The sequence below is a fragment of the Pseudomonas sp. B21-028 genome (assembly GCF_024749045.1).
In the GTDB taxonomy this organism is placed as follows: domain Bacteria; phylum Pseudomonadota; class Gammaproteobacteria; order Pseudomonadales; family Pseudomonadaceae; genus Aquipseudomonas.
Genome location: NZ_CP087184.1, coordinates 976,884 through 1,033,307, shown reverse-complemented (window position 1 = coordinate 1,033,307; position 56,424 = coordinate 976,884). Strand labels below are relative to the sequence as shown.

Annotated in this window: 56 protein-coding genes (2 of these 56 running past the window's edge); 26 read left to right on the top strand and 30 right to left on the bottom strand. The window is 61.6% G+C overall.

The window, feature by feature from the left end; translation table 11 throughout:
* Positions 1-352 carry the final stretch of an aspartate aminotransferase family protein gene (locus tag LOY35_RS04460; RefSeq protein WP_258630955.1) on the top strand. Its footprint begins 899 nt before the window's first position, so 352 of the gene's 1,251 nt are visible here — the last part of the coding sequence; its start codon lies off the left edge, out of view; the stop codon is at positions 350-352.
* A 134-nt stretch (positions 353-486) separates the two neighbouring features.
* Here the strand turns inward: LOY35_RS04460 and trxB are convergent, their stop codons facing one another.
* Positions 487-1,449 carry a thioredoxin-disulfide reductase gene (gene trxB, locus LOY35_RS04455; protein WP_003205459.1) on the bottom strand — a complete coding sequence of 321 codons (963 nt, stop codon included), beginning with the start codon at positions 1,447-1,449 and terminating at the stop codon, positions 487-489.
* 309 nt (positions 1,450-1,758) lie between these two features.
* On the opposite strand from trxB, the gene cysZ reads away from it, so the two are divergent.
* A complete protein-coding gene (cysZ, locus tag LOY35_RS04450; RefSeq protein WP_258630953.1) occupies positions 1,759-2,514 on the top strand; it encodes a sulfate transporter CysZ in 756 nt (251 codons plus the stop codon).
* A gap of 39 nt (positions 2,515-2,553) precedes the next feature.
* On the top strand, positions 2,554-3,750 hold the full coding sequence (locus LOY35_RS04445) for a glycosyltransferase family 1 protein (RefSeq protein WP_258630952.1): 1,197 nt from the start codon (positions 2,554-2,556) through the stop codon (positions 3,748-3,750).
* Positions 3,751-3,866: 116 nt separating this feature from the next.
* Here the strand turns inward: LOY35_RS04445 and LOY35_RS04440 are convergent, their stop codons facing one another.
* From LOY35_RS04440 to LOY35_RS04430, 3 genes are all read right to left on the bottom strand, one after another.
* The gene (locus LOY35_RS04440; RefSeq protein WP_258630950.1) at positions 3,867-4,970 is read right to left on the bottom strand and encodes an NADH:flavin oxidoreductase; all 1,104 of its coding nucleotides are present in this window, start codon (positions 4,968-4,970) and stop codon (positions 3,867-3,869) included.
* A 246-nt stretch (positions 4,971-5,216) separates the two neighbouring features.
* Positions 5,217-5,699, bottom strand: a complete 483-nt coding sequence (locus LOY35_RS04435) for a glutathione peroxidase (protein WP_258630947.1) — start codon at positions 5,697-5,699, stop codon at positions 5,217-5,219.
* 104 nt (positions 5,700-5,803) lie between these two features.
* A complete protein-coding gene (locus LOY35_RS04430; protein ID WP_024777507.1) occupies positions 5,804-6,289 on the bottom strand; it encodes a peptidylprolyl isomerase in 486 nt (161 codons plus the stop codon).
* Between LOY35_RS04430 and LOY35_RS04425 the strand changes: the two genes are divergently transcribed.
* Genes LOY35_RS04425 through LOY35_RS04415 form a run of 3 tightly spaced genes read left to right on the top strand, consistent with a single transcriptional unit; the run spans position 6,258 to position 9,665 of the window.
* Positions 6,258-6,596, top strand: a complete 339-nt coding sequence (locus tag LOY35_RS04425; RefSeq protein ID WP_258630945.1) for a DUF3565 domain-containing protein — start codon at positions 6,258-6,260, stop codon at positions 6,594-6,596. The genes LOY35_RS04430 and LOY35_RS04425 overlap by 32 nt on opposite strands.
* 60 nt (positions 6,597-6,656) lie before the next feature.
* A complete protein-coding gene (pta, locus tag LOY35_RS04420) occupies positions 6,657-8,756 on the top strand; it encodes a phosphate acetyltransferase (RefSeq protein WP_258630943.1) in 2,100 nt (699 codons plus the stop codon).
* Positions 8,757-9,665 (top strand): acyltransferase, encoded by a 909-nt coding sequence (locus LOY35_RS04415; protein ID WP_258630941.1) that lies wholly within the window; start codon positions 8,757-8,759, stop codon positions 9,663-9,665.
* 176 nt (positions 9,666-9,841) lie between these two features.
* Here LOY35_RS04415 and cysN read toward each other — a convergent pair whose 3' ends face one another.
* The 4 genes from cysN to LOY35_RS04395 all read right to left on the bottom strand — a co-directional run bounded on the left by cysN (position 9,842) and on the right by LOY35_RS04395 (position 14,168).
* A complete protein-coding gene (cysN, locus tag LOY35_RS04410; RefSeq protein ID WP_258630940.1) occupies positions 9,842-11,740 on the bottom strand; it encodes a sulfate adenylyltransferase subunit CysN in 1,899 nt (632 codons plus the stop codon).
* A 53-nt stretch (positions 11,741-11,793) separates the two neighbouring features.
* Positions 11,794-12,135: a four helix bundle protein gene (locus LOY35_RS04405; protein WP_041020851.1), complete on the bottom strand. Its 342-nt coding sequence runs from the start codon at positions 12,133-12,135 to the stop codon at positions 11,794-11,796.
* Between the two features lie 102 nt (positions 12,136-12,237).
* Positions 12,238-13,155, bottom strand: coding sequence for a sulfate adenylyltransferase subunit CysD (gene cysD / locus LOY35_RS04400; RefSeq protein WP_024777503.1), 918 nt, complete (start codon positions 13,153-13,155; stop codon positions 12,238-12,240).
* A 254-nt stretch (positions 13,156-13,409) separates the two neighbouring features.
* Positions 13,410-14,168, bottom strand: a complete 759-nt coding sequence (locus LOY35_RS04395; RefSeq protein WP_258630938.1) for a Nif3-like dinuclear metal center hexameric protein — start codon at positions 14,166-14,168, stop codon at positions 13,410-13,412.
* Positions 14,169-14,272: 104 nt separating this feature from the next.
* On the opposite strand from LOY35_RS04395, the gene algW reads away from it, so the two are divergent.
* From algW to LOY35_RS04380, 3 genes are all read left to right on the top strand, one after another.
* Positions 14,273-15,433, top strand: coding sequence for a Do family serine endopeptidase AlgW (gene algW / locus LOY35_RS04390; RefSeq protein WP_258630937.1), 1,161 nt, complete (start codon positions 14,273-14,275; stop codon positions 15,431-15,433).
* Positions 15,434-15,680: 247 nt separating this feature from the next.
* Positions 15,681-17,786, top strand: a complete 2,106-nt coding sequence (locus LOY35_RS04385) for a TonB-dependent siderophore receptor (protein ID WP_258630936.1) — start codon at positions 15,681-15,683, stop codon at positions 17,784-17,786.
* Between the two features lie 14 nt (positions 17,787-17,800).
* Entirely contained in the window at positions 17,801-18,520 is a 720-nt protein-coding gene (locus LOY35_RS04380) for a DUF4198 domain-containing protein (protein WP_258630935.1), read from the top strand.
* A 270-nt stretch (positions 18,521-18,790) separates the two neighbouring features.
* On the opposite strand, the gene hisC is transcribed toward LOY35_RS04380, so the two are convergent.
* The 10 genes from hisC to LOY35_RS04330 all read right to left on the bottom strand — a co-directional run bounded on the left by hisC (position 18,791) and on the right by LOY35_RS04330 (position 26,763).
* On the bottom strand, positions 18,791-19,843 hold the full coding sequence (gene hisC / locus LOY35_RS04375) for a histidinol-phosphate transaminase (protein WP_258630934.1): 1,053 nt from the start codon (positions 19,841-19,843) through the stop codon (positions 18,791-18,793).
* Between the two features lies 1 nt (position 19,844).
* A complete protein-coding gene (gene hisD, locus LOY35_RS04370; RefSeq protein ID WP_258630933.1) occupies positions 19,845-21,182 on the bottom strand; it encodes a histidinol dehydrogenase in 1,338 nt (445 codons plus the stop codon).
* A 123-nt stretch (positions 21,183-21,305) separates the two neighbouring features.
* A complete protein-coding gene (hisG, locus tag LOY35_RS04365; protein ID WP_047699553.1) occupies positions 21,306-21,941 on the bottom strand; it encodes an ATP phosphoribosyltransferase in 636 nt (211 codons plus the stop codon).
* A 126-nt stretch (positions 21,942-22,067) separates the two neighbouring features.
* Complete coding sequence (gene murA, locus LOY35_RS04360) at positions 22,068-23,333, bottom strand: UDP-N-acetylglucosamine 1-carboxyvinyltransferase (protein WP_207963225.1); 1,266 nt, start codon at positions 23,331-23,333, stop codon at positions 22,068-22,070.
* 22 nt (positions 23,334-23,355) lie between these two features.
* Entirely contained in the window at positions 23,356-23,595 is a 240-nt protein-coding gene (locus LOY35_RS04355) for a BolA family protein (RefSeq protein ID WP_258630931.1), read from the bottom strand.
* 115 nt (positions 23,596-23,710) lie between these two features.
* Positions 23,711-24,016, bottom strand: a complete 306-nt coding sequence (locus tag LOY35_RS04350; RefSeq protein ID WP_258633476.1) for a lipid asymmetry maintenance protein MlaB — start codon at positions 24,014-24,016, stop codon at positions 23,711-23,713.
* A gap of 8 nt (positions 24,017-24,024) precedes the next feature.
* Positions 24,025-24,678: a phospholipid-binding protein MlaC gene (locus tag LOY35_RS04345; RefSeq protein ID WP_258630930.1), complete on the bottom strand. Its 654-nt coding sequence runs from the start codon at positions 24,676-24,678 to the stop codon at positions 24,025-24,027.
* A gap of 11 nt (positions 24,679-24,689) precedes the next feature.
* Complete coding sequence (mlaD, locus tag LOY35_RS04340; protein WP_041020863.1) at positions 24,690-25,157, bottom strand: outer membrane lipid asymmetry maintenance protein MlaD; 468 nt, start codon at positions 25,155-25,157, stop codon at positions 24,690-24,692.
* Positions 25,157-25,954 (bottom strand): lipid asymmetry maintenance ABC transporter permease subunit MlaE, encoded by a 798-nt coding sequence (mlaE, locus tag LOY35_RS04335; protein ID WP_144922824.1) that lies wholly within the window; start codon positions 25,952-25,954, stop codon positions 25,157-25,159. The genes mlaD and mlaE overlap by 1 nt, the downstream gene beginning before the upstream one ends.
* A complete protein-coding gene (locus LOY35_RS04330; protein WP_041020865.1) occupies positions 25,954-26,763 on the bottom strand; it encodes an ATP-binding cassette domain-containing protein in 810 nt (269 codons plus the stop codon). Before LOY35_RS04330 ends, mlaE begins: the two co-directional genes overlap by 1 nt.
* 273 nt (positions 26,764-27,036) lie before the next feature.
* Between LOY35_RS04330 and LOY35_RS04325 the strand changes: the two genes are divergently transcribed.
* The 10 genes from LOY35_RS04325 (at position 27,037) to LOY35_RS04280 (ending at position 34,103) form a co-directional block, all read left to right on the top strand.
* Positions 27,037-28,011, top strand: coding sequence for a KpsF/GutQ family sugar-phosphate isomerase (locus LOY35_RS04325; protein WP_258630927.1), 975 nt, complete (start codon positions 27,037-27,039; stop codon positions 28,009-28,011).
* Positions 28,012-28,536 (top strand): HAD family hydrolase, encoded by a 525-nt coding sequence (locus LOY35_RS04320; protein WP_258630925.1) that lies wholly within the window; start codon positions 28,012-28,014, stop codon positions 28,534-28,536. It begins immediately after the preceding gene.
* Positions 28,537-28,543: 7 nt separating this feature from the next.
* Complete coding sequence (gene lptC, locus LOY35_RS04315; protein ID WP_258630923.1) at positions 28,544-29,116, top strand: LPS export ABC transporter periplasmic protein LptC; 573 nt, start codon at positions 28,544-28,546, stop codon at positions 29,114-29,116.
* Positions 29,103-29,648 (top strand): lipopolysaccharide transport periplasmic protein LptA, encoded by a 546-nt coding sequence (gene lptA / locus LOY35_RS04310; protein WP_258630921.1) that lies wholly within the window; start codon positions 29,103-29,105, stop codon positions 29,646-29,648. Before lptC ends, lptA begins: the two co-directional genes overlap by 14 nt.
* On the top strand, positions 29,648-30,373 hold the full coding sequence (lptB, locus tag LOY35_RS04305; RefSeq protein ID WP_258630920.1) for an LPS export ABC transporter ATP-binding protein: 726 nt from the start codon (positions 29,648-29,650) through the stop codon (positions 30,371-30,373). The genes lptA and lptB overlap by 1 nt, the downstream gene beginning before the upstream one ends.
* A 219-nt stretch (positions 30,374-30,592) precedes the next feature.
* Positions 30,593-32,089 (top strand): RNA polymerase factor sigma-54, encoded by a 1,497-nt coding sequence (locus LOY35_RS04300; RefSeq protein ID WP_258630919.1) that lies wholly within the window; start codon positions 30,593-30,595, stop codon positions 32,087-32,089.
* A gap of 77 nt (positions 32,090-32,166) precedes the next feature.
* A complete protein-coding gene (gene hpf / locus LOY35_RS04295) occupies positions 32,167-32,475 on the top strand; it encodes a ribosome hibernation-promoting factor, HPF/YfiA family (protein WP_003178005.1) in 309 nt (102 codons plus the stop codon).
* Between the two features lie 12 nt (positions 32,476-32,487).
* Positions 32,488-32,952: a PTS IIA-like nitrogen regulatory protein PtsN gene (gene ptsN, locus LOY35_RS04290; protein ID WP_047699533.1), complete on the top strand. Its 465-nt coding sequence runs from the start codon at positions 32,488-32,490 to the stop codon at positions 32,950-32,952.
* 2 nt (positions 32,953-32,954) lie between these two features.
* Positions 32,955-33,812: an RNase adapter RapZ gene (rapZ, locus tag LOY35_RS04285; RefSeq protein ID WP_144922800.1), complete on the top strand. Its 858-nt coding sequence runs from the start codon at positions 32,955-32,957 to the stop codon at positions 33,810-33,812.
* A 15-nt stretch (positions 33,813-33,827) separates the two neighbouring features.
* A complete protein-coding gene (locus LOY35_RS04280; protein ID WP_258630917.1) occupies positions 33,828-34,103 on the top strand; it encodes an HPr family phosphocarrier protein in 276 nt (91 codons plus the stop codon).
* 174 nt (positions 34,104-34,277) lie between these two features.
* Here LOY35_RS04280 and pmbA read toward each other — a convergent pair whose 3' ends face one another.
* Complete coding sequence (gene pmbA, locus LOY35_RS04275) at positions 34,278-35,624, bottom strand: metalloprotease PmbA (RefSeq protein ID WP_258630916.1); 1,347 nt, start codon at positions 35,622-35,624, stop codon at positions 34,278-34,280.
* Between the two features lie 107 nt (positions 35,625-35,731).
* Between pmbA and yjgA the strand changes: the two genes are divergently transcribed.
* Complete coding sequence (gene yjgA / locus LOY35_RS04270) at positions 35,732-36,256, top strand: ribosome biogenesis factor YjgA (RefSeq protein ID WP_041020876.1); 525 nt, start codon at positions 35,732-35,734, stop codon at positions 36,254-36,256.
* Positions 36,257-36,356: 100 nt separating this feature from the next.
* On the opposite strand, the gene tldD is transcribed toward yjgA, so the two are convergent.
* The 8 genes from tldD to mreB form a co-directional block, all read right to left on the bottom strand.
* Entirely contained in the window at positions 36,357-37,799 is a 1,443-nt protein-coding gene (gene tldD, locus LOY35_RS04265) for a metalloprotease TldD (RefSeq protein WP_258630914.1), read from the bottom strand.
* A gap of 5 nt (positions 37,800-37,804) precedes the next feature.
* Positions 37,805-38,668 (bottom strand): carbon-nitrogen hydrolase family protein, encoded by an 864-nt coding sequence (locus tag LOY35_RS04260; protein WP_258630912.1) that lies wholly within the window; start codon positions 38,666-38,668, stop codon positions 37,805-37,807.
* 159 nt (positions 38,669-38,827) lie between these two features.
* Entirely contained in the window at positions 38,828-42,631 is a 3,804-nt protein-coding gene (locus LOY35_RS04255) for a YhdP family protein (protein ID WP_258630911.1), read from the bottom strand.
* Between the two features lie 61 nt (positions 42,632-42,692).
* The gene (rng, locus tag LOY35_RS04250; protein ID WP_258630910.1) at positions 42,693-44,150 is read right to left on the bottom strand and encodes a ribonuclease G; all 1,458 of its coding nucleotides are present in this window, start codon (positions 44,148-44,150) and stop codon (positions 42,693-42,695) included.
* A 56-nt stretch (positions 44,151-44,206) separates the two neighbouring features.
* Positions 44,207-44,803, bottom strand: coding sequence for a nucleoside triphosphate pyrophosphatase (locus LOY35_RS04245; protein ID WP_258630909.1), 597 nt, complete (start codon positions 44,801-44,803; stop codon positions 44,207-44,209).
* Positions 44,804-44,989: 186 nt separating this feature from the next.
* Positions 44,990-45,478, bottom strand: a complete 489-nt coding sequence (gene mreD, locus LOY35_RS04240) for a rod shape-determining protein MreD (protein ID WP_258630907.1) — start codon at positions 45,476-45,478, stop codon at positions 44,990-44,992.
* Complete coding sequence (mreC, locus tag LOY35_RS04235) at positions 45,475-46,614, bottom strand: rod shape-determining protein MreC (protein WP_258633474.1); 1,140 nt, start codon at positions 46,612-46,614, stop codon at positions 45,475-45,477. Before mreC ends, mreD begins: the two co-directional genes overlap by 4 nt.
* 140 nt (positions 46,615-46,754) lie before the next feature.
* Positions 46,755-47,792, bottom strand: coding sequence for a rod shape-determining protein MreB (mreB, locus tag LOY35_RS04230; RefSeq protein ID WP_015093487.1), 1,038 nt, complete (start codon positions 47,790-47,792; stop codon positions 46,755-46,757).
* Between the two features lie 372 nt (positions 47,793-48,164).
* Between mreB and gatC the strand changes: the two genes are divergently transcribed.
* The 6 genes from gatC (at position 48,165) to LOY35_RS04200 (ending at position 53,421) form a co-directional block, all read left to right on the top strand.
* The gene (gene gatC / locus LOY35_RS04225) at positions 48,165-48,452 is read left to right on the top strand and encodes an Asp-tRNA(Asn)/Glu-tRNA(Gln) amidotransferase subunit GatC (RefSeq protein WP_258630905.1); all 288 of its coding nucleotides are present in this window, start codon (positions 48,165-48,167) and stop codon (positions 48,450-48,452) included.
* A gap of 16 nt (positions 48,453-48,468) precedes the next feature.
* Entirely contained in the window at positions 48,469-49,920 is a 1,452-nt protein-coding gene (gatA, locus tag LOY35_RS04220; protein WP_258630904.1) for an Asp-tRNA(Asn)/Glu-tRNA(Gln) amidotransferase subunit GatA, read from the top strand.
* A 10-nt stretch (positions 49,921-49,930) separates the two neighbouring features.
* Positions 49,931-51,376 (top strand): Asp-tRNA(Asn)/Glu-tRNA(Gln) amidotransferase subunit GatB, encoded by a 1,446-nt coding sequence (gatB, locus tag LOY35_RS04215; protein WP_041024438.1) that lies wholly within the window; start codon positions 49,931-49,933, stop codon positions 51,374-51,376.
* 179 nt (positions 51,377-51,555) lie between these two features.
* Complete coding sequence (locus tag LOY35_RS04210) at positions 51,556-51,933, top strand: septal ring lytic transglycosylase RlpA family protein (protein WP_024777470.1); 378 nt, start codon at positions 51,556-51,558, stop codon at positions 51,931-51,933.
* Positions 51,934-51,982: 49 nt separating this feature from the next.
* Positions 51,983-53,044, top strand: a complete 1,062-nt coding sequence (locus LOY35_RS04205; RefSeq protein WP_258633473.1) for a calcium/sodium antiporter — start codon at positions 51,983-51,985, stop codon at positions 53,042-53,044.
* Complete coding sequence (locus LOY35_RS04200; RefSeq protein ID WP_258630902.1) at positions 53,041-53,421, top strand: carboxymuconolactone decarboxylase family protein; 381 nt, start codon at positions 53,041-53,043, stop codon at positions 53,419-53,421. Before LOY35_RS04205 ends, LOY35_RS04200 begins: the two co-directional genes overlap by 4 nt.
* 138 nt (positions 53,422-53,559) lie before the next feature.
* On the opposite strand, the gene LOY35_RS04195 is transcribed toward LOY35_RS04200, so the two are convergent.
* From LOY35_RS04195 to garD, 3 genes are all read right to left on the bottom strand, one after another.
* The gene (locus tag LOY35_RS04195) at positions 53,560-54,525 is read right to left on the bottom strand and encodes a DUF4917 family protein (RefSeq protein WP_258630900.1); all 966 of its coding nucleotides are present in this window, start codon (positions 54,523-54,525) and stop codon (positions 53,560-53,562) included.
* 96 nt (positions 54,526-54,621) lie between these two features.
* Positions 54,622-55,563 (bottom strand): AEC family transporter, encoded by a 942-nt coding sequence (locus tag LOY35_RS04190; RefSeq protein ID WP_258630899.1) that lies wholly within the window; start codon positions 55,561-55,563, stop codon positions 54,622-54,624.
* 275 nt (positions 55,564-55,838) lie between these two features.
* A protein-coding gene (gene garD / locus LOY35_RS04185; RefSeq protein WP_258630898.1) for a galactarate dehydratase crosses the window boundary here: on the bottom strand, positions 55,839-56,424 show its 3' end. 968 nt of this gene lie beyond the right edge of the window; only the last 586 of its 1,554 coding nucleotides appear in the window; its start codon lies off the right edge, out of view; it ends in the stop codon at positions 55,839-55,841.

The window sequence follows — 56,424 nt, the reverse complement described above, 5'->3', positions numbered from 1 at the left end:
GGCGACCCTGGAGGAAATGACCGACGCGCACCTGCACGCCTGGGGTACGCAACAGGAAGAGGCCATTGTCAGCCGCTACGAATCATGGCGCCGCCGGGGGCTGACGCCATTCCTGGGCCGTCTGACGGGCGTTGGCGCCATGCGCGGCATCGAACTGGCCCATGCCGACGGTACCCCGGCAGCGGCGCAGTTGACCCAGTTGCTGGCCCTCGCACGGGACGCGGGCCTGCTGTTGATGCCCAGCGGCAAGTCACGCCACATCATCCGCTTGCTGGCTCCGTTGACGACCGAACCGGCGGTGCTGGAAGAAGGCCTGGATATTCTCGAGGCGTGCCTGGCGAAGCTGGGTTGAACAGACCACACAAAACACTGTGGGAGCGAGCCTGCTCGCGATAGCGGTGGGTCAGTCAGTATAATCTTGACTGATCCACCGCCTTCGCGAGCAGGCTCGCTCCCACAGGAGTTTCGCTTGCCCTCAGGCTGAAATCAGAACGAAGCGTTCTGCAAGCCGTCCAGGTAGCGCTCGGTGTCCAGGGCCGCCATGCAGCCGGCACCGGCCGAGGTGATGGCCTGGCGGTAGACGTGGTCGGCCACGTCACCGGCAGCGAAGATACCTTCGACGCTGGTGGCGGTGGCATTGCCGTCGCGGCCGCCCTTGACCACCAGGTAACCGTCCTTGAGTTCCAGCTGGCCTTCGAACAACGAGGTGTTCGGTGTATGGCCGATGGCGATGAAGACACCGTCGACCTTGATCTCGTCAAAGCTGCCGTCGTTGTTCTTCAGGCGAGCACCGGTCACGCCCATGTTGTCACCCAGCACTTCGTCCAGGGTGGCATTGAGCTTGAGGATGATCTTGCCTTCGGCCACGCGGGCATTGAGCTTGTCGATCAGGATCTTCTCGGCGCGGAAGGTTTCGCGGCGGTGGATCAGGGTGACCGTACTGGCGATGTTGGCCAGGTACAAGGCTTCCTCGACAGCGGTATTGCCGCCACCGACTACAGCCACCGGCTTGTTGCGGTAGAAGAACCCGTCGCAGGTGGCGCAAGCGGAAACGCCCTTGCCCATGAAGGCCTCTTCCGAGGGCAGGCCCAGGTAACGGGCGCTGGCGCCGGTGGCGATGATCAGGGCATCGCAGGTGTAGGTCGCACTGTCGCCGGTCAGGGTGTACGGCTTGGCGGCGAAATCCACGGCATTGATGTGGTCGAAGACGATCTCGGTCTCGAAACGCTCGGCGTGTTCTTTCATGCGCTCCATCAACGCCGGGCCGGTCAGGCCATGGACATCGCCCGGCCAGTTATCGACTTCGGTGGTGGTGGTCAGTTGACCGCCGGCCTGCATGCCGGTGATCAGCAATGGCTTGAGGTTGGCACGGGCCGCATAAACAGCAGCGCTGTAACCGGCAGGGCCGGAACCGAGAATAATGACTCGCGAATGACGAACTTCAGACATGACCTGCTCCAATTGACCAGCCCTTGCAGGCCGGAGCGCCGGGTGAGCGGCGGGAATAAAAAAGGACCGTTGACGCACTTGGGGAAGGCTTTGGTTCGACGGCCCTGAAAAAGAATGGGTGCAGCGTATCGAGGGAGCGAAGATTAAGGAAATACGGTTTAACAATCCAGCTCATAGGCGAGTTCTATATCGGATGGAGCTTTCAATAGAGCCGCCGGTTCAATAAACCTGTTACATGCCATGTAGACGCTTTCCCGCGCCGGGCAAAGCCGGTAAGGTCGGCGCGTTTACCTTCTCTCGGAGCTTCCCATGCCCGCCCCCGTCCTGTCCGGCCCACAATATCTGCAAGAAGGCCTCAAGCTGGTCTTGAGTCCGGGCCTGCGCTTGTTCGTGCTGTTGCCGCTGGTCATCAACCTCGTATTGTTCATCGGCCTGATCTACCTGGCCGGCCATCAATTCAGCCTGTGGGTCGACACGTTGATGCCGTCGCTGCCGGACTGGCTGAGTTTCCTCAGCTACATCCTCTGGCCGCTGTTCGTGGTACTGGTGGTGCTGATGGTGTTCTTTACCTTCACGATGCTCGCCAACATCATCGCCGCGCCATTCAACGGTTTCCTGGCGGAGAAAGTCGAGGTGGTGGTCCGTGGCACCGATGACTTCCCGGCCTTCAGCTGGGGTGAATTGGTTGCCATGATCCCGCGCACCCTGGCCCGGGAGGCGCGCAAGCTCGGCTACTTCCTTCCCCGCGCCCTGGGGCTGTTCATATTGTCGTTCATTCCCGTGCTCAACCTGGTGGCCGCGCCACTGTGGCTGCTGTTCGGCGTGTGGATGATGGCGATCCAATACATCGACTACCCGGCGGACAACCACAAGCTGGGCTGGAACGAGATGCTCGCCTGGTTGCGGCAGAAGCGCTGGCAGAGCCTCGGCTTTGGCGGCAGCGTGTACCTGGTGCTGCTGATCCCCGTGGTCAACATCCTGATGATGCCGGCGGCCGTGGCCGGGGCGACCCTGTTCTGGGTGCGCGAGCAAGGTGCCGAGACGGCGTTGGCCCGCCAAGGCTGACCGGTCACAAATCCATCATTCAGGCGTCACACTGGCGAAATGGCCCCGGTCGACACTGGGGTCATGAGCACATACCTGCATATCACCCTCATCACCGAAACCTTCCCGCCGGAAATCAATGGCGTGGCCAATACCCTGGGCCGCTTGCACGAGGGCCTGCGTGCCCGGGGGCATAGGGTCGAGCTGGTGCGTCCGCGACAGGCCACCGATCAACGCCAGGCCAGCGACGAGTTGCTGTTGTGCCGGGGCTGGCCGCTGCCGGGGTATCCGGGGTTGCAGTGGGGACAGGTCTCAATGCACAAGCTGCTGCGACGCTGGAAGCGCCAGCGGCCCGATGTGTTGTACATCGCCACCGAAGGGCCGCTGGGGTTATCAGCGTTGAGGGCGGCGCGGCGCCTGGGTATTTCGGTGGTCAGTGGCTTCCACACCAATTTCCAGCAATACACCCGACAGTACGGACTCGGGTTGCTCAGTCGCGCGCTCACCCATTACCTGCGCTGGTTCCACAACCGCTCCAACCTGACGCTGGTGCCCAGTCTCAGCCAGCAATTGGAATTGGAACGACGGCATTTCGAGCGCGTCATGCTGTTGTCCCGCGGCGTCGACAGCCAGTTGTTCCATCCGGTCAAGCGCTCGGTCACCTTGCGACAAAGTTGGGGGCTGAGCGATGACGATATTGCCGTGATCCACGTTGGGCGCCTGGCGCCAGAGAAAAACCTCGGTCTGCTCAAGCGTTGTTTCGACAGGTTGTGCAGGGCGTTCCCGCAGCGGCGGATGAAGCTGGTGGTGATCGGCGACGGCCCGCAACGGTCCGCTCTGGAGCAGGAATTGCCCGATGCGATCTTCTGCGGTACCCAGCGTGGCGAGACGCTGGCCAGTCACTATGCCTGCGGGGATGTGTTCGTTTTTCCGAGCCTGACCGAAACTTTCGGCAACGTCGTGCTGGAGGCCCTGGCGTCCGGGCTGGGCGTGGTGGCCTACGACCAGGCCGCCGCGGCACAGCATATCCGCCATGGCTACAACGGCGTGTTGGCGATGCCCGGGGATGAAGACGCGTTCTGCGATGCGGCCCGCTGGCTGCTGGAAGATCCCGAAGCGTTACGTTGCGTGAGGCTCAATGCTCGCCAGCACGCCAGCCGCCAGGGTTGGGCGTCGGTGATCGAGCAGTTCGAGGCGCAGTTGCGAGGGGCTTGCCAGGCCATATCGGCACTGCCGCAGGCAGTGCCGCATCGCTAAAAGCATCGCGGGCAAGCCTTGCTCCCACAGGGTGATCAGCAATTCACAAATGACCTGTCTGCTGAAAATCCAACGTGGGAGCAAGGCTTGCCCGCGATAGCGTCGGTGCAGACGACTCAAACCAGCGTCATCAACGCCTCACGGCTGAACGGCAGGATCTCCTGCTCCCGACCTTCACGCACTTTCTGCGCCCAGTCCGGATCCACCAGCAGCGCACGCCCTACCGCCACCAGATCGAATTCATCATTGTTCAGGCGCTCCAGGAGCTTCTCCAGGCTGGCCGGCTGCGCGACCTTGTCGGTATTGACCATGAATTGCAGGAACTCGCCATCCAGGCCGACGCTGCCGACGGTGATGGTCGGCTTGCCGGTGAGCTTGCGGGTCCAGCCGGCCAGGTTCAGCTCGGAGCCGTCGAACTCCGGCTCCCAGAAGCGACGTGTCGAGCAGTGGAAGATATCCACGCCAGCGTCGGACAGCGGCTTGAGGAATTCACCCAGGGCTTCGGGGGTCTGCACCAGGCGCGCGGCGTAATCCTGTTGCTTCCACTGGGAGAACCGGAAAATGATCGGGAATCCCTCGCCTACGGCTGCACGCACGGCGCGAATCAACTCAATGGCGAAACGCGAACGGTTGGCCAGGCTGCCGCCGTAGCCATCGGTGCGCTGGTTGCTGCCTTCCCAGAAAAACTGGTCCACCAGATAACCATGGGCGCCATGGATCTCCACGCCATCCATACCGATGCTCTGGGCGTCTTTCGCGGCTTGGGCGAAAGCGGCAATGACTTCGTCGATGTCTGCCTGGGTCATACCGTGGACCACTACGTGGCCGTCCTTGAGCTTTTCGGTCGGGCCATAACCCGGCACGCTGGCATCCGGCTCGGTCCCGGTGCGACGCACACTGCCCACATGCCACAACTGTGGAACGATCTTGCCGCCTTCGGCATGCACCGCATCGACCACTTGCTTCCAGCCGGCGAGCGCAGCATCGCCATAGAAGTGCGGCACGTTCGGATACCCGTTGGACGCCTTGTGCCCGACTGTCGTGCCTTCGGTGATGATCAGGCCAACCCCGGCCGCTGCGCGGCGACGGTAATATTCGATGACCTTGGCGTTGGGCACGCCGCCCGGTGAAAAGGAACGGGTCATCGGTGCCATCACTACCCGGGTCGGCAGCTCGAACGTGCCGAGCTGGAAGGGTTTGAACAGGGCTTTTACAGGCATGGGGCACTCCACGGATAAGGTCGCAGGTCAATATGACGAGGATAATATGCAGCGCGGGGGGTGCTGGGTAGCACTATTGATTGGAGTGATAAAGGCTTAAAAGGACGCGCAAAGGCGCCTGAATGTGGGAGCAAAGCTTGCTCGCGAAGCAGGCACCCGTTTTCTGAAAGGCCCCATCATCTTCATCGCGGCCAAGCCTTGCTCCCACAGCACGGGAGCAAGCGCCCTCGCCACAACGGCGAAGATTCAGCCCAGCGCTTTCTCGATCGCCTGGATCACCGCCGGGTCATCCGGCGTCGTGCGTGGCGAGAAGCGGGCCAGCACCCGGCCGTCCTTGCCGAGCAGGAATTTCTCGAAGTTCCAGGTAATGTCCCCGGGGAACTCGGCGCCCTCGCCCGCCAGCAGGCGGTAGAGCTGATGCCGGTCATGGCCGTTCACTTCCAGCTTGCCGGACAGTGGAAACGTCACGCCATAGCTATTGCTGCAGAATGCCTGGATTTCCTGGTCGGTACCCGGCTCTTGCCCGGCGAACTGATTGCAAGGCAGGCCCAGGATGCTGAAGCCCCTGGACTTGTATTGCTGATAGAGATTTTCCAGCGCAGCGTACTGAGGCGTCAGGCCACATTTGGAGGCGACGTTGACCACCAGCACGACTTGCCCCTTGAAAGGCGCCAGAGGAAGCTCCTGACCATCCAGGGCTTTCAGTTTAAGGTCGTGAAAAGCACTCATGACGAACTCCAGGTTTGCGGATCTTCGAAACAGCCGTGGCAGGTAACCGACTAAAAAAGGCGCCCATGGCGCCTTTCCTTTTCACTTCAGCGTAGCGCAGAAAATCAGTGGTGATGACCACCTTCGCCATGGACGTGACCATGGGCAACTTCTTCCTGGCTGGCATCGCGGATGTCGACCACCTTGACCTTGAAGTTCAGGCGTTGGCCGGCCAGCGGGTGGTTGCCGTCAACAGTGACGTCGTCGCCGTCCAGGTCGCGGATGGTGACGATCTGCATCTGGCCATCCGGCGCCGACGCGTGGAACTGCATGCCCACTTCCAGCTCGTCCACGCCTTCGAACATGCTGCGGCTCAGGGTGCTGACCAGTTCGGCGGAGTACTCGCCGTAAGCGTCTTCCGGTTCAACGGTCACGTTCAATTCGTCACCGGTGGTTTTACCTTCCAGGGCTTTTTCCAGGCCCTGGATGATGTTGCCTGCGCCATGCAGGTAGACCAGCGGAGCGCCGCCGGCAGAGCTGTCGATGACCTCACCAGCGTCGTTGGTCAGGGTATAGTCGATGGAGACAGCCTTATTGGCGGCGATCAGCATGGGGCGAGACCTTTTGCATAAGAATGAAGAACGGACAAGTCTAAACAAGGATTTGCCCGAAAGCGAACGGAACCCTGACAAACGGGCTTATGCGTCCAGACCGACGGTCATCGGTTTTCATCAGGACGAGGAGGGCCACTGGGTGGCCGAGTTGTCCTGCGGGCATACCCAGCACCTGCGCCACCAGCCCCCCTGGCAATCCCGGGCGTGGGTGCTGGATCCGACGCAACGTATTGAAAAAATAGGCCAGCCCTTTGATTGCGGCTGGTGTGCTCAGGCGCCGGTTAGCGGTAATCTTGATGACTGAATGAATGGTAGACGGCTATACATAGGCCTCGCCTTTGCCATGCTCCCTTAGAGAATCCGCATGCAAACTTTTTTTATCGCGCCCACCGATTTTGGTGTGGGCCTGACTTCCATCAGCCTCGGGCTGGTGCGCACCCTTGAACGGGCCGGGTTGAAGGTCGGTTTCTTCAAGCCCATCGCCCAGCCTCATCCTGGCGACACTGGCCCGGAACGCTCGACCGAACTGGTGGCCCGCACCCACGGCCTCAAGCCGCCACAGCCGCTGGGCCTGGCTCATGTCGAGCGCATGCTCGGCGACGGCCAGCTCGATGAGCTGCTGGAAGAAATCATTACGCTTTACCAGCAAGCGGCCATCGGCAAGGACGTACTGGTGGTCGAAGGCATGGTCCCGACCCGCAACGCCAGTTACGCCGCCCGGGTCAACCTGCACCTGGCCAAGAGCCTGGATGCCGAGGTGATCCTGGTGTCGGCGCCGGAGAACGAAGTGCTGACCGAGCTTTCCGGGCGGGTGGAGTTGCAGGCCCAACTGTTCGGCGGGCCGAAAGACCCGAAAGTCCTTGGCGTGATCCTCAACAAGGTCCGCACCGACGAAAGCATGGAAGCGTTTTCCACCCGGCTCAAGGAACACTCACCCTTGCTGCGCAGCGGCGATTTCCGCCTGCTGGGCTGCATTCCCTTCCGCCCCGAACTCAACGCCCCGCGCACCCGCGACGTGGCCGACCTGATGGGGGCCCAGGTACTCAATGCCGGCGATTACGAAAGCCGGCGCATGAGCAACATCATCATTTGCGCCCGCACCATGCGCAACACCGTGGAACTGCTCAAGCCCGGCGTGCTGGTGGTGACACCCGGCGATCGCGACGACATCATCCTGGCCGTGAGCCTGGCCGCCATCAACGGCGTGCCGCTGGCCGGCCTGTTGTTGACCAGCGACACCCTGCCCGACCCACGCATCATGGAGCTGTGCCGCGGCGCCCTGCAGGCGGGCCTGCCGGTGCTGTCGGTGAGCACGGGCTCCTATGACACCGCCAACCTGCTCAACGGCTTGAACAAGGAAATCCCGATCGACGACCGCGAACGTGCGGAGATCATCACCGATTTCGTCGCCAGTCACCTGGACGCTCAGTGGTTGCACCAGCGCTGCGGCACCCCGCGGGAAATGCGCCTGTCGCCGGCGGTGTTCCGCTACCAATTGATCCAGCGCGCCCAGGCCGCCAATAAACGCATCGTCCTGCCGGAAGGCAGCGAACCGCTGACGGTCCAGGCCGCCGCCATTTGCCAGGCACGTGGCATCGCCCGCTGCGTGTTGCTGGCCAAACCGGCCGACGTCGAAGCGGTGGCCCGGGCCCAGGGGATCGAACTGCCGCCGGGACTGGAGATTCTCGACCCGGACTCGATCCGCGAGCGTTACGTCGAGCCGATGGTGCGGCTGCGCAAGAGTAAAAGCCTGAATGCGCCGATGGCCGAGCAGCAATTGGAAGACACCGTGGTGATCGGCACGATGATGCTGGCGCTGGACGAAGTCGACGGGCTGGTGTCCGGCGTTGTCCACTCCACCGCCAACACCATCCGTCCGGCCCTGCAGTTGATCAAGACGGCGCCGGGCTGCTCTCTGGTGTCGTCGGTGTTCTTCATGCTGTTTCCCGAGGAAGTGCTGGTCTATGGCGACTGCGTGATGAATCCGCATCCCAGCGCAGCGGAGTTGGCGGAGATCGCCCTGCAAAGCGCCGACTCGGCCGCCGCGTTCGGCATCACGCCACGGGTGGCGATGCTCAGCTATTCCAGCGACGAATCAGCCAGCGGCGAAGAGGTGGAGAAAGTCCGCGAAGCCACCTTGCTGGCCCACGAGGCGCAACATGGCCTGTTGATCGACGGCCCGCTGCAATACGACGCCGCCGCCAACGAAACCGTGGCGCGGCAACTGGCGCCCAACAGCCAGGTGGCCGGGCGAGCGACGGTGTTCATCTTCCCGGACCTGAACACCGGCAACACCACCCACAAGGCCGTCCAGCGCAGTGCCGATTGCGTCAGCCTCGGACCGATGCTCCAGGGCCTGCGCAAACCGGTGAACGACTTGCCCCGTGGCGCCCAGGTCGATGACATCGTGTACACCATCGCCCTCACCGCGATCCAAGCCGCCAACCGACCCATGGACATTTAAATGCTGGATTTCCTGCCTGCCCCGGTGCGAGGCGTCATCGCCTCGCTGCTGTTGGCGCTCAATACCATTGCCTGCTGCACGCCGCTGTTCATCGTGGCGATCTTCAAGCTCCTGCTGCCCTTCCCGGCCGCCCAACGCTTCACCGACTGGCTGATGAGCCACATCCATGAAGCCTGGATCAGCAACAACAAGGCCTGGATGAACCTGCTGCGCCGCACCCGCTGGCACCTCAGCGGCCTGGAGGGCCTGGACTATCAGCACTCGTACCTGATCACCAGTAACCATCAGAGCTGGGTCGACATCATGGTGCTGCAGTACGTGCTCAATCGCCGCGTGCGGCCGCTGAAGTTCTTTCTCAAGCAGGAGCTGATCTGGGTGCCGGTGATCGGCCTGGCCTGGTGGGCGCTGGGGTTCCCGTTCATGAAGCGTTATTCCAAGGCCTATCTGGAAAAGTATCCGGAAAAGAGAGGCAAGGACCTGGAAACCACCCGCAAGACCTGCGCGAAGTTTCGCAACAACCCGGTGGGCATTTTCAACTTTGCCGAAGGCACGCGCTTCACCGAGAGCAAACATGCCCAACAGCAATCACCGTTTCGCTACCTGCTCAAGCCCAAGGCCGGCGGTATCGCGTTTGTACTGGATGCCATGGGTGAACAGCTGGCATCGATTATCAACGTCACCATCCACTATCCCGGCGGTCGTCCGGGGTATTGGGATTTGCTCTGCGGCAACGTTGGAGAAGTGGTGGCGCATTTCCAGGAACTGCCGATTCCACCGCAGTTCATCGGCAGGAACTATGACCAGGACGGCGCCTATCGCCTGGAATTCCAGGGCTGGATCAATCAGTTGTGGCAGGACAAGGATGCGCTGCTGGAGCAGATGCACCGCGAGTATCCAACCCACCACTGATCCCCTTGTGGGAGCGAGCCTGCTCGCGATGGCGGTGCATCAGCTTGCAAAGATGGAGACTGAACCACCGCCATCGCGAGCAGGCTCGCTCCCACAGCTAGACCTTGTTGGATTCAGCACATGAAAAAGCCCGCCGATGATCGCTCATCGGCGGGCTTTTCGTTTGCCGCTTGCGCTTAGATCGCGCCGCGGTTGCGCAACAGATCCAGCACTTGCTTGACGCTTTCTTCCAGTGTCAGCGACTGGGTGTCGATCACCAGATCGGCATCCAGCGGCACGTCATACGGGAAGGATTCGCCCGGGATGTTGTCGCCGGCAGCGGCGTACAGCCCTTGCGGATCACGCTGGGCACACACCGCAGGCGAGGCCTGGACGTAGACCGTCAGCAGACGCTCCCTGCCGATCAGGTCCTTGGCCTGCTCACGCCCTTCGGCGCTCGGTGCCACGAATGCCGCCAGGGTCAGCAGGCCGGCTTCGTTGAATTGACGGGCGACGTGAGCCGCACGGCGCCAATTCTCGGTGCGCCCGGTACGGTCTTGCGGCAGGCCTTTGTTCAAGTCATGGCGCAGGTTCTGGCCGTCGAGAACGAAGACCGCACGGCCCATGTCGAACAGCTTGCGCTCCACGGCATAAGCCAACGTGCTCTTGCCGGCGCCCGAGAGACCGCTGAACAGCACCGTCGCCGGCTGCTGGCCGAAGCGCTGGGTGCGTTCTTCCACCGACACATGGGCAAGCTTGCCGTGGTGCGTGCTGCTGCCGTGGGCCAGCGGCTGGGCGACGATCATGCCGGCGCCGACGGTGCCGTTGGTCAGGCGATCGATGACGATGAATGCGCCGGTGGTGCGGTTGCTCTCGTAACCGTCCAGGGCGATCGGCGCGTCCAGGGCAATCTTCACCTTGCCGATTTCGTTGAGTTGCAACGCATTGGCCGGGCCCTCTTCGAGGGTGTTCACGTCGACCCGGTTGACGATGCTGGCAATCGAGCCCGGCACGTAGCTGGTCGCACGCTTGATGTCGTATTTCTTGCCCGGCAGCATCGGCTCCTCGGCCATCCACACCAGCATCGCTTCGAAGCTGTCGGTGACCGGCGGGACGTTGTCGGCATGCACCAGCAGGTCGCCCCGGGAGATGTCGATCTCGTCTTCCATGGTCAGCGTCACGGCCTGGCCCGGGCCGGCCTGCTCCAGCTCACCTTCGAAGGTGACGATGGATTTGACGCGGCTGCTCTTGCCCGACGGCAACACCACCACTTCGTCGCCCTTGTGCACGATGCCGCTGGCCAGGGTGCCGGCGAAACCGCGGAAGTTCAGGTTCGGACGGTTGACGTACTGCACCGGGAAGCGCAGGTCGGTGAAGTTGCGATCGCCCGCCACTTCCACGGTCTCGAGGATTTCCATCAGCGACTGGCCGGTGTACCACGGCGAGCGCTCGGACTTGTTCACCACGTTGTCACCCTTGAGGGCGGACATCGGCACGAAGTGCATGCTGGTGGGCTTCATCTTCAAGCCTTCGGCGAACTTCAGGTAGTCGGCCTTGATCGACTCGAACACGCCCTGGTCGAAGTCCTTGAGGTCCATCTTGTTGATGGCCACGACGATGTGCTTGATGCCCAGCAACGAGGCAATGAAGCTGTGGCGACGGGTCTGGGTCTGCACGCCGTAGCGTGCGTCCACCAGGATGATCGCCAGATCACAGGTGGAGGCACCGGTGGCCATGTTGCGGGTGTACTGCTCATGGCCGGGAGTATCGGCGATGATGAACTTGCGCTTGGCGGTGGAGAAATAGCGGTACGCGACATCGATGGTGATGCCCTGCTCGCGCTCGGCCTGGAGGCCGTCGACCAGCAACGCCAGGTCGATGTCGTCACCGGTGGTGCCGACCTTCTTCGAATCGCGGGTGATGGCTTCCAGATGATCTTCGTAGATCATCTTGGAGTCGTGCAGCAGGCGCCCGATCAGGGTGCTCTTGCCGTCGTCGACGTTACCGCAGGTCAAAAAGCGCAACAGCTCCTTGCGCTCGTGCTGGCCCAGGTAGGCGAGGATGTCCTCGCTGATCAAATCAGATTGGTGGCTCATTGCATTCAAGCTCCGAGCTGTAAGCTTCAAGCGGCAAGCTTGTCGGCGTACAGCTAGTCAGAAATTTTGTTGATCAACCCGCCCAGCATTCGAGAAAGCTCGCGGGTTTCCATAACCCAGTTTTCAGCCAGCGAATCTGCGACGTAAGCAATATCCCGAGCAATAAGAATTTGGGTACGCAGCTCCCCGCAGGAACCTTTCGCAACCCAAAGGAAATAAATTTTCTCTTTGGCATTACGGCGCTCCATACCTTCAGCAATATTGGAAGGCACCGAAAGTGCCGAGCGGGTGATTTGATCCTTGAATCCAAAATCCCCACATCGCGCAAACTCTCTATAGATCCCTACCGCCAAATCCTTACTTCGCTGCCAAACAATCAGTTTCTCGAAATCCATTGCGAGCCATCCAATCCGGCTCGCAGCACCGTCTGCAAGCACCAAGCTGGGAAGTTACGCATTCCGCCCTTAACTTGCAGCTTGCCGCTTGTAACTCGAAGCTTAAAAGTAACCTTGACGTTTTTTATCTTCCATCGAGCCTGCGCCATCGTGGTCGATGACCCGGCCCTGGCGCTCGGAAGTTCGCGTCAGGAGCATTTCCTGAATGATGTCCGTCAGGCTCTCGGCCTCGGACTCCACCGCGCCCGTCAACGGGTAGCAGCCAAGGGTACGGAAACGCACTTTCTTCTTGACGATGCGGGCCTTCTCTTCCTCGGACAGGTGCTCGAGGATGCGCTCGTCGTCGATCATGATCAGCGTGCCGTTCTTCTCGATCACTTCGCGCTCGGCGGCGAAGTACAGCGGCACGATTGGGATGCCTTCGAGGTAGATGTACTGCCAGATGTCCAGCTCGGTCCAGTTCGACAATGGGAAGACCCGGATCGACTCGCCCTTGTTGACCTTGCCGTTATAGACGTTCCACAGTTCAGGACGCTGATTCTTCGGGTCCCAGCGGTGCTTGCTGTCGCGGAACGAGTAGACGCGCTCCTTGGCCCGGGACTTCTCCTCATCGCGGCGGGCACCGCCGAACGCCGCGTCGAAACCATGCTTGTCCAGGGCCTGCTTCAGGCCTTCGGTCTTCATGATATCGGTGTGCTTGGCGCTGCCGTGGGTGAAGGGGTTGATGCCCTGCGCCACGCCGTCCGGGTTCACGTGAGTGATCAGGTCCAGGCCCATTTCCTCGACCATGCGATCGCGGAACTTGTACATTTCCTGGAATTTCCACCGGGTGTCGACGTGCATCACCGGAAACGGCAGCTTGCCGGGGAAGAACGCCTTGCGTGCCAGGTGCAGCATCACGGCGGAGTCTTTACCGATGGAGTACAGCATCACCGGGTTATCGAACTCGGCGGCCACCTCGCGGATGATGTGGATGCTTTCCGCCTCCAGCTGTTTCAGATGCGTCAGTTTGTCGACCATGGCTACTCACGAAAACTTTCTTATGAACGGCCAGCGGGCCGTGTTCGAGCGAAGAATCCTAGCACAGCGACCTCTTCTAATCAGGGCGCCAACTAGATCGAAACAGCATATGGATATGCCTGGTGGTTCGGCCATCGCAATACCCCTTTGTGGGAGCGAGCCTGCTCGCGATGGCGGTGTATCAGCTAGCAGAGATGAAGACTGGCCCACCGCTATCGCGAGCAGGCTCGCTCCCACAGGAATTCCAGAACACTTCAAATCGGATTCGGGCAATCGATGAAGATGTGCTCCAGAGCAAAGCGTCGCGCCAGGTAATCGCCCAGCGCCTGCACGCCATAGCGTTCGGTCGCATGATGGCCGGCGGCGATGAAGCTGATGCCGTTTTCACGGGCGCTGTGGAAGGTCTGCTCCGATGCTTCGCCACTGAGGTACAGGTCGACCCCGGCCGCCACCGCCTGGTCGATGTAGCCCTGGCCGCCGCCGGTGCACCAGCCGACCCGGCGGATCATCTGCTCGCCTTCGATCAGCAACGGCTCGCGGCCCATGACTTCCTGGACCCTGCGGGCGAAATCCCGAGGCGTCATCGGTTCGGACAAGGAACCGACCAGGCCGACGACCTTGGGGTTGTCCGGGTCCAGCGGCCCTTCGACGGTGATATCCAGTTGACGAGCCAACTGCACGTTGTTGCCGACCTCGGGGTGCAGGTCCAGCGGCAGATGGTAGGCCAGCAGGCTGATGTCGTGCTTGAGCAAGGTTTTCAGGCGACGCTGCTTCATCCCGATGATGCAAGGGTTTTCGCCCTTCCAGAAGTAACCGTGATGCACCAGCACCAGGTCGGCACCGGCCTCCACCGCGGCGTCAAGCAGCGCCTGGCTGGCAGTCACGCCGCTGACGATGCGCATCACCTGGGGCACGCCTTCGACCTGCAGGCCGTTTGGGCAATAATCGGCAATCCGGCTGCTTGCCAGGTAACGGTCCGCTTCTTCAACCAGGGTGCTCAGGGCTACGGCCATGAAAAGACTCCTAAATATCCCGTTCCGAGGCGCGCGCGGCCTCGTATAATGCGCGTCATTATGGGCGGTCTCATTCCGCCTGCAACTTTTGTAGGACGTGATAGATGCTCAAGGCGCTGCGTTTTTCCGGCTGGCCGCTGTTGGCCGGCGTGCTTGTCGCACTACTGATTATCCAGCGTTACCCGGAATGGGTCGGCCTGCCGAGCCTCGATGTCAATCTGCAGCAGGCGCCGCAGAGCAAGGCGCTGTTGCAGGGGCCGGTGTCCTATGCCGACGCCGTAACCATCGCCGCGCCGGCCGTGGTCAACCTGTACACCACCAAAGTCATCAACAAGCCCAGTCATCCGCTGTTCGAGGATCCGCAATTCCGACGCTTCTTCGGTGACAACTCGCCCAAGCAGAAACGTATGGAATCGAGCCTGGGTTCGGGCGTGATCATGAGCCCGGAAGGCTACCTGCTGACCAACAACCACGTCACCAGCGGTGCCGACCAGATCGTGGTAGCCCTCAAGGATGGCCGCGAAACCTTGGCTCGGGTAATCGGCAGCGACCCGGAAACCGATCTCGCGGTACTGAAGATCGACCTCAAGAATCTGCCGGCCATCACCATCGGCCGCTCCGACAGCATCCGCATCGGTGACGTCGCCCTCGCCATCGGCAACCCCTTCGGCGTCGGCCAGACCGTGACCATGGGTATCATCAGTGCCACCGGACGCAACCAGTTGGGTTTGAACAACTACGAAGACTTCATCCAGACCGATGCTGCGATCAACCCCGGCAACTCCGGTGGCGCGCTGGTGGATGCCAACGGCAACCTCACCGGGATCAACACGGCGATCTTCTCCAAGTCCGGCGGCAGCCAGGGCATTGGCTTCGCCATTCCGGTGAAGCTGGCGATGGAAGTAATGAAGTCCATCATCGAGCACGGCCAGGTGATTCGTGGCTGGCTGGGCATTGAAGTGCAGCCGCTGACCCAGGAGCTGGCAGAGTCCTTCGGTTTGTCCGGCCGGCCCGGCATCGTGGTGGCGGGGATTTTCCGCGATGGCCCGGCCCAGAAGGCCGGCCTGCAACTGGGTGATGTAATCCTGAGCATCGACGGCGAACCGGCCGGCGATGGCCGTCGCTCGATGAACCAGGTGGCGCGGATCAAGCCCACCGACAAAGTCACCATCCAGGTGATGCGCAACGGCAAGGAGCTCAAGCTCACCGCCGAGATCGGCCTGCGCCCACCGCCCGCGCCAGTGGCGACTAAGGAAGAGCAGTAACCAGCTCAATTCCCTTTGTGGCGAGGGGATTTATCCCCGCTGGGCTGCGGAGCAGCCCTAAAAAGCTGCCACCCTGTACATCGGACCGAACGCATTCAAGCTCTGGGGCTGCTTCGCAGCCCAACGGGGATAAATCCCCTCGCCACAGAAATTATGTTGTCTGCACCTTTAACGAACACTACAGATAGCATAAATTCTCATTAGTAGTGTTATATTGTTTCAATCAAGACAATTGGAACAACATAACATGTCATCCCTAAAACGGATTTCCCTCGCCAGCCTGGCCTTGAGCCTGCTGGGCGACCCGGCCTTTGCCGAGGAAACCCAGGCCCTGGAACTGGACGCCATCAGCGTCACGACCGATTACGAATCCCCCACCGGACCAGTGAAAGGTTATCGCGCCACCCGCTCCGCCAGCGCCACCAAAACCGACACGGCCCTGCGGGACATCCCCCAATCGATCAGCGTAATCCCGGCTGACGTCCTCACGGACCTGGGCAGCACCAGCGTCGAACGAGCACTGGAGTTTGCCGGCGGCGTATCGAAACAGAACAACTTCGGCGGCCTGACGCTCTACGAATACAGCGTGCGCGGCTTCACGACATCGGAGTTCTACAAGGACGGTTTCAGCGCCAACCGTGGTTACCCGAGCACGCCGGACGCCGCCAACATCGAACGTATCGAGGTGTTGAAGGGGCCGGCGGCCAGCCTCTATGGGCGAGGCGATCCAGGGGGCACGGTCAATATCGTCACCAAGAAACCCCAGCCAGAAGCTTTCACCACCCTGCAAACCAGCGCCGGCAGTTGGGACCGCTACCGCACCGCGCTGGACGTCAATACGCCACTGGATGCCGAAGGTACGGTGTTGTCGAGGGTGAACCTGGCGGTGGAGGACAATCACAGCTTTCGCGATCACGTCGACAGCCAGCGGGTATTCGTGGCGCCCTCCATCAGTTGGCAACTGAATCCCGACACACGCTTGCTGGTGGAGAGTGAAATCGTACGCCACAGCTCGACGTTCGACCGTGGCATCGTCGCGCCGGACAATCGCTGGAGCGGCGTATCCCGCTCGACCTTCCTGGGCGAACCCAACGACGGTGACATCGACAACCACAACAACATGCTCCAGGCCGCCCTCGAGCATCAGCTCAACGACACCTGGCAACTGCGCCTGGCCAGTCATTACAAACAAGGCGAACTCTGGGGCTTCGCTTCCGAAGCACGTCCGCTGAATACCGATGGCCACACCGTCAACCGCCGTTACCGCGAACGCGACAACGATTGGCACGACAGCATCACCCAGTTTGAGCTGCGTGGCCTGTTCGATTTGGGACCGTGGCAGCACGAATTGCTGATCGGCAGCGAATACGAGGATTACCGCAAGAACGAGCGCGTCACCACCATCAACGGCGGCACCTACCCCATCGACATCTATCAGCCCATTTATGGCCAGCCCAAACCCAACGGGCTGCGCACCGGCACGGATTTCTTCGAGCATGTCCAAAGCCGTGCGTTGAATCTTCAGGACCAGATCATCTTCACCGAAAAGCTGCGGGGCATGCTTGGCGTGCGCTACGAACATTTCGACCAACATATCGATGATCACACCACCCAGCTCACCAGCCACCAACGCCACGATGCCCTGACGCAACGGGCCGGCTTGCTGTACCAACTGACGCCTGAAGTCGGACTGTTCGCCAACGCCTCCACCTCGTTCAAACCCAACAACGGCCTGGACGCCGGCGGCAAGACCTTCGACCCGGAGGAAGGTGTCGGCTATGAAGCCGGGATCAAGAGCGAGCTGTTCGACCATCGCCTGAGCGCCACCCTGGCGGCATTTCATATAGAGAAGGAAAACGTCCTGGCGCTGGATCCCGGCACCAATACCAGTCGCGCCATGGGCAAGGCACGGAGCCAGGGAATAGATCTGCAAATCAGCGGGCAGTTGAGCGACGCCATCCGCGTGATCGGGGCCTTCGCCTACATCGATGCCGAAGTGACCGAAGGTGACAAAGAGATCCCCACCGGCAGCCGGATCCTCGGCGTGGCCAAGCGCAGCGGCAGCCTGCTGGGCGTCTATGAATTCCAGGACGGACGCCTGCGCGGCTCGGATGTCGGCGCGGCGTTCACTTACGTGGGGGATCGTTCGGGCGAAGCCGGCAAAGATTTCGAGCTGCCGGCTTATCACACCGTGGATCTGCTGGCTCATTACAAGGCCAGCGACAACGTCACCGTGGGCCTGAACCTGAACAACGTCTTCGACGAAAAATACTACGAGCGCTCCTACAGCAACTACTGGGTCAACCCCGGCGAGCCGCGCAACTTCACCGTCAGTCTCACCCTCGATCTATAAAAAGGAAAATCGGCATGAAACACCCCAAGACACTTGCCCTGCTCGGCCTGTTCCTGGCGACACAAGCCTCGGCCCATGGTTTGTGGACCGAACAACGACGCGGCAACATTGAAGTGATCTACGGCCACGGCGCCGAGGACAACGCGTTCAAGGCGCAGAAAATCAGCGGGGCCTGGGCCTATGATATGGGCGGCAAGATGATCCCGGTCACGGTGCAACGCCTGCCCGACCACGCGCGCCTGCAACCGCTCAAGCCACCGGCGGTGCTCGCGGTGGCGCTGGACAATGGCATGTGGTCCCAGACCGCCGACAAGAAGTGGATCAACGAAGGTCGCAGCAAAGTGCCCGGCGCGATCGAATCGACCCACACCTTCAAGTACAGCCTGGCGATCTATGAGCCCGGAGCGGAGCTGCCGAAGCTGGACCCGATCAAGTTCGTGATCCTGCCAGACGTCGACCCGCTGACCGTAGGTCCCGGCCAGTCATTGCCGGTACGCGTCCTGCTGGATGGCAAGCCCGCGGCCGGTGTAAAGCTGGTGGGCGATTACCGCAGCGCGCCGGACACCGTATCCACTGAAACCGACGCGGACGGCCGGGCCCGGGTGCTGGTGCGCAATGAAGGCTTGAACGTCATCGCCGCGCAGATGGAAATCCCGCTCAAGGATGACAAGGACGTGGCGACCCGTGGCGTGTTCACCTCACTGACGTTCCTGGGCGAGCCGCATCACGAATGAGGCCTTGATACACAACCTGTGGGAGCGAGCCTGCTCGCGATAGCGGTGGGTCAGCAACATAGACGTGAGCTGAAAGTACGCCATCGCGAGCAGGCTCGCTCCCACAGGGATTCAGCGATGAGACGGCAATCCAGGAACGCCGAAAACCACCGTGGGAGCAAGGCTTGCCCGCGATAGCGCCGGATCAGTCGACATTTGAGTCACTGACCTACCGCCATCGCGGGCAAGCCTTGCTCCCACAGAGGATTTCCTACAGTTCAGCGCAGAGCTTTAGAGCTCGCCCAGGGCGTCGATCAGCGCCTTATTCTGCTCCGGCGTGCCAATGCTGATCCGCAGGAACTGGGCAATCCGCTCCTGTTTGAAGTGCCGCACGATCACCCCCTGCTCTCGCAGCTTCGCCGCCAACCCCGCCGCATCATGCCGGGGGTGACGGGCGAAGATGAAGTTGGCCGCCGAAGGCAGCACTTCAAAACCCTTGGCCTCCAGTTGCGCCACCACCCACTCGCGGTGCTCGATGACCAACCGGCAGGTCTGCTGGAAATACTCGCGGTCGTCGAACGCCGCTGCGCCGCCCACGTTTGCCAAGCGATCCAGCGGGTAGGAGTTGAAGCTGTTCTTGATCCGCTCCAGTGCTTCGATCAGGTCCGGATGGCCCACCGCCAAGCCCACTCGCAACCCCGCCAGCGAACGGGACTTGGACAAGGTCTGGGTGACCAGCAGGTTCGGATAGCGGTCCACCAGGCTGATGGCCGTCTCGCCACCGAAGTCGATATAGGCCTCATCGACCACCACCACCGAATCCGGGCTGGCCTTGAGCATCTGTTCCACCGCATCCAGCGCCAGCAGGCAGCCGGTCGGGGCGTTCGGGTTGGGGAAAATGATCCCGCCGTTCGGCTTGGCATAGTCCGCCGGATCGATCCGGAACTGCTCGTCCAGGGGCACCGCATCGAACTGGATGCCATACAACCCGCAATACACTGGATAAAAGCTGTAGCTGATGTCCGGGAACAGGATCGGCTGGTCGTGTTGCAGCAGGCCGTGAAAAATGTGCGCTAGCACTTCATCCGAACCGTTACCGAGAAACACCTGGTTGGCCTGCACGCCGTAGTAGCGGGCCACGGCACCCTTCAGCAGATCGCTGTTGGGGTCCGGGTACAGACGCAGGTTGTCATTGAGCTCGGTCTGCATCGCCGCAAGTGCCTTGGGCGATGGGCCGTAGGGATTCTCGTTGGTGTTGAGCTTGACCAGGCGGGTCAGCTTCGGTTGTTCGCCCGGCACATAGGGCACCAGGTTCTTGACGAACGGGCTCCAGAATTTACTCATTTCAATTTCCCTGCCCGTCAATGGAGGATTCATCAAGAATTCGATACTCGGCGCTGCGGGCGTGGGCGCTCAGCGATTCGCCACGGGCCAGTACCGAAGCCGTCTTGCCCAGTTCGGATGCGCCCTGCTCGGAGCAGAAGATGATCGACGAACGTTTCTGGAAGTCATACACCCCCAGCGGCGACGAGAAACGCGCGGTGCCGGAAGTCGGCAGCACGTGATTGGGCCCGGCGCAGTAGTCGCCCAGGGCCTCGCTGGTGTGGCGGCCCATGAAGATCGCACCGGCATGACGGATCTGCGGCAACCAGGCCTGCGGATCGGCGACCGACAACTCCAGGTGCTCCGGCGCAATGCGGTTGGCGACCTCGATCGCCTGCTCCATGTCATCGACCTTGATCAGCGCCCCACGACCATTGATCGAGGTGTTGATGATTTCGGCGCGCTCCATGGTCGGCAGCATCTTGTCGATGCTGGCCGCGACCTTGTCGAGGAAGTCGGCATCCGGGCTGACCAGGATCGCCTGGGCGTCTTCGTCGTGCTCGGCCTGGGAAAACAGGTCCATGGCGATCCAGTCCGGGTCGGTCTGGCCGTCGCACACCACGAGGATTTCCGAAGGGCCGGCGATCATGTCGATACCGACCTGGCCGAACACATGGCGCTTGGCGGTGGCGACATAGATGTTGCCCGGCCCGACCACCTTGTCGACCCTCGGCACGCTTTCGGTGCCGTAGGCCAATGCCGCCACGGCCTGGGCGCCACCGATGGTGAACACCCGGTCCACGCCGGCGATGCAGGCAGCGGCCAGCACCAGTTCGTTGATTTCACCCCGTGGGGTTGGCACGACCATGACCACTTCGGTCACGCCGGCGACCTTGGCTGGAATCGCATTCATCAGCACCGAAGAGGGATAGGACGCCTTGCCGCCCGGCACGTACAAGCCGGCGCGGTCCAGTGGCGTCACCTTCTGGCCCAGCACCGTGCCGTCCGCTTCGGTGTAGCTCCAGGAGTCCTGTTTCTGTCTTTCGTGATAGCTGCGCACCCGGGATGCGGCTTTTTCCAGGGCTTCGCGCTGGGGCACGGTGATCCGGGTCAGGGCCAGCTCCAGACGCTCGCGCGGCAGGATCAGGTCGGCCATGGACGCCGCTTGCAGGCCGTCGAATTTCTGGGTGAATTCCACCAAGGCGGCATCGCCGCGCTCGCGCACGGCCTTGATGATGTCCAGCACCCGCTGATTGACCGAGTCGTCAGACACGCTTTCCCAGCTCAGCAGATGATCCAGATGATGCGCGAAATCCGGATCGGCAGCGTTGAGTCGGCGAATCGAAGTGGGAGCGGTCATAGCGAGGGCCTCATTAATGGCAAATGCTCAGGCGCCCTAAGCTACCAGTCCATTCGCGTGGGCACCTGAGAAAATTGGCTATGACACGGATAGACGGGCGCGACTCAAGGTCGCGCAGGTAAATCAGCCGCGGTGTCGCGATTCCACTGCCTTGCGCAGGGTATCGATCAGAGCCTGGATGCGAGCATGCTGCATTTTCATCGATGCCTTGTTGACGATCAGCCGGGAGGTGATGTCAGCGATGAAATCCTGGGGTTCCAGGCCATTGGCACGCAGGGTATTGCCGGTGTCGACGACGTCGATGATCTTGTCCGCCAGGCCGATCAGCGGCGCCAGCTCCATCGAACCGTACAACTTGATGATATCGACCTGGCGACCCTGCTCGGCATAGTAACGCTTGGCAACGTTGACGAACTTGGTCGCCACCCGCAGGCGCCCCTTGGGCTCCGGCGCGCCGACCTTGCCGGCGGTCATCAGCTTGCACCGGGCGATCCGCAGGTCCAGGGGCTCGTACAAGCCCTGGCCGCCGTATTCCATCAGCACGTCCTTACCGGCAACGCCGAGGTCGGCGGCACCATGTTCAACGTAAGTCGGCACATCGGTGGCACGCACGATCAGCAGGCGAACATCGGCCTGGGTCGTGGGAATGATCAGCTTGCGACTCTTGTCCGGATTCTCGGTCGGCACGATGCCCGCTTCAGCCAGAAGCGGCAGGGTGTCGTCAAGGATGCGGCCCTTGGACAGTGCGATGGTCAACATGGGAAACGTCAGTCCTTATCAAGGTACTCATGCCCGGACGCAAGCGGCGCCGGACACACATCGAGGGTGCACCACCCTCGATTTGAAACGAAATCCAGGCACATCCTTGTGCCTATGCAGCCGGAACTAGCCCGGTACGCGGCGGATCTTGGCACCGAGCATCTGCAATTTCTCTTCGATACATTCGTAGCCACGGTCAATGTGGTAGATGCGGTCGATCAGGGTATCGCCTTCGGCAACCAGGGCCGAAATCACCAGGCTGGCCGAGGCTCGCAGGTCGGTGGCCATCACTGGCGCGCCCTTGAGTTTCTCGGTGCCGGTGACGATGGCGGTGTTGCCCTCGACTTGGATCTTGGCGCCCATGCGGTGCAGTTCGTAGACGTGCATGAAACGGTTTTCGAAGATCGTCTCGATCACCGCGCCGGTGCCTTCGGCAATGGCGTTGAGGGAGATGAACTGCGCCTGCATGTCCGTCGGGAACGCTGGGTATGGAGCTGTCCGCACGTTCACGGCCTTGGGCCGCTTGCCGTGCATGTTCACTTCGATCCAGTCTTCACCGCAGGTGACTTCGGCGCCCGCTTCCTTGAGTTTCTCCAGGACAGCCTCAAGGATGGTCGGATCGGTATCCTTGACCTTGACGCGACCACCGGTGACGGCGGCGGCGACCAGGTAGGTACCGGTTTCGATCCGGTCCGGCATCACTTTGTAAGTGGCCGAGTGCAGACGCTCGACGCCATCGATGGTGATGGTGTCGGTACCGGCACCACTGATCTTGGCGCCCATGGCGATCAGGAAGTTCGCCAGGTCCACCACTTCAGGTTCGCGAGCAGCGTTTTGCAGCACGCTGCGGCCCTTGGCCAGTGCAGCGGCCATCATGATGTTCTCGGTACCGGTCACGCTGACGGTGTCGAAGAAGAAATGCGCGCCGCGCAAGCCGCCTTCAGGCGCCTTGGCCTTGATGTAGCCGCCTTCGACGTCGATGACCGCGCCCATGGCTTCCAGGCCACGGATGTGCAGGTCCACCGGACGCGAGCCAATGGCGCAACCGCCAGGCAACGCGACTTCGGCTTCACCGAAACGGGCAACCATCGGACCCAGCACCAGGATCGATGCCCGCATGGTTTTCACCAGCTCATACGGAGCGACCAGGGTCTTGATGGTGCGCGGATCGATTTCGACGCTGAGTTTCTCATCGATGACAGGCTCGATGCCCATGCGACCGAACAGCTCGATCATCGTGGTGATGTCATGCAGGTGCGGCAGGTTGGCAACGGTCACAGGACCATCGCACAGCAGGGTCGCGGCCAGGATTGGCAGGGCGGAGTTCTTTGCCCCGGAAATACGGATTTCGCCATCAAGACGAGCGCCGCCGGTAATAATCAGTTTATCCATAAGAATCTCGAGGCCCTTGGGCTCAGGTGCGCTCGGCCCAAGCCGCGCGGCTGAAAAATTTCATCGTGACCGCGTGGATGCTGCCATCGGCAATCCATGGGTTCAAATGGGCATAGATGCTCTGCTGACGCTTCACTGGGCTCAACGCCGCCAGTTCATCGCTGATCACGTTCAACTGGAAGTTGCAGCCTTCGCCTTCAACTTCCACCTTCGTACCAGGCAGCTTTCCTTCAAGGAAGCTCTTCACTTCTACAGCCTGCATGCTCAACCTCAATCGGCGCCCTGTGCGCGCGGGTCGCACATCATACAAAAAAGCCCCGCGCCTGCGAACCCCGCGAAGCAGGACTCTGACGGGGGGACTTTTCCAGCGATGTGGATCAGGAGTGCGCCAACAGCTCGGTCAGTTCGCTGACCTGGGCTATTTCACGCATGTCTTCGGGCATCCCACGGATGCTCCATGTTTTGCCGGCCGCCTTGGCGTCCCGCATGAAGCACAGCAGCAGCGACAAGCCGACACTGCTGGATTTCTGCACCGCCGAGCAGTCAATGACCACCTCGGCGGCACCGACGGACTTGATCAGTGCCTGACCCTGCTTGCGCAAGGCCGGACCGGTGCGGTAGTCCAGCACGCCACTGAGCAACAATTCACCGGCTTCGCCCAGACGAACGGCCGACTCACTCACCGACTCGATCATTGCTCCTGCTTCTCCTTGGCTTCCTCGGTCACTTCCTTGGCCTTGGCAACTTCGCCGGCCCAACCATCGATGGTCTTGTCCAGGTCATTGCCATTGCGCTGCATCGCATCGGCGAACTGGTCGCGGAACAGCTTGCCGATGTTGATGCCGTTGATGATCACGTTGCGCACCTTCCACTCGCCATTGATCTTCTCGAGTGTGTAGGACACAGGATAGACCGCACCGTTGTTACCCTTGACCTGCATGTCGACGCTGGTACGAGTACCACTTTCGTCCTTCGCCGGCCCAACGGTGATGCCCTGGTTGTTGTATTCGAGCAAGGCGTTGCCATAGAACTGCATCAGGCTGCGCTTGAAGTTTTCCTGGAAGCGGGTCATCTGCGCAGGCGTTGCCTTGCGCGAGTACTTGACCGTCATGATGCTGCGGGAGATGCCATCGGCGTCCACCACCGGACCGACAATGCCATTCAGTGCGTCATAGAACGCACCCGGATCCTGCTTGTATTTCTCCTTGTTGGCGGCAAGGTCCGCCAGCAACCGGGTCGTGGTGTCCTGGATGATGTCGTGGGCGGAAGGCGCCGCCAGGGCATTGGTCATCAGCGGCAGGGTTGCCAGCAGGACCAACAGGCTGCGTCGCAGGATAGAGATCATCGAAAGGCTCCTCATTTGGCGTCTTTGCTAACGGTATTGAGCAGGAATTTCCCGATCAGGTCCTCAAGCACCAGCGACGACTGCGTGTCATGGATGGTCCCGCCGTCCTTGAGCAGGGTCTCTTCCCCGCCCACGCTGATACCGATGTATTTCTCGCCCAGCAGGCCCGCCGTAAGGATAGATGCAGTGGAATCAGTCGGCAGGTTATCCACGCGCTTTTCCAGCTGCAGCGTCACCCGTCCGGTGAAACTGTCGCGATCCAGATCGATTGCCGTGACCTTGCCGATGGTGACACCGGCCATGGTCACCTTGGCTCTGACCGTCAAACCGGCGATATTGTCAAAATAAGCATAAAGTTTATAAGTATCGGTATTCGCGGTCGGCGCCAGGCCGCTGACGCGCAGAGCCAGCAGCAGCAAGGCCAGGATGCCGGCCAGCAGGAAAAGGCCGACACCGATTTCCAGGGTGCGGTTTTGCATCAGAAATCTCCAAACATCAAGGCGGTCAGAATAAAGTCAAGGCCCAGCACCGCCAGCGAGGCGTACACCACGGTCTTGGTTGTGGCACGGCTGATCCCCTCAGACGTGGGCTCGCAGTCATAGCCTTGAAACACGGCGATCCAGGTCACCACGAACGCGAATACGGCGCTCTTGATGACGCCGTTGAGCACATCATCGAGGAAGTCGACGCTGTTCTGCATGTTGGACCAGTAGGAACCTTCATAGACGCCCAGCCAGTCGACGGCCACCCATGAACCACCCCAGATCCCGACGACGCTGAAGATGATCGCCAGCACCGGCAAGGAAATGAAGCCGGCCCACAGGCGCGGGGCAATGATGTACTTGAGCGGATCGACGCCGATCATTTCCAGGCTGGACAGCTGCTCGGTGGACTTCATGTTACCGATTTCGGCCGTCAGCGCCGAACCGGCACGCCCGGCGAACAGCAATGCGGTCACCACCGGCCCGAGTTCACGCAACAGCGTCAGCGAGACCATCTGCCCGACCGCCTGCTCCGAACCGTAGCTGGACAGGATATTGAACCCCTGCAACGCCAGCACCATGCCGATGAAGATCCCGGACACCACGATGATCACCAGGGACATCACCCCCACCGAATGCAGTTGTTTGACCAGCAGGCCAAAACCGCCGCCTGTCGAGTTGCGACCAAGCAGCGCATGGGCCAGGAACAGCGTGGAACGGCCCAGCACCGCCAGCACGTCGATGCCGGAACGGCCAAACAGGCGAATTCTTTCTATCAATGATTTCTTGCGCATCAGCGCTTCCCCAGCAGATCGGTACGGTAATCCGTGGCCGGAAAATGGAACGCCACCGGACCGTCCGGATCCCCCTTCATGAATTGGCGAATGCGCGGGTTGTCCGAAGCCTTCAACTCCTGGGGCGTGCCCTGCCCCAATACCTGGCCATCGCCGACCACGTAGATGTAGTCCGCGATGCTGGCGGTTTCGGCCAGGTCGTGGGACACCACGATGCTGGTGATGCCCAGCGCATCGTTGAGCAGGCGGATCAGGCGCACCAGCACACCCATGGCGATCGGGTCCTGCCCGACGAAGGGCTCGTCGTACATGAGGATTTTCGGATCGAGGGCAATCGCCCGCGCCAGTGCGACCCGGCGCTTCATGCCGCCGGACAGCTCGTCCGGCATCAGATCGAGGGCGCCACGCAGCCCGACCGCCTGCAACTTGAGCAGGACGATGTCGCGGATCATCTCCTCCGGCAGGTCGGTATGGACCCGCAACGGGAACGCCACGTTCTCGAACACGTCGAGATCGGTGAACAGCGCGCCGCTCTGGAACAGCACGCCCATGTGCTTGCGCGCATCGAACAGGTCGCTGCGCGACAATTTGGGAAGATTCTGACCATTGACCCAGACCTCACCGGCACTGGGACGCAACTGTGCGCCCATCAGGCGTAGCAGCGTGGTCTTGCCGCACCCGGAAGGCCCCATGATGCCGGTCACCTTGCCGCGCGGGATGCGAATATCGATGTCATTGAAAATGCTGCGCGTCCCTCGCTTGAAGGACAGCCCCTTCAGCTCGACCGCGTAGGCGTTGTCGGCACTCATCTAAACTCCTTGCGATGCAGCCTCACATCCGAATGCCCTGGCCAGCCGATAAAGGTCGGACCGCCAGGCATCCGGACCGGCGGCGAACTATATCACTGCAACGGCCACGCGCCCAAGGGCCACCCCTGGCCGGTTAAGCCTGACTTAAGGTAAATGAGTACATTTTATTCAAACCCGGCGGGGTGTTTGCACGAAGCATGACGAACTAGCGTGAGGGAATTGTTCATTGCCGCTATAATCGCCGCCTTTTCATCGGGCTATACGATTTCTGACATGAGCCAAACCAGCGACCTGATTCAATCGGCACAACGTACCATCCGCCTCGAACTCGAAGCCGTGCAAGGCTTGCTGCCCCGTATCGACGCTGATTTCATACGCGCCTGCGAGATGATCCTGGCCAGCACAGGCCGCGTCGTCGTGGTCGGCATGGGCAAGTCCGGGCACGTCGGCAACAAGATCGCCGCGACCCTGGCCAGCACGGGCACCACGGCATTCTTCGTCCACCCGGCCGAAGCCAGCCACGGTGACATGGGCATGATCACCCGGGACGACATCATCCTGGCGCTGTCCAACTCCGGCTCCACCAATGAAATCATTACGCTGCTGCCACTGATCAAGCGCCTGGGCATCCGGCTGATCAGCCTCACCGGCAACCCGGACTCGCCGCTAGCCAAGGCCGCCGAGGTGAACCTCAACGTTCACGTCGAGCACGAAGCCTGCCCGCTGAACCTGGCACCGACCTCGTCCACCACTGCGGCCCTGGTCATGGGCGATGCCCTGGCCGTGGCCCTGCTGGAGGCCAGGGGGTTCACCGCGGAAGACTTCGCCTTCTCCCACCCCGGTGGTGCGCTGGGTCGCCGCCTGCTGCTGAAGGTGGAAAACGTGATGCACGCCGGCGCAGAGTTGCCACAGGTGCAACGCGGCACGCTGCTCAAGGACGCACTCATGGAGATGACCCGCAAGGGCCTGGGCATGACGGTGATTATCGAGGCCGACGGCAAGCTCGCCGGGATCTTCACCGACGGCGACTTGCGTCGCACCCTGGACCGCACCATCGATGTGCACAGCACCACCATCGAGCAGGTCATGACGCCCCACGGCAAGACGGCCCGTGCAGAAATGCTCGCCGCCGAAGCCCTGAAAATCATGGAAGACCACAAGATCAGCGCCCTGGTGGTGGTCGATGCCGAAGACCGCCCGGTGGGCGCCCTGAACATGCACGACTTGCTGCGTGCCGGAGTCATGTAAATGAACGCAGACCTGCTGCAACGCGGTAAAGACATCAAGCTGGCCGTGTTCGACGTGGACGGCGTGCTGACCGACGGACGCCTGTATTTTCTCGAGGACGGCAGCGAATTCAAGACGTTCAATACCCTCGACGGCCAAGGCATCAAGATGCTGATGGCCGCCGGCGTGCAGACGGCCATCATCAGCGGCCGCAAGACCCCGGTGGTCGAACGGCGCGCGAAGAACCTTGGCATCCCCCACCTTTATCAGGGTCGCGAGGATAAACTGGTGGTCCTGGACGAACTGCTGGGGCAACTCAATCTAAGCTATGCACAGGTCGCCTACCTGGGTGACGACCTGCCGGACCTGCCGGTGATCCGTCGGGTCGGCCTGGGCATGGCAGTGGCCAATGCGGCAGGTTTCGTCCGCGAGCACGCCCATGGCGTCACCACCGCGCGAGGCGGCGAAGGCGCGGCCCGTGAGTTCTGCGAACTGATCCTGCGCGCCCAGGGCCGCCTCGAAGCGGCCAACGCCGCGTACCTGTGAGCCATTTATGCTGAGCAAGAAGATTCGCACCATCCTGCTGTTCGCGTGCATCGCGGCGATTTTCGCGGCGGTGGGCTACTGGAACATCAGCCCCGAACGCTTCCTCGATCGCCCTGCCGTCCAGGTCGCGGAAAACGATATCGACTGGTATGCGACCAACACGCATACACTGCAATACCTGCCCGACGGCAAGGTGCAGTACGAAATGACGTCCGACAAGGTCGATCACGTCAAGGCCACCGACATTTCACTGGTCGCCAATCCGGACCTGAACATGTTCCGTGGCACGGAATTCCCGTGGCACGTGCAGAGCAAGCGCGCCGAAGTCAATTCCGGCGGCACCGAAGTGGAACTGATCGACTCGGTACGCGTCGCACGAACCGATGAGAAGAACCGCACGACGATCATCACCAGCACTCGCATGACCGTGTTCCCGCAGCGACAATATGCGCAGACCGAGCAACCCGTTAGAATCGACGGCGCCGGTGGTGTATCGACCGGCACGGGAATGAAAGCGTATCTGAAGGAAAGCAGGATACACCTGCTATCGAACGTAAGAGGACAGTATGAAGCTCGCTAAAACCCTCCCTATTTTGCTCAGTCTGGGCGCAGCACTGGGAAGCGCGAGCGCCTGGTCTCTTCCCAACGACCGCGACCAGCCTATCCGCATCCAGGCCGACGACGCCCAACTGGACGACAAGAACGGTATCGCCACCTATAGGGGCGACGTGATCATCACCCAGGGCTCGATGAAGGTCACCGGCAATACCGTGACCATCACCCGCACCCAGTCCGGCGATATCGACGTGGTGACCTCGGTGGGCAACCTGGCCTATTTCGAGCAGTTGCAAACGGCCGGCGACACCAAGCCCGTGCAGGGCTACGGCGTGACCATCCAGTATCACGCGTCCCAGGACCGCGTCGTGCTGATCGATCGCGCCAAGGTCATCGACAAGGACAACAACGTCACCCAGGGCGAGAAAATCGTCTACGACACGAACAAGAAACTCGCCAGCGCCGGCCGCGCCACCGGCAACAAGGTGACCGAGCAGCGTCCACGGATCGACATGGTCATCCAGCCGAAAAAGAAAACCGAGCAAAGGCCCCAGTAATGGCAACTCTGAAAGCTCAGCACCTGGCCAAGAGCTACAAAAGCCGTCAGGTCGTGCGCGATGTCAGCCTGTCCATCGACAGCGGGCAGATCGTTGGCCTGCTCGGCCCCAACGGCGCGGGCAAGACCACCTGTTTCTACATGATCGTCGGCCTGGTCCAGGCCGATCAGGGCCGCATCCTGATCGACGACCTGGACGTCAGCCACCAGCCGATGCACGGTCGGGCAAAGGCCGGCATCGGCTATTTGCCACAAGAAGCGTCGATCTTCCGCAAACTGTCGGTCGCCGACAACATCATGGCGATTCTCGAAACCCGCAAGGAACTCGACAAGGCCGGTCGTCGCCAGGAGCTGGAAAGCCTGTTGCAGGAGTTCCACATCAGCCACATCCGCGACAACCTGGGTATGAGCCTGTCCGGTGGCGAACGGCGCCGGGTGGAAATTGCCCGCGCCCTGGCTACCGCACCGAAATTCATCCTGCTCGACGAACCGTTCGCCGGCGTGGACCCGATTTCGGTGGGCGACATCAAGCAGATCATCCACCATCTCAAGGCCAAGGGGATCGGCGTGCTGATCACCGACCACAACGTGCGCGAGACGCTGGACATCTGCGAAACCGCCTACATCGTCAATGACGGCCAATTGATCGCCGAAGGTGACTCCGCCACCATCCTGGCCAACGAACTGGTCAAGGAAGTGTATCTGGGCCATGAGTTCCGCCTGTAAGCGCGAAGTGTCTGGCAAATTGTCCCGGCGCCGCTGGTTTAACCGCGCAGCGCCTCGGGATGTTCTCAGTGAATCCCCTATCATGGGGAAACTAATTGAGAACTTCCCCTAGGCAAACACTTCAGTTTCAGGCATATAATTTGCTTAAGGTTTGGCGCTCCGGCGCCCTTGTAGTGGATGGCGCATGTGCGCCGGCGAATAAGGTGTTAAGCCCCTGCCATGAAACCATCGCTAGTCTTGAGAATGGGCCAGCAGCTGACGATGACACCGCAGCTGCAACAGGCCATCCGCCTGCTCCAATTGTCGACCCTGGACCTGCAACAGGAAATCCAGGAGGCCCTGGAATCCAATCCGATGCTCGAACGCCAGGAAGAAGGCGACGACTTCGACAACACCGATCCGCTGGCCGACAACGTCGAGCAGAAACCCAATACCGAGATCCAGGAACCGTCCTACCAGGAGGAAGCCGCCCCGACGGTGGATAACCTCGAGGATGGCGAGTGGGCCGAACGCATCCCCAATGACCTGCCCGTGGACACGGCCTGGGAAGACGTCTACCAGACCAGCGCCAGCAGCCTGCCGAGCAGCGACGATGACGAGTGGGACTTCACCACCCGCACCTCCGCCGGTGAAAGCCTGCAAAGCCACCTGCTGTGGCAGTTGAACCTGGCACCGATGTCCGACACCGATCGCCTGATCGCCGTGACCCTGATCGACTGCATCAACAACCAGGGCTACCTGGACGAAACCCTCGAGGAAATCCTCGAAGCCTTCGATCCGGAGCTGGACATCGAGCTGGACGAGATCGAAGCCGTCCTGCACCGTATCCAGCAGTTCGAACCGGCCGGCATCGGCGCCCGCAACCTGGGTGAGTGCCTGCTGCTGCAGCTACGCCAACTGCCCGCCAAGACGCCGTGGCTGGCCGAAGCCAAGCGACTGGTCACCGACTATATCGATCTGCTGGGCGGCCGCGACTACAGCCAGCTGATGCGCCGCATGAAGCTCAAGGAAGATGAGCTGCGCCAGGTGATCGAACTGGTCCAGAGCCTCAACCCACGCCCAGGCTCACAGATCGAGGCCACCGAGCCCGAGTACGTGGTTCCCGACGTGATCGTGCGCAAGCACAACGATCGCTGGCTGGTGGAGTTGAACCAGGAATCGGTACCCAAGCTACGGGTCAACGCCCAATACGCGGGCTTTGTAAGACGCGCCGACACCAGCGCCGACAACACTTTCATGCGCAACCAGTTGCAGGAAGCGCGCTGGTTCATCAAGAGCCTGCAGAGTCGCAACGAAACCCTGATGAAAGTTGCCACCCAGATCGTCGAACATCAACGCGGTTTCCTGGACTACGGCGACGAAGCGATGAAACCGTTGGTCCTGCATGACATTGCCGAGGCAGTGGGCATGCACGAATCGACAATCTCCCGGGTGACCACACAGAAATTCATGCATACCCCACGGGGTATCTACGAATTGAAATATTTTTTCTCCAGCCACGTCAGCACCTCCGAAGGCGGCGAATGCTCTTCCACGGCCATCCGCGCGATCATCAAGAAACTGGTGGCCGCGGAAAATCAGAAAAAGCCGTTGAGTGACAGCAAGATCGCTGGTTTACTGGAGGCACAAGGCATTCAGGTGGCCCGCCGTACCGTCGCCAAGTATCGTGAATCCCTCGGGATCGCGCCTTCGAGCGAACGCAAGCGGTTGATGTAACAAGGCCACGCCACAGCGTTCCAGTGGCAGGCATTTCTGCCTGCCGCTTTATGCACTGGCAACGAAGGAGAAGCTGTATGCAAGTCAACATCAGTGGACACCAACTGGAAGTGACCGAACCCCTGCGTACCTACATCGGCGAAAAACTCGACCGATTGGAAAGGCATTTCGACAAGATCACCAACGTGCAGGTCACGATGAACGTCGAGAAGCTGCTGCAGAAAATCGAAGCCACGCTGCATATTCCCGGCGGAGAGGTGGTTGCCAACGCGGAGCACACAGACATGTATGCCGCGATTGACCTGCTGACCGACAAGCTGGATCGCCAACTCAAAAAGCATAAGGAAAAGACCCAGAGCCTCCTCCAGGGCGCTACCGGTCGTTAACCCCCCCAATCCATGATCCGACTAGAAACCATCCTGACCCCCGGCCGTTCCATGGTGAACGCGCCGGGCGGCAGTAAAAAGAAAGCCCTCGAACAAATCGCCAACCTGATCCACCGCGAAGTGCCGGATCTGGAAATGCAGGACGTCTTCGAGGCCCTGGTTGCCCGTGAAAAACTCGGTTCCACCGGTTTTGGCAACGGCATCGCCATTCCCCACTGTCGCCTCAAGGGATGCACCACGCCCATCAGCGCGCTGTTGCACCTTGAAGCCGCCATAGATTTCGACGCCATCGACGGCGCACCGGTCGACCTGCTGTTCGTACTGCTGGTTCCGGAAGCGGCGACCGATGCGCATCTTGAGCTGCTGCGCCAGATCGCCAGCATGCTGGACCGCAAGGAAGTGCGCGAAAAACTGCGCAGCGCACCGAGTAACCAAGCCTTGTATCAGGTCGTCCTGGACGAGCAGAACGGTCATTAATCATGCGCCTGATCATCGTCAGCGGTCGCTCCGGCTCCGGTAAAAGCACGGCGCTCAATGTGCTTGAGGACAGCGGCTATTATTGCATCGACAACCTGCCGGCCGGCCTGCTGCCGGAGTTGGCCGAACGGGCGTTGATCCACACCGAGCTGGCGCAACCGCTGGTAGCGGTCTCCATCGACGCACGCAACCTGCCGAGCCACCTGTCGCGTTTCCCCGAACTGCTCGAGGAAGTACGCAACCGGCATATCCAGTGCGATGTGCTGTACCTGGATGCCGATGACGAAACGCTGCTCAAGCGCTTCTCCGAAACCCGGCGGCGCCACCCGCTGAGCAATGCCAACCGCTCGCTGGCCGAAGCCATCGAAGACGAAAGCCAGTTGCTCGGGCCGATCGCCGACCTGGCGGACCTTAAGGTCAACACCACGAACCTGAACCTGTATCAGTTGCGCGACACCATCAAGTTGCGCCTGCTGAACCAGCCGGAGCCAGGCACGGCGTTCCTGGTGGAGTCGTTCGGCTTCAAGCGTGGCATGCCGGTAGATGCCGACCTGGTGTTCGATGTCCGTTGCCTGCCCAACCCTTATTGGAAACCGGAGCTGCGCGAGCAATCCGGGCTCGACCAGCCGGTGATCGACTACCTGGCTGCCCAACCGGATGTCGAGGAGATGTTCCAGGACATCTCCGGCTACTTGCTTAAATGGCTGCCCCGGTTTGCCGCCAGCAACCGCGCCTATGTCACGATTGCCATCGGCTGTACCGGTGGTCATCACCGCTCCGTCTACCTGACCGAGCGCCTGGGCCAACTCCTGCAACAATCCCTGAAGAACGTCCAGGTTCGCCACCGCGACCTCAGCTAAAGGATCCACATCGCGATGCCTGCTCGGGAAATTGAAATCATCAACAAGCTGGGCTTGCACGCCCGGGCTTCAGCCAAGTTTGTCGGCGTGGCCGGTCAGTTCAAGGAGACGACCATCCGCGTTGGCCGTACGAAGGACGCCACGGTCGACGGCAAGAGCATCATGGCAATGATGATGCTCGCTGCGGGTAAGGGCACCAAGATCTACCTGGAAACCCAAGGCGAGCAGGAGCAGGAGGCGATGGATGCGCTGGTGGTCCTGATCAACAACTACTTCGATGAAGGTGGCTGACACCGCAGGGCTGTCGTGGCGAGGGGATTTATCCCCGCTGGGCTGCGAAGCAGCCCTATTTAGGGGGCGCTACGCACCCCAACGGGGATAAATCCCCTCGCCACAGGTTTTCTGCGGGTACAAAAAAGGCGCGTCACCCATTAGGGATGCCGCGCCTTTTTTATTGCGACGAGGTCAGCTACCCGCCACCGTCATCCGCTCGATCAGCACCGAACCGGTGCGGATGTTGCTGCGCAGCTCCAGGTCATTGCCCACCGCCACGATCTGCTTGAACATGTCGCGCATGTTGCCGGCAATGGTCACTTCCTGGACCGGGAATTGAATCTCGCCATTTTCGACCCAGAACCCGGCCGCACCCCGGGAGTAATCGCCGGTCACCATGTTCAGGCCATGACCCATCAGCTCGGTCACCAGCAATCCTCTTCCCATCCGCCGCAGCAAGGCCGCCTGGTCCTCTTCGCCATGGGTCACGAACAGGTTGTGCACGCCACCGGCATTGGCGGTGCTCGGCATGCCGAGTTTGCGGCCCGAATAGGTGCCGAGGATATAGGACACCAGCTCCCCCCTCTCCACGAACGGCTTGGCATACGTGGCCAGGCCATCGCCGTCGAATGCCGAACTGCCCATGGCCTGCATCAGGTGCGGGCGCTCATCGATGGTCATCCATTCCGGGAACAGTTTCTGGCCCAGGGCACCTTCGAGAAACGAAGACTTGCGATACAGGTTGCCGCCGGACACCGCCGACAGGAAGCTGCCGAACAACCCACCCGCCAGCTCGGCCGCAAACAGCACCGGCACTTCACAGGTCGGCACCGGTCGCGCGCCCAGGCGACTGGCCGCCCGTTGCGCGGCTTTCTGGCCGATCACCAGCGGATCCATCAGCAGATTGCCCTGGCGGTTCACGTCGTACCAGTAATCGCGCTGCATCTGGCCATTGGCCTCGGCAATCATCACGCAACTGAGGCTATGACGGGTCGACGCATAACCGCCGATGAAACCGTGGCTGTTACCGTACACCCGGCACCCCTGATGGGTATTGAGCGTCGTGCCGTCGGCGTTTTTGATTCGCGGATCGGTATCGAATGCTGCCGCTTCACAACGCAACGCCTGCTCAATGGCCTGTTCGGGAGTGATGTCCCAGGCGTGGAACAGATCGAAGTCCCGCGACTCCTTGCACATCAGGGCGGCATCGGCCAGGCCCGAAGCTTCGTCTTCGGAGGTGTGCTGGGCAATCGCCAGGGCCGCGGCAACGGTTTCGCGAATGGCGTCCGGGCCGCTGGCTGAAGTACTGGCCGAGCCCTTGCGCTGGCCGACGTACAAGGTGATGCCGAAACCCTGGTCGCGATTGAACTCGACGGTTTCCACCTCACGCTGGCGTACCGACGTCGACAGGCCCTGCTCCAGGGACACCGCCACCTCACAGGCGCTGGCGCCCTGTCGCTTGGCTTCGGCAAGGATCTGCTCGACCTGCTCCTGCAGTGCCGGCAATGCTTGCGGGCCGACGCTCTGAACTGCACTCATGGCTTTCTCCACTCAAATTCTGCTTTCGGTAAGGCCTTCGAGCGACCGGGCCGGACAAGCGGCCCCCGACTGGTTATCATGGCGGCGTTTCTTTGCGGACTGCCCCCATGGTTGATTCTTACGACGACTCCCTCTACGAGGGTGAAAAAAGCAAATCCCAGGTCAAACGCGAGCTGCATGCTCTGGTTGACCTCGGCGAGCGCCTGACAACACTCAAGCCTGACTTGCTGGCCAAATTGCCCTTGACCGACGCCTTGCGCCGGGCCCTGGCCGATGCGCCCAAGCACACCGCGAATATTGCGCGTAAACGGCACCTGCAGTTCATCGGCAAACTGATGCGCGATCAGGACACTGACGCCATCCTGGTTCTGCTCGATCAACTCGACGCCTCCACCCGGCAGTACAACGAACGCTTCCATAACCTGGAACGCTGGCGCGATCGCTTGATCGCAGGCGACGACGGCACCCTGGAAAAATTCGTCGTCGACTACCCCGAGGCCGATCGCCAGCAGCTGCGCTCCCTGATCCGTCAGGCCCAGCACGAAGTGGCACAGAACAAGCCACCGGCTTCGAGCCGTAAAATCTTCAAGTACATCCGTGAGCTGGACGAGACTCAACGCGGTCTGCGTTGAGTAGCGTCCTGTAGGAGCTGCCGAGTGCAGCGAGGCTGCGATCTTTCCCCGTGCCATTGAATCCACGGCGAAAGATCAAGATCGCAGCCTTCGGCAGCGCCTACGCGCCCGTGCCACCCACGGTAATCGCATCGATCTTCAGGGTCGGCTGACCGACACCCACGGGCACCGACTGCCCGTCCTTGCCGCATGTTCCTACACCGCTGTCCAGGGCCAGGTCGTTACCGACCATCGACACCTTGCTCATGGCCTCCGGTCCGTTACCGATCAGCGTCGCGCCCTTGACCGGAGCGGTGATCTTGCCATCCTCGATCAGGTAGGCCTCGCTGGTGGAGAACACGAACTTGCCGCTGGTGATGTCCACCTGGCCGCCACCGAGGTTGGCGCAATAGATGCCTTTTTTCACCGAAGCGATGATTTCCGCCGGATCAGTTTGCCCACCCAGCATGTAGGTGTTGGTCATCCGGGGCATCGGCAGGTGCGCATAAGACTCGCGACGACCGTTGCCGGTGCGGGCCACGCCCATCAAGCGGGCGTTGAGTTTGTCCTGCATGTAGCCCTTGAGTACGCCGTTCTCGATCAGCGTGGTGCACTCCGTCGGAGTGCCCTCGTCGTCGACGCTCAGCGAGCCGCGCCGTCCGGCCAGGGTGCCATCGTCGACAATGGTGCAGAGCTTCGAAGCGACCATCTCGCCCATACGCCCGCTGTAGGCCGAACTGCCCTTGCGGTTGAAATCGCCCTCCAGACCATGCCCCACTGCTTCGTGCAGCAGTACGCCGGACCAGCCGGAGCCCAACACCACCGGCAACGTGCCAGCCGGTGCGGGAATGGCTTCCAGGTTGACCAGCGCCTGGCGCAGGGCCTCCCGGGCGTAGCCCATGGCGCGGTCTTCGCTGAGGAAATAGCGATAGTCGGTGCGCCCGCCGCCACCATGCCCACCGCGCTCGCGGCGACCGTTCTGCTCGACGATCACACTCACATTGAAACGCACCAGCGGCCGTACATCCGCCGCCAGGCCGCCGTCGGTGGAGGCCACCAGGATCCGTTCCCAGACGCCGGCCATGCTCACGGATACCTGCTGGATGCGAGGGTCGAGGGCACGGGTCGCGACGTCGATGCGCTTGAGCAATTCGACCTTCTCGGCTCGGCTCATGACTTCCAGCGGATTGTCCGGCGCATACAACTGCGCGACATCCTGGCTGCTGAAGGCCTGGACCGTGCCGTTCTGCCCGGCCCGGGAAATCGAACGCGCCGCACGGGCCGCAGCCCCCAGGGCTTCCAGGGTAATGGCATTGCTGTAGGCAAAGCCGGTTTTCTCGCCGGACTGGGCACGCACGCCCACGCCCTGGTCAAGGTTGAAACTGCCTTCCTTGACGATGCCGTCTTCCAGGGACCAGGACTCGGAAATCTGGCCCTGGAAATACAGGTCGGCCGCGTCGATACCCGGACCGGCCAGGTCGCCCAGCACGCCTTGCAGGCTTTCGAGGGTCACGCCGCCGGGGGCTAGAAGGTGTTCACTGACTGAGGACAACAACCCGCTCATATGTTTTACGCCTTGAATTCGTCGTCTTGGACAGGTCGCTGTCGAGCGCCCTGCGAGAAAAAGCGCCGATGGCTGGCCACCGACATGCGCGCCCGGATGGACGCCTGTTCGTTGCTGTCACGCTCGGCCAGCAGCACGGCTTCGCCTTGATCCTGTTGCGCCAGCACCCGTCCCCAGGGGTCGACAATGGCAGCATGGCCAAAGGTCTCCCGAGGCCCCGGATGCACGCCTCCTTGGGCGGCCGCCAGCACATAGCACTGGGTTTCGATGGCCCGGGCGCGAATCAGCACCTCCCAATGAGCCGCCCCGGTGACAGCGGTGAACGCCGAGGGCGCGGTGATCAGTTCGGCGCCGGCAGCCCGCAGCTCGCTGTACAGCTCGGGAAAACGCAAGTCGTAGCAGACCGTCAGGCCGACCCTGCCCACCGGCGTATCGGCAACTATCACGTTACCGCCATAAGCATAGTCATCAGACTCGCGGTAGCGCCCACGATTGTCGGCCACATCCACGTCGAACAGGTGCAACTTGTCGTACCGCGCCACGATCTGGCCCTGATCGTCCACCAGCAGCGAGCAGGCATGGGCCTTGGCCTCGGGCCGGTCCACCGGCGGCAAGGGCAACGTGCCGGCCACAATCCATAACCTGAGGTCACGGGCGACCTGTTTCAACCAGGGCAGGATCGGTCCCTGACCGATGGCTTCGGCACGACCGATGTCGGCCACGTCCCGCCGCCCCATCGCCGCGAAGTTTTCCGGCAACACCGCCAGCCGCGCACCGCCAGCCGCGGCCTGTTCCAGCAAAGCACGGGCCCGCGCCAGGTTGGCGAGCACATCGCTCTGGCTGACCATTTGAATCACTGCGACTGGCATGGTGCTTTCCTCCTGTCCTTATCCTTGCCGTGAGGGCTGTGGGAGCAAAGCTCGCTCGCGATACGGACGACTCGGTGCAACTGTAAACCCGCGTCATCGTTCATCGCGAGCAAGCTTTGCTCCCACAGGCTCGCTCCCACAGGGGGTTGATGGCGACTGTCAGAACGGCTTGTCAAAGGTGATCTTCGGCTCTTTCCACGGTCCCTTGACGTCGTATCTTACGCTGGCAAAACGCGCCACGCGGTCGCCGATCAGCTTATCGATCAAAAACAGCGCGCCGCCCACCGCCGGTGCGCCGACAATCAGCGCGGCAATCGGCAGGTTGTTGGTCACCGGCAACGTCACCTGCAACTTGGCGTCGACCCGGTCGGCCACCATGTCCAATGTCCCGTTGAGTTCCAGGTTGCTCGAAGGCCCTGTCAGGGTAATGGGTTCACGGGTCACGTAGACACCATTGCTCGCCACCAGCAGCCCCTTGACCCGATCGTAGCTCAAGCCCTTGCCAAACAGGTCGGAGAAGTCCAGCCGCAGCCGCCGGCCGATGGAGTTGAAGTTCAGCAGGCCGAACACCCGCAAGGCCTGGGCGCGGCCCTCGACCTCGACGAACTGGCCCTTGCTCAACGACGCATCGAGACTGCCGGAAAAGCGCTTGGTCGCGACCCACGCCGGCGAGCCGGGCCAGTTGCCATCGACGTCCAGGTGGAAGTCCTGGCTGGTCACGCTTGGAGCGAATCCCCAGCCCTTGAGCACATCCGCCAGGTTCTTGCCGCCGATACGCCCCTTGTACCAGCTGCGGGTGGAACCGGGTACGCCTTCCCAGCCGCCACTGCCCTGCAACACCATGCCCTTGAGGCCCATGTCCAGATTGTTCAGCGCGATACCCTTGCTGGTCGGACGCACCTTCATCGACCAGGCGCCGATCAGATCCGGTCCCTGGAACAGCTGATCGATCGCGATATCCATGGCCGGGATCCGGGTGGGGTCCACCGATGCCAGCGGGTCCGGCGCGTTCTCATCGGCCTGCACCGTCGGGTCCGCGGCCGGCAGACGAACGTAATCGAGCTTGATCCCGATCGGAGCGCTCTTCGCATCCGGAAGGCTGACATTGCCCTTGGCCTGCTGGCTGTCGAGCCCCAGGGACCAGGCGTCCGGCTTACGGTCGAGCTGCACCGATGCCTGGTCCAGGGACGTGCCCATGGCCATGAGCTTGCCCACCTTAAGGTCGACGCCGCTGAGCAATTGCTTGGCGCTGCCGCTCGGATCCTGTCCGGCGTACTTGTTCAGCAGGTCCTGCCATGGCCCGACATCCAGCTCCGACAGCGTCCCACGCAGCCGCACCCCTTTGGCGCCTGGCAAGACCGCATCGCCGCCCCCGAGCAACAGCTCGCCGCGACCGTCGGCCGGCTTCCCGCCGGGCGCTGCGTAAGTGAAGCTGGCGAGGTCGCCATAATTGACCCAGTAACGCCGCTCCGGCCCTTGCAGCGTCATGCGGAACACCGTGTCTCGCCCGGTATCGGCCGTCATGCCGAAGGGCGCCGGCAGGTCCACTGCCACGCCCTTGAGGTTGGAACTGACCGACAACTGACTGTCAGCCCCGTCGAGCATCACCTGCAACTGGTACGGAACGACCCCGGAAACCGGCAACGGCTGGGTAACGTTCAGCCAGTCGGTGAGTTTCTTGACCTCCAGCCGCCCGGACGCAACCACACGGGTGTTGAGCGCACCGGCACGGCCATCGGCGAAGATCTGCGCGGTCAAAGGTCGGTCGAACGCCCGGGCGGCGATGTTCTTGCCGCTCAGCCCCTTGCTGCTGTCGAAGCGGAAATCGCCCTTGAGCTGGGTCAGCTCCAGCACCGGATCGCTGAGCTTGAGCCGGGCGTTGTCGGTGCTGAAGTCCACCACAATCTTCGGTGGGTCACCCTTGGCCAACGGGATATCGAGCTTCACATTGCCTTGCAGACCGCCTTCGCCTTCCCAGCCGGCGAACGTCTGGGCCGTGCCGATGGGCGCCGTCTGCAAGATCTTCAGCCCGTCCCCCAAGCCCCCGGCAAACCCGCCCTCCAATAGCAGATGGGAATGCTGCCCGTTCGGGACATGGGGAATGTTCACTGCCACGTCCTTGACCTGGGTGTCCAGCAATTGCCCCTGGCTGGCGAAGATGCGCACACCGCTGTCTTCGACGAAAACATCGCCACTGACCTTGCCAACCGAAGGCCAGCCCGGCTGGAAGGCCAGCTCGGCGTCATGCACCTTGAAGAACAGGCTGATGCTGCGGGCCGTGTCCTCGGCGCCGTGGTTCAGCGAACCCTGGTACTGGAAAAACCCTTCATCCACGGCCCCCTTGACGATGGCCGTGCGCAGCCATTCATCCAGAGCCGGGCTCAGCACCGCTGGCAGGTATTTGGCGGTGTAGCGCCCGTCGCCATCCACCAGGCCGACCCGCAGGTCCATGTAGTCTTCCTGGCTGTGGTCGAAATGCAGGCGGATCAGGAAATCGCCGGCAATCCGGCCCTCCTCCCCCAGCACCTTCAGGTAGGGCGCGATCAGGGTGAAACCTTGCTGGTCGAGCTTCCAGGTCAGCCGCGCATTGGCCTGCAGGTATTGCCAGGGTTTGGCGAAGATCGGGTCCAGGTGCAGGGAAAAATCCTTGCTGTCCATGCGCAGCTCGCCGCCGCCGAGGTCGCCGCTGAGGCTGCCCGAGACGTTACGCGCCGCCGGGGCGCCGTGATAGGCATCGAAGCCCACCGTGTCCAGGTTGGTGGCAAAGCTGACCTTCCGATCGCCGGCATTCTGCGGCCGGTAGTCCACCCACAGGTTGCGCAGCGCGCCAGTGAACCTGAGGCGGTCGATGGCCGTCGCGACCCCCTCGGGCAAGGGCGCCAAGGCATTGAGCAGCGGCGTAATCGGAGTCAGGTCGAGACGATCGGCCTGTAGATGCCAGAGTTCTTCAGCCTTCTCGGTGGCCGCGCTCTGCTGCAATTGCAGGCGCGATTCCCAGCGGGTTTCGCCCAGGCTCATCGCCAGGGAATCGAACGTCGCTGTGAACCCGTCGTCACCACGCTGGAAATACCCGTTGAGTGCCAGGTTGCGGATCTGTACCGGCTTGCGGTCGGCGTAGGCGCCGCTGATGTCCGGCGCATTCAGGCGCACGGCGGCGCTTTGCAGCGTCCCGTTCGCCCAACTCAACCAGAACTCGCCGCCCGCCTTGGCCTGGGAGAAATTCCATTCGCGGGTCAGGCGCTTCGGCAGCCATTTCGACCAGTCGCTCTGCGGCAGGCTCAGGTAGGCATCGGCCTGACCGTTCTCCCAGTCGGCGGCGCGGATGCGGGTACGCAGGTTGATTGCCAGTGGTTGCCCGTCGGGCAGGGTCAAGCGTGCGTCCAGGCGCTGGCGGCTGACGCCGGTCCTGAGACTCACGCCCACATAGGTCAGGGTCAGCGGTGCTTGATCCAGCGGCTGCAAGGTCACCTGGCTGTCCAGGATCGAAAGCTTCGAGACCATCTGCATGCGATCAAACAATTGCTGCGGGTCGAACGGCTGATCGTCCTTGACCGGCAGGCCCTCCAGGGCCCACTTGCCGTCGGCGCCTTCCTTGAGGCTGATCTTGAGACCACCGAGCTCCAGATGGGCAATGCGCACCTGGCGGGCCAGCAGGCTGGCCCACAGGTCGGGAACGGCACGCACCTCATCCAGGTGCATGGCATTGGCGCCTTCGCCGATCATCACGTCGCGAGCCAGCAGAATCGGCGCCAGGCCACCCCACTTGCCCTCCAGGCTGCCGATGTGCAACGGCATGCCCAGCGTTTCGGTGGCCCGGTGCTCGATCTCGGTACGGTATTCGGCTACCAGCGGCGCCAGTTCCCGCCCCAGGCTGACGTACAGCGCCAACAGCACCAGCAGCAGCGCGCACAGACCCAAGCCCCAGCGGGTCAGCGCGGCCAGTATGCGGGTCAAACGCTCCATGTCAGTGGACTCCCCAGGCAAAGATGTTCAAATCGGCGAGACCACCGCTTCAGGAGCCACTTCAGAGCAGCACAACGTCGTATTGTTCCTGGGAGTACATGGTTTCTACCTGGAAGCGAATCGTGCGCCCAATAAAGGCCTCCAGCTCCGCGACATTACCCGACTCCTCGTCGAGCAGGCGGTCCACCACTTTCTGGTTCGCCAACACTCTATAGCCAGTGGCCTGGTAGGCGCGCGCCTCCCGGAGAATTTCCCTGAAGATTTCGTAACACACGGTTTCCGGAGTCTTGAGCTTGCCCCGGCCCTGGCAGGCGCTGCACGGCTCGCACAACACCTGTTCGAGGCTCTCGCGGGTGCGTTTGCGGGTCATCTGCACCAGGCCCAATTCGGTGATGCCGATGATGTTGGTCTTGGCGTGGTCGCGCTCGAGTTGTTTCTCCAACGTCCTCAGTACCTGGCGCTGGTGCTCTTCGTCCTCCATGTCGATGAAGTCGATGATGATGATCCCGCCCAGGTTGCGCAGGCGCAGTTGGCGAGCGATGGCAGTGGCCGCCTCCAGGTTGGTCTTGAAGATGGTTTCTTCGAGGTTGCGATGGCCGACGAACGCCCCGGTGTTGACATCGATGGTGCTCATGGCCTCGGCCGGATCGACCACCAGGTAGCCGCCGGACTTGAGCGGTACCTTGCGCTCCAGGGCTTTCTGGATTTCATCCTCGACGCCGTACAGGTCGAAAATCGGCCGCTCGCCGGGATAATGCTCGAGACGGTCGGCGATTTCCGGCATCAGCTCGGCCACGAACTGGGTGGTCTTCTGGAAGGTTTCCCGGGAGTCGATGCGGATTTTCTCGATCCTGGGGCTGACCAGGTCCCGCAGCGTGCGCAGCGCCAGGCCCAGGTCTTCGTAGATCACGCTGGGGGTGGCAATGGTCTTGATCTGCGCGGCGATCTGGTCCCAGAGCCTGCGCAGGTAACGGATGTCCATGAGAATCTCGTCGGCCCCGGCACCTTCGGCGGCGGTGCGCAGGATGAAGCCACCGGCCTCCTTGATGCCTTCTTTCTCCACGCAGTCGCTGACCACCTGCTTGAGGCGTTCGCGCTCGGCTTCGTCTTCGATCTTCAGGGAAATGCCGACATGGGCGGTGCGTGGCATGTACACCAGGTAGCGCGAGGGAATGGACAATTGCGTGGTCAGGCGCGCGCCCTTGGAACCGATGGGGTCCTTGGTGACCTGCACCACCAGACTCTGGCCTTCATGGACCAGCGCGCCGATGCTCTCCACGGCGGGCCCTTCGCGCATGGAAATCTCCGAGGCATGGATGAACGCCGCACGGTCCAGGCCGATATCGACGAACGCCGCCTGCATGCCCGGCAACACCCGCACCACCTTGCCTTTGTAGATGTTGCCGACGATGCCACGCTTCTGCGTGCGTTCGACATGAACCTCTTGCAGCACACCGTTTTCAACCACCGCCACGCGCGATTCCATCGGCGTGATGTTGATCAGGATCTCTTCACTCATGGCAGGGTCTCGTTCAGGCATTTTCACGATAATGGCTGCATCTGGTCAGACGGCGTTCAACGCACGTTCAAGGTTTGCCAACAGGGTATGCCGAAATGGCCCAACAGTTGCGCGGTTTCGCACAGCGGCAAGCCAACCACCGCAGAATAGCTGCCCTCGAGCCCGGCAACGAATACCGCACCCAGCCCCTGGATGCCGTAGCCGCCGGCCTTGTCACGAGGTTCGCCGCTGGCCCAATAGGCCGCCGCTTCCGCTTCGGTGATGGAGCGAAAGCGCACCCGACTGCGGACCACCCGGGATTCGCAGCGCTGACCGTCCAGCAAGGCGATGGCGGTCAGCACCTCATGGTCGCGACCCGCCAGGCTCAGCAGCATCGAGCACGCATCGTCCTGGTTCAGTGGCTTGCCGAGGATCTGCCCATCGAGCACTACCGCCGTGTCGGCACCCAGTACGCAACCACCGTCGTCGACCGGCAAGGTCCGCCGTCCGGCCTCGGCCTTGCCGCGCGCCAGGCGCTCGACATAGGCCGATGGGGTTTCGTGATCCTGGGGAGTTTCGTCAATGTCCGCGCTGATGGCGGTAAAGGACACGCCGATCTGCGTGAGCAATTCACGCCGACGCGGCGAGCCTGAGGCGAGGTAAAGCGGTTTCATCAGTGCATCTCCCGCTTGAGCCCTAGGTTCTATGCAAAAAGCCTTGATACTCGTTCATGCTGCGTTGAAAACAGCCTCGGAATGCTCATGTACTCCAGTACAGTCGGACGCGACCCCGGCCGTTCCTCGGCTGTTTTCGCCGTGCCTGACCTTCGTCTCAAGACCTTTTGTACAGAGCCTAGCGAATCAGTTGATCTTGAAACGCAGGCGCAGGCCACGCAAACCGAAGCTGACCCAAGGCCAGAGCAAGGCACTGACCAGGGCCGGCAACACCAGTGCCAGGGTCGGCTGGCGATTGCCGGTCAGCGCGCTGAGCCATAGCTGTACCAGTTGCGCCAGACCGAAGATCACCAGGATCACCAGGCACTGTTGCCACATCGGGAACATCCGCAGGCGCTGTTGCAGCGACAACACCAGAAAGGTAATCAAGGTCAGGATCAGCGCGTTCTGCCCCAGCAGCGTCCCATAAAGCACGTCTTCGGCCAGCCCCAGGCACCAGGCGGTGACCATGCCGACCTTATGCGGCAGCGCCAGCGCCCAGAACGCCAGTAGCAAGGCCAGCCACAACGGGCGAAGAATCTCCATGAATTGCGGCAGCGGCGAAACACTGAGCAACAGGCCCACGGCGAAGGTCAACCAGACCATCCAGCCGTTACCGGAGTGGGTACTGCTCATTCTTCTCGTGCTCCCCTGGTGACGGGCGTGGCGGCCGGAGCCCTGGCTGCGGGCCGCGTCGATTGGGCCGCCGGTGCATGAGTGGCCGGTGCATGAGCGGCAGGCTTGGTCGGTGACGCGGCAGGCTTGGCAGGCGTAGTGGCGGGCGCGGCAGCCGGTGTGGTTACCGGGGCTGGCGTAGCCGGTGTGGGCACGGATGGATTCGGCGTTGCGGCCGGCACGGCTGCGCCAGTGGCGGGTGCAGCCGCTTCGCCGCCCTGCCGGTCCTGGGCTTCCTGGGCCACGGCAGCGTCGTTGGCGCGCTCCTCAGGTGTGCGGTTGTCGCTGAACACCAGCAGCAGGTAACGACTGCGGTTCAACGCGGCGGTCGGTACGGCACGGACAATGGCGAATGGCTGGCCGGAGTCATGGATCACTTCCTTGACCATCGCCACCGGATAGCCGGCCGGGAAGCGCTGGCCAAGGCCGGAGCTGACCAACAGGTCACCTTCCTTGATATCGGCTGTATCGGCCACGTGTCGCAGTTCCAGGCGCTCCGGGTTACCGGTGCCGCTGGCAATCGCCCGCAAGCCGTTGCGGTTGACCTGCACGGGGATGCTATGGGTGGTATCGGTCAACAGCAGCACGCGAGACGTGTAGGGCATCAACTCCACCACCTGGCCCATCAGGCCGCGGGCATCGAGCACCGGCTGGCCGAGGACGACGCCGTCGCGCTCCCCCTTGTTGATGACGATCCGGTGGGTAAACGGGTTGGGGTCCATGCCGATCAACTCGGCCACTTCGACCTTTTCGTTGACCAGCGCGGAGGAGTTGAGCAATTCGCGCAGCCGCACGTTCTGCTCGGTGAGGGCCGCCAGTTTCTGCAGGCGCCCCTGCAACAGCAGGTTCTCGGTCTTGAGTTTTTCGTTTTCGGCGACCAGTTCGGTCCGGCTGCCAAACTGGCTGGCCACGCCTTGCCACAGCCGCTGCGGCAGGTCGGCGATCCAATAGGCTTCCATCAGGACCAGCGACATCTGGCTGCGCACTGGCTTGAGCAGTGTGAAGCGGGCATCGACCACCATCAGCGCAACCGATAGCACGGCCAGCACCAACAGGCGCACACCCAACGAGGGACCCTTGGTAAAAAGCGGTTTAATGAGCCGCTCCTCCCAGGCAAATGTTCTCTTTATTCATACGGTATCAAACCGGCCTGGATACGAATGACAGAAGATAAACGCCAACGGGCAGCACTGCAAAGTGCTGCCCGGAAGCGAACAACATGGATCACTCGGCAGACTTATTCGCTGGAGAGCAGGTCCATGGTGTGTTTGTCCATCATTTCCAGGGCACGACCACCGCCACGGGCAACGCAGGTCAGCGGGTCTTCGGCAACGATCACCGGCAGGCCGGTTTCCTGGGCCAGCAACTTGTCGAGGTCACGCAGCAATGCGCCACCACCGGTCAGTACCAGACCGCGCTCGGCGATGTCCGATGCCAGCTCCGGCGGCGACTGCTCCAGAGCGCTCTTCACCGCCTGGACGATGGTCGCCAGGGACTCTTGCAGCGCTTCCAGCACTTCGTTGGAATTGAGGGTGAATGCGCGAGGAACGCCTTCGGCCAGGTTACGGCCACGAACGTCGACTTCACGGATTTCACCGCCCGGGTAGGCCGTGCCGATTTCCTGCTTGATGCGCTCGGCGGTGGACTCGCCGATCAGGCTGCCGTAGTTGCGGCGCACGTAGGTGATGATCGCTTCGTCGAAACGGTCGCCGCCCACACGCACGGATTCGGCGTAGACCACACCGTTGAGGGATATCAGCGCGATCTCGGTGGTGCCGCCACCGATGTCGACCACCATCGAGCCACGGGCTTCTTCCACCGGCAGGCCGGCACCGATGGCTGCCGCCATCGGTTCTTCGATCAGGAACACCTCGCGGGCACCGGCGCCAAGGGCCGATTCACGGATGGCACGACGCTCCACCTGGGTGGACTTGCATGGCACGCAGATCAGCACGCGAGGGCTGGGCTGCAGGAAACTGTTTTCGTGAACCTTGTTGATGAAGTACTGCAGCATCTTTTCGCAGACGCTGAAGTCGGCGATCACGCCGTCCTTCATCGGACGAATGGCTGCGATGTTGCCCGGTGTACGGCCCAGCATGCGCTTGGCTTCGGTACCAACAGCCACGACACTTTTCTGGTTACCGTGGGTGCGGATGGCCACGACCGAGGGTTCATTCAGGACGATACCGCGCTCGCGCACGTAAATAAGGGTGTTGGCAGTGCCCAGGTCAATGGAGAGATCGCTGGAAAACATGCCACGCAGTTTCTTGAACATGGGAAAGGGACCCTAGGCAACGCGTGGGTAAAAAAGTGCGGCAAACTCTAACAACGACAGGGATTTTGGGCAAGGCGCCAATATGTTAAATTGGCCGCTTTATCTATGCACCAAACCCCACAATCGCGGCCAGTGCCCTGTTTTGCAGATACGTTCCTTTTTTGACGAGTGGCTATTGTCGTCAGACAAGGCGCCGCGACGAGTCATCGCCCGCTATGGCGAGAAGCGGCAACGCAGCATGACGGTAATAGACGTCGTCAAAAAGGAACAGTATTTGTGATACAGGGCACTGGACCGTAGAAATGCGGTAGTGTTCCGACAATCTAACACACGGACAGACTGCGTCCGTTCTGTTTTCCACTGGAGAATCCCATGGCGCTTGAACGCTCCGACGTGGAAAAAATCGCTCATCTGGCCTGCCTGGGCCTCAATGAAGCCGATCTTCCACACATCACTTCTGCCCTGAACAGCATTCTGGGGCTGGTCGACGAGATGCAGGCGGTCAATACCGACGGTATCGAACCGCTGGCCCACCCACTGGAAGCCAACCAGCGCCTGCGTGCCGACGTCGTGACCGAACCCGACAACCGCGAGGCCTACCAGGCCATCGCGCCAGCGGTCGAAAACGGCCTGTACCTGGTTCCGAAAGTCATCGACTAAAGGGAAAGAGTCTCTCATGCACCACATGACACTGGCCGAGATCGCCCGCGGACTCGCCGATAAAAAGTTTTCCTCCGAAGAGCTGACCAAGGTCCTGCTGGCGCGCATCGCCCAGCTCAATCCGCAGCTCAACAGCTTCATCAGCGTTACCGAAGAGCTGGCCCTGAGCCAGGCCAAGGCGGCCGACACCCGCCGCGCCAACGGTGAAGGCGGCGCCCTGCTCGGCGCGCCGATCGCTCACAAGGACCTGTTCTGCACTCAGGGCGTGCGCACCAGTTGCGGCTCGAAGATGCTCGACAACTTCAAGGCCCCGTACGACGCCACCGTGGTCGCCAAGCTGGCCGCCGCCGGCGCCGTGACCCTGGGCAAGACCAACATGGACGAATTCGCCATGGGTTCGGCCAACGAGTCGAGCCACTACGGCGCGGTAAAGAACCCCTGGAACCTGGAACACGTACCGGGCGGTTCGTCCGGCGGTTCCGCCGCCGCCGTGGCCGCGCGCCTGCTGCCGGCCGCGACCGCCACCGACACCGGCGGCTCGATCCGCCAGCCCGCGGCGTTCACCAACCTCACCGGCCTCAAGCCCACCTACGGTCGCGTGTCGCGCTGGGGCATGATTGCCTACGCCTCCAGCCTCGACCAGGGCGGCCCCTTGGCGCGCACCGCCGAAGACTGCGCGCTCCTGCTGCAAGGCATGGCCGGCTTCGACCCGAACGACTCCACCAGCATCGACGAACCGGTGCCGGACTACAGCGCCGGCCTCAATAGCTCGCTACAAGGCCTGCGCATCGGTGTGCCAAAGGAATACTTCGGTGCCGGCCTCGACCCACGCATTGCCGACCTGATCCAGAACAGCATCAAGGAACTGGAAAAGCTCGGCGCCGTGGTCAAGGAAATCAGCCTGCCGAACATGCAGCATGCGATTCCGGCCTATTACGTGATCGCCCCGGCGGAAGCCTCCTCGAACCTGTCGCGTTTCGACGGCGTGCGCTTCGGCTATCGCTGCGAAAATCCGGAAAACCTGATCGACCTGTACAAGCGCTCCCGTGGCGAAGGTTTCGGTGCCGAAGTGCAGCGGCGGATCATGGTCGGTACCTACGCGCTGTCCGCCGGCTACTACGACGCCTACTACCTCAAGGCGCAGAAAATCCGTCGCCTGGTGAAGAACGACTTCATGGCCGCCTTCAACGAGGTCGACATCATCCTCGGCCCGACCACGCCGAACCCGGCCTGGAAACTCGGCGCCAAGAACAGCGACCCGGTCGCTGCCTACCTGGAAGACGTCTACACCATCACCGCCAACCTCGCCGGTTTGCCGGGCCTGTCCATGCCGGCCGGTTTCGTCGACGGCCTGCCGGTGGGCGTGCAGTTGCTCGCGCCGTACTTCCAGGAAGGCCGCCTGCTCAATGTGGCTCACCAGTATCAGTTACACACTGACTGGCACACCCGCACCCCAACCGGCTTCTGAGGAGAAACACATGCAATGGGAAGTCGTGATCGGGCTGGAGATTCATACCCAGCTCACCACCCGGTCGAAAATCTTTTCCGGCAGTTCCACCACGTTCGGCTCCGAGCCCAACACCCAGGCCAGCCTGGTCGACCTGGGCATGCCCGGCGTGCTGCCGGTGCTCAATGCCGAAGCGGTGCGCATGGCGGTGATGTTCGGCCTGGCGATTGACGCCGAGATCGGCCAGCACAACGTGTTCGCCCGCAAGAACTACTTCTACCCGGACCTGCCCAAGGGCTACCAGATCAGCCAGATGGAGCTGCCGATTGTCGGCAAGGGCCACCTGGACATCGCCCTGGAAGACGGCACGGTCAAGCGTGTTGGCATCACCCGCGCGCACCTGGAAGAAGACGCCGGCAAGAGCCTGCACGAAGAGTTCAACGGCGCCACCGGCATCGACCTGAACCGTGCCGGCACGCCGCTGCTGGAAATCGTTTCCGAACCGGACATGCGCAGCGCCAAGGAAGCCGTGGCCTACGTCAAGGCGATCCATGCACTGGTGCGCTACCTGGGCATCTGCGACGGCAACATGGCCGAAGGCTCGCTGCGCTGCGACTGCAACGTGTCGATCCGTCCCAAGGGCCAGGCCGAATTCGGCACGCGCTGCGAAATCAAGAACGTCAACTCGTTCCGTTTCATCGAAAAGGCGATCAACAGCGAGATCCAGCGCCAGATCGAACTGATCGAGGACGGCGGCAAGGTCATCCAGCAGACCCGCCTGTACGACCCGAACAAGGACGAGACCCGTCCGATGCGCAGCAAGGAAGAAGCCAACGACTACCGTTACTTCCCCGACCCGGACCTGTTGCCAGTGGTGATCGAAGACTCGTTCCTCGATGACGTGCGCGCCACCCTGCCGGAACTGCCACCGCAGAAACGCGAGCGTTTCCAGGCGCAGTTCGGCCTGTCGAGCTATGACGCCAACGTCCTGGCCACCAGCCGCGAACAAGCCGATTATTTTGAAAAAGTCGTCGGCATCGGCGGCGACGCCAAGCTGGCGGCCAACTGGGTGATGGTCGAATTGGGCAGCCTGCTGAACAAGCAAGGACTGGAAATCGACGAGTCGCCGGTGTCGGCTGAACAGTTGGGTGGCATGTTGTTGCGGATCAAGGACAACACCATCTCCGGCAAGATCGCCAAGATGGTCTTCGAAGCCATGGCCAACGGCGAAGGCAGCGCCGACGAGATCATCGAGAAGCGCGGTTTGAAGCAGGTCACCGACACCGGCGCCATTTCCGCCGTACTCGATGAAATGCTCGCGGCCAACGCCGAGCAGGTCGAACAATACCGTGCGGCGGACGAAGCCAAGCGCGGCAAGATGTTCGGCTTCTTCGTGGGCCAGGCCATGAAAGCCTCCAAGGGCAAGGCCAACCCGCAACAGGTCAACGAATTGCTGAAAAGCAAGCTCGAGGGCTGATGGTCATGGAGCCAGTCTTTCAATCTGGCTCCACTTTCCCCTGTGGGAGCGAATCCCTGGGAGCAAAGCTTGCTCGCGATGAAAGCACCTCGATCCGTCAGAAGACTGCGTTATCGTTCATCGCGAGCAAGCTTTGCTCCCACGGGTTCGCTCCCTCATTTGCCTCGGACAATCCTCCCATGAAGCGTCTCCTCGGCGCCTGCGCCCTGCTGTCCCTGCTGGCCGGTTGCGCCAGCCAGAGCGGGACGGTCGACCCACACGGCTACGACCAGACGGGCGTGGCCTCTTATTACGGCGCCCGGCACCACGGCAAGCGCACCGCCAGTGGCGAGCGTTTCGACCAGCACAGCCTGACTGCCGCCCATCGCCAGTTGCCCTTCGGCACGCGGGTGAAAATCACCAACCTGGGCAACAATGACAGTGTCGTGGTCCGTATCAACGACCGCGGCCCGTACACCCGAGGCCGTCTGATCGACGTGTCCCGCGAAGCCGCCGAGCAATTGGGCATGTTGCGCAGCGGCACCGCGCGGGTCCGCGTGCAAGCCCTCGACGATTGATAGACGGAGCCCGGCCATTTCCCTACTCGCCGATTTACCGCTGTTCAGCCTGATCGAACTGTTCGGTGGCCTGCTGTTGCTGATCGCCGGCGCCGAGCTGCTGGTGCGGGCCGCTGTCGGCCTGGCGGCGCGCTTGCAAGTCCGCCCCCTGATCATCGGCCTGAGCGTCGTCGCCTTCGGCAGCAGCGCGCCACAGATGGCGGTCAGCCTGCAAGCGACCCTGACGCAGAACGCCGACATCGCGGTAGGCAGTGTGATCGGCAGCAGCATCTTCAACATCCTCGTGACCCTCGGCCTGTCGGCGCTGATCATTCCGTTGCGGGTCTCGCGCCAACTGGTGCGCCTGGACATCCCGTTGATGATCGCTGCCAGCCTGTTGGTGTTCGTACTGGCCTGGAACGAAGAGCTGACGCGGCTGGACGGTGTGCTGCTGCTGATCGCCCTGGCGGTGTACCTGGGCTTGTTGCTGCGTCAGTCGCGACACTCCGGGCGCCCCCATGCCGTAGCGGTCGACGTGACACCGGCGTCCTGGCTCAAGAGCCTGTCGATGATTGTCGCGGGCCTGGCGATGCTGATCTTCGCCGGGCATCTGCTGCTGGGCGCGGCGGTGGAAGTCGCCACCGATCTGGGACTTTCGGAACGCATCATCGGCCTGACCATCGTCGCGGTCAGCACCTCGCTGCCGGAACTTGCCACCTCACTGATCGCCGCTTTGCGCGGCCAGCGCGACATCGCGGTGGGCAACGTGATCGGCAGCAACCTGTTCAACCTGTTGGGGGTACTCGGGGTGACCGCCCTCGTCGCGCCGACGCCGCTTTCGGTTTCGCCGAACGCGCTGGACTTCGACCTGCCAGTGATGCTCGGCGTGGCGGTGCTGTGCCTGCCGGTGTTCTATTCCGGCTACCGGGTCACCCGCGCCGAAGGTTTGTTGCTCCTGGGCTTGTACCTGGCCTATGGGCTCCACGTGATGTCGTTCACCACCGGCATGCCCCTGGCTGGCCAACTGGAACGGCTGATGCTGTTCTACGTGCTGCCGGTCCTGCTCGCATTCTTGCTGTTCACCTCCGTGCGCGCCTGGCGTCGCCAACACCACAAGAGGGATTTGCCATGACCGATACTCCAAAGAGCGGCCTGGACATGCGTCGCCAGGTGATGGGCGACGCGTTCGTCGACCGCGCCCTGGGCAACGCTACCGAATTCACCCAGCCCCTGCAGGACTTCGTCAATGAACATGCCTGGGGCAGCGTCTGGAGCCGCGAAGGCCTGCCGCTGAAAACCCGCAGCCTGATCACCCTCGCCGCCCTCACCGCCCTCAAATGCCCGCAGGAACTCAAAGGCCATGTGCGTGGCGCACTGAATAACGGCTGCACGGTGGAGGAGATTCGCGAAGCGTTGCTGCACTGCGCGGTGTATGCGGGAGTGCCGGCGGCGATCGATGCGTTTCGGGCGGCGCAGGAAGTGATCGAGGCGTATCAGAAGCCGGAGTAATGGGCTGGCCCTGTGACGGCAACTCGGGCCTCTTCGCGAGCAGGCTCGCTCCCACATTCGACCGTATTCCTGCTGAAGGAATCCAGTCAGCTGTGGGAGCGGGCTTGCTCGCGAATGGATCTACAGGACGCTGGGATACTAGCTCCAGACCCGAGCACTCTCCGCCTGAAAGAAAACGACCCTGTGCGCCCCTAGATAAGCTTGAGCGTTCCCTTGCAACAAGAGGTTGCCTTCGCTGTCCTTGTCGCCATAAACGCTCACGAAAACCTTCTCGATCCTGCTCTTTCTTATCTGATCGAAAATGTGCCGGTCATTGTCGTCGAAAGAGTGACCATAGATAAACAATACCCCTTCCAGCCAACCCAACCGCTCAAAGCAGTAACTGAGGTAGGGGTTATGCTGGATTCTGACTTTCTTGCGCTCATGGGTAGGTTCTGAAACGAAGGTGGGAAACTTCCTATTTTCCATGTTCCATTTCACTTGCTCAATAATCGACTCGCCCTGATCCGTACAAGCATGTTTCTTCACTCCGGCTTGCGTATCGTAAATATGCAGCCCCCCGTGAAGAAAATGCACATTCTGCGCATCAGGTCCTTCCCATACCCGTCCCCAACGAAAACCGTCGTCGGTCTTATAATTTTCCGGCTCGAGACCATCTTTATTCCTGGCCCAATAAAACAGCAGATCGTAGTTAAGGGTAAAAACCTCGTGGAATGGCTGGAGAAACTTTCTTACAGCCACATACTGCGCATCAGTGACGTCATGGGGTAATTCAGGATGGGTCTTCGAAATGACCTCTATCAGCGCGGTCTTGATAATTTCCTGATCCATTCGAACTTGGTCTATCAACACCGGATCCGCGTTGTAGATCCTGAGAATATCTTCAGTCGCAATCAGCTTCTTCATGATTTTCTCAAAATCATACGTCTTGAACGTATCAAAAATGCGCCTGATGACAAACTCTCTTCCGCCAAACTCGGCACTTGAGAATAGGCTTTTATAGCTGAATATATTGCTGTTCCAAGCCTGAGAGAATCCATTGGCAAGGAGAATGGAGCAACTCTCATTTTCGACGGATGAAAAAGCTTCTTCAAAAGTGATCACGTACGCTTCCTTGTGGCAGAGTGGTCAGGTCCTGCCACAATGATAACAATACGCCATCATCCAGACCATTCTGTCATCCACAAAAACACGTCGAGCTTAAATCCACCCACCCCACTGCAACACAAAGATCCCAAGGTTGGTGGTGATCGCCGCCATCAACGTGGTGATGACGATGATCGCAGCCGCCAGTTCATGGTTGCCATCGGCGGCGCGGGCCATGACGAAGCTGGCGGCGGCGGTGGGGCTGCCGAAGTACAGGAACAGGATCCCCAGTTCCGCGCCGCGAAAGCCCCAGAGCCAGGCGCCCAGGGTGGTCAGCACCGGCAGGCCGACCATTTTCACCAGGCTCGAACTCATGGCCATCCTGCCGCTTTTGCGCAACACCGCCAGCGACAGGGTGCCGCCGATGCAGATCAACGCCAGGGGCAGGGTCATCTGCGCCAGGTACTTGCCCGATGTCTCGAACCAGTTCGGCAGGCCGATCTGCCAATAGGCGAACGGGGCGGCGATGATCACGCTGATGATCAGCGGGTTGCTGAACACGCTTTTGCAGATGTTCCACGGGTCGGACTTGATCACCGGGCTGTAGACCGCCAGCACGATGGTCGACAAGGTGTTGTAGAGCAGGATCACCAATGCAGCGAGGATCGCCCCCAGGGAAATCCCGTAGTCGCCATACATGCTTGCCGCCAGCGCCAGGCCGATGATCCCGTTGTTGCCGCGAAACGCACCTTGGGTGTAGATGCCGCGATCTTCCCGCGGGCAGCGCCAGATCGCCCATCCCCAGGCCATGGCGAAGCTCACCAGGGTGGCGACGGAGAAATAGATCAGCAGGTCCGGCTGCAACGCCGCATGCAGGTCGGCATGGAGGATGCCGAGGAACAACAGCGCCGGCATGGTGACGTTGAACACCAGGGACGAGGCGATGTGGATGAAGTTGTCGTTGATCCAGTCGATGCGCTTGAGCAACGCCCCCAGGAACAGCATCGCAAACACCGGCGCGGTGATGTTCAGGGTTTCGAGGAAAATTGCCAGCATGCCGGTGACCTTGAGAGGGGTGTCGTTAGGTGGCTAATGATAAGCCACACACGGCATTGGCGTCTGGTGAAGCGTCTTCGCGAGCAGGCTCGCTCCCGCATTGATGCTTCGGTGATCCGAAAACCTTCATCCACCACAAATCCCCTGTGGGAGCGCGCCTGTGGGAGCAAAGCTCGCTCGCGATGAAAGCACCTCGATCCGCCATGAGACAGCGTTATCGTTCATCGCGAGCAAGCTTTGCTCCCACAGGCCCGCTCTCACAGGGGGAGTGAGGATCAGGTAATCGGCGCTGGGTTGAACAAGGTGATGTCGTTGTACAGCTTGTGCCGTTCTGCCCAGGTCTGCTTCTTGCCGCTGGCCACATCAAGGTAATAGTGGAACAGTTCCCAGCCCAACTCTTCGATCGAAGCGCGGCCCGTGGCAATCCGGCCGGCGTCGATGTCGATCAGGTCCGGCCAGCGCTGGGCCAGTTCGGTGCGGGTCGAGACCTTCACCACCGGGGCCATGGCCAAGCCGTAAGGCGTGCCCCGGCCAGTGGTAAACACGTGCAGGTTCATCCCTGCCGCCAGCTGCAATGTGCCGCAGACAAAATCACTGGCCGGGGTGGCACAGAAGATCAGGCCTTTCTGCTTGAAGCGCTCGCCCGGACCGAGCACGCCGTTGATCGCGCTGCTGCCGGACTTGACGATCGAACCCAGGGATTTTTCGACGATGTTCGACAGCCCGCCCTTCTTGTTGCCCGGCGTGGTATTGGCGCTGCGATCCGCCTCGCCCTTGGCCAGGTAACGGTCGTACCAGTCCATCTCGCGCACCAGTTCCTGGGCGACTTCCCGGGTTTGCGCCCGGGAGGTCAACAGGTAG

Coding starts and splice junctions, on each gene's coding strand:
- cysD (WP_024777503.1), bottom strand. CDS start 13,155: ATGGTCGACAAACTGACGCATCTGAAACAGCTGGAGGCGGAAAGCATC.
- mlaD (WP_041020863.1), bottom strand. CDS start 25,157: ATGCAAAACCGCACCCTGGAAATCGGTGTCGGCCTTTTCCTGCTGGCC.
- pta (WP_258630943.1), top strand. CDS start 6,657: ATGCAAACTTTTTTTATCGCGCCCACCGATTTTGGTGTGGGCCTGACT.
- mlaE (WP_144922824.1), bottom strand. CDS start 25,954: ATGCGCAAGAAATCATTGATAGAAAGAATTCGCCTGTTTGGCCGTTCC.
- LOY35_RS04395 (WP_258630938.1), bottom strand. CDS start 14,168: ATGGCCGTAGCCCTGAGCACCCTGGTTGAAGAAGCGGACCGTTACCTG.
- LOY35_RS04210 (WP_024777470.1), top strand. CDS start 51,556: ATGAAGCGTCTCCTCGGCGCCTGCGCCCTGCTGTCCCTGCTGGCCGGT.
- lptA (WP_258630921.1), top strand. CDS start 29,103: ATGAAGCTCGCTAAAACCCTCCCTATTTTGCTCAGTCTGGGCGCAGCA.
- LOY35_RS04405 (WP_041020851.1), bottom strand. CDS start 12,135: ATGGATTTCGAGAAACTGATTGTTTGGCAGCGAAGTAAGGATTTGGCG.
- LOY35_RS04280 (WP_258630917.1), top strand. CDS start 33,828: ATGCCTGCTCGGGAAATTGAAATCATCAACAAGCTGGGCTTGCACGCC.
- gatB (WP_041024438.1), top strand. CDS start 49,931: ATGCAATGGGAAGTCGTGATCGGGCTGGAGATTCATACCCAGCTCACC.
- LOY35_RS04330 (WP_041020865.1), bottom strand. CDS start 26,763: ATGAGTGCCGACAACGCCTACGCGGTCGAGCTGAAGGGGCTGTCCTTC.
- LOY35_RS04445 (WP_258630952.1), top strand. CDS start 2,554: ATGGCCCCGGTCGACACTGGGGTCATGAGCACATACCTGCATATCACC.
- LOY35_RS04415 (WP_258630941.1), top strand. CDS start 8,757: ATGCTGGATTTCCTGCCTGCCCCGGTGCGAGGCGTCATCGCCTCGCTG.
- yjgA (WP_041020876.1), top strand. CDS start 35,732: ATGGTTGATTCTTACGACGACTCCCTCTACGAGGGTGAAAAAAGCAAA.
- LOY35_RS04435 (WP_258630947.1), bottom strand. CDS start 5,699: ATGAGTGCTTTTCACGACCTTAAACTGAAAGCCCTGGATGGTCAGGAG.
- cysZ (WP_258630953.1), top strand. CDS start 1,759: ATGCCCGCCCCCGTCCTGTCCGGCCCACAATATCTGCAAGAAGGCCTC.
- LOY35_RS04425 (WP_258630945.1), top strand. CDS start 6,258: ATGGAGACAGCCTTATTGGCGGCGATCAGCATGGGGCGAGACCTTTTG.
- LOY35_RS04300 (WP_258630919.1), top strand. CDS start 30,593: ATGAAACCATCGCTAGTCTTGAGAATGGGCCAGCAGCTGACGATGACA.
- rng (WP_258630910.1), bottom strand. CDS start 44,150: ATGAGTGAAGAGATCCTGATCAACATCACGCCGATGGAATCGCGCGTG.
- algW (WP_258630937.1), top strand. CDS start 14,273: ATGCTCAAGGCGCTGCGTTTTTCCGGCTGGCCGCTGTTGGCCGGCGTG.
- hisC (WP_258630934.1), bottom strand. CDS start 19,843: ATGAGTAAATTCTGGAGCCCGTTCGTCAAGAACCTGGTGCCCTATGTG.
- cysN (WP_258630940.1), bottom strand. CDS start 11,740: ATGAGCCACCAATCTGATTTGATCAGCGAGGACATCCTCGCCTACCTG.
- pmbA (WP_258630916.1), bottom strand. CDS start 35,624: ATGAGTGCAGTTCAGAGCGTCGGCCCGCAAGCATTGCCGGCACTGCAG.
- LOY35_RS04320 (WP_258630925.1), top strand. CDS start 28,012: ATGAACGCAGACCTGCTGCAACGCGGTAAAGACATCAAGCTGGCCGTG.
- LOY35_RS04200 (WP_258630902.1), top strand. CDS start 53,041: ATGACCGATACTCCAAAGAGCGGCCTGGACATGCGTCGCCAGGTGATG.
- LOY35_RS04260 (WP_258630912.1), bottom strand. CDS start 38,668: ATGCCAGTCGCAGTGATTCAAATGGTCAGCCAGAGCGATGTGCTCGCC.
- murA (WP_207963225.1), bottom strand. CDS start 23,333: ATGGATAAACTGATTATTACCGGCGGCGCTCGTCTTGATGGCGAAATC.
- LOY35_RS04355 (WP_258630931.1), bottom strand. CDS start 23,595: ATGCAGGCTGTAGAAGTGAAGAGCTTCCTTGAAGGAAAGCTGCCTGGT.
- hisG (WP_047699553.1), bottom strand. CDS start 21,941: ATGTTGACCATCGCACTGTCCAAGGGCCGCATCCTTGACGACACCCTG.
- LOY35_RS04430 (WP_024777507.1), bottom strand. CDS start 6,289: ATGCTGATCGCCGCCAATAAGGCTGTCTCCATCGACTATACCCTGACC.
- LOY35_RS04255 (WP_258630911.1), bottom strand. CDS start 42,631: ATGGAGCGTTTGACCCGCATACTGGCCGCGCTGACCCGCTGGGGCTTG.
- tldD (WP_258630914.1), bottom strand. CDS start 37,799: ATGAGCGGGTTGTTGTCCTCAGTCAGTGAACACCTTCTAGCCCCCGGC.
- ptsN (WP_047699533.1), top strand. CDS start 32,488: ATGATCCGACTAGAAACCATCCTGACCCCCGGCCGTTCCATGGTGAAC.
- lptC (WP_258630923.1), top strand. CDS start 28,544: ATGCTGAGCAAGAAGATTCGCACCATCCTGCTGTTCGCGTGCATCGCG.
- hisD (WP_258630933.1), bottom strand. CDS start 21,182: ATGACCGCTCCCACTTCGATTCGCCGACTCAACGCTGCCGATCCGGAT.
- lptB (WP_258630920.1), top strand. CDS start 29,648: ATGGCAACTCTGAAAGCTCAGCACCTGGCCAAGAGCTACAAAAGCCGT.
- rapZ (WP_144922800.1), top strand. CDS start 32,955: ATGCGCCTGATCATCGTCAGCGGTCGCTCCGGCTCCGGTAAAAGCACG.
- gatC (WP_258630905.1), top strand. CDS start 48,165: ATGGCGCTTGAACGCTCCGACGTGGAAAAAATCGCTCATCTGGCCTGC.
- LOY35_RS04440 (WP_258630950.1), bottom strand. CDS start 4,970: ATGCCTGTAAAAGCCCTGTTCAAACCCTTCCAGCTCGGCACGTTCGAG.
- mreB (WP_015093487.1), bottom strand. CDS start 47,792: ATGTTCAAGAAACTGCGTGGCATGTTTTCCAGCGATCTCTCCATTGAC.
- LOY35_RS04385 (WP_258630936.1), top strand. CDS start 15,681: ATGTCATCCCTAAAACGGATTTCCCTCGCCAGCCTGGCCTTGAGCCTG.
- LOY35_RS04345 (WP_258630930.1), bottom strand. CDS start 24,678: ATGATCTCTATCCTGCGACGCAGCCTGTTGGTCCTGCTGGCAACCCTG.
- LOY35_RS04245 (WP_258630909.1), bottom strand. CDS start 44,803: ATGAAACCGCTTTACCTCGCCTCAGGCTCGCCGCGTCGGCGTGAATTG.
- gatA (WP_258630904.1), top strand. CDS start 48,469: ATGCACCACATGACACTGGCCGAGATCGCCCGCGGACTCGCCGATAAA.
- LOY35_RS04325 (WP_258630927.1), top strand. CDS start 27,037: ATGAGCCAAACCAGCGACCTGATTCAATCGGCACAACGTACCATCCGC.
- mreD (WP_258630907.1), bottom strand. CDS start 45,478: ATGAGCAGTACCCACTCCGGTAACGGCTGGATGGTCTGGTTGACCTTC.
- hpf (WP_003178005.1), top strand. CDS start 32,167: ATGCAAGTCAACATCAGTGGACACCAACTGGAAGTGACCGAACCCCTG.
- trxB (WP_003205459.1), bottom strand. CDS start 1,449: ATGTCTGAAGTTCGTCATTCGCGAGTCATTATTCTCGGTTCCGGCCCT.
- LOY35_RS04190 (WP_258630899.1), bottom strand. CDS start 55,563: ATGCTGGCAATTTTCCTCGAAACCCTGAACATCACCGCGCCGGTGTTT.
- LOY35_RS04380 (WP_258630935.1), top strand. CDS start 17,801: ATGAAACACCCCAAGACACTTGCCCTGCTCGGCCTGTTCCTGGCGACA.